Annotated in this window: 52 protein-coding genes and 1 pseudogene (1 of these 53 only partly in view); 15 read left to right on the forward strand and 38 right to left on the reverse strand. The window is 69.5% G+C overall.

The window, feature by feature from the left end:
- Positions 1-389: 389 nt before the first annotated feature.
- Together ACFXI3_RS09605 and ACFXI3_RS09610 are read left to right on the forward strand one after the other, a co-directional pair.
- The gene (locus ACFXI3_RS09605; protein ID WP_378399202.1) at positions 390-1415 is read left to right on the forward strand and encodes a tyrosine-type recombinase/integrase; all 1026 of its coding nucleotides are present in this window, start codon (positions 390-392) and stop codon (positions 1413-1415) included.
- A 4-nt stretch (positions 1416-1419) separates the two neighbouring features.
- A complete protein-coding gene (locus tag ACFXI3_RS09610; protein ID WP_378399203.1) occupies positions 1420-1884 on the forward strand; it encodes an SRPBCC family protein in 465 nt (154 codons plus the stop codon).
- A gap of 274 nt (positions 1885-2158) precedes the next feature.
- On the opposite strand, the gene ACFXI3_RS09615 is transcribed toward ACFXI3_RS09610, so the two are convergent.
- Together ACFXI3_RS09615 and ACFXI3_RS09620 are read right to left on the reverse strand one after the other, a co-directional pair.
- The gene (locus ACFXI3_RS09615; protein ID WP_378399297.1) at positions 2159-3076 is read right to left on the reverse strand and encodes a MerR family transcriptional regulator; all 918 of its coding nucleotides are present in this window, start codon (positions 3074-3076) and stop codon (positions 2159-2161) included.
- 160 nt (positions 3077-3236) lie between these two features.
- Positions 3237-3617, reverse strand: a complete 381-nt coding sequence (locus tag ACFXI3_RS09620; protein WP_378399204.1) for a hypothetical protein — start codon at positions 3615-3617, stop codon at positions 3237-3239.
- 66 nt (positions 3618-3683) lie between these two features.
- Between ACFXI3_RS09620 and ACFXI3_RS09625 the strand changes: the two genes are divergently transcribed.
- Positions 3684-4460, forward strand: a complete 777-nt coding sequence (locus tag ACFXI3_RS09625) for a glycerophosphodiester phosphodiesterase (RefSeq protein ID WP_378399205.1) — start codon at positions 3684-3686, stop codon at positions 4458-4460.
- Positions 4461-4500: 40 nt separating this feature from the next.
- A complete protein-coding gene (locus ACFXI3_RS09630) occupies positions 4501-5499 on the forward strand; it encodes a helix-turn-helix transcriptional regulator (RefSeq protein ID WP_378399206.1) in 999 nt (332 codons plus the stop codon).
- On the opposite strand, the gene ACFXI3_RS09635 is transcribed toward ACFXI3_RS09630, so the two are convergent.
- Entirely contained in the window at positions 5432-6136 is a 705-nt protein-coding gene (locus ACFXI3_RS09635; protein ID WP_378399207.1) for a transglycosylase family protein, read from the reverse strand. The two genes, ACFXI3_RS09630 and ACFXI3_RS09635, sit on opposite strands and share 68 nt — an antisense overlap.
- A 250-nt stretch (positions 6137-6386) precedes the next feature.
- On the opposite strand from ACFXI3_RS09635, the gene ACFXI3_RS09640 reads away from it, so the two are divergent.
- From ACFXI3_RS09640 to ACFXI3_RS09650, 3 genes are all read left to right on the forward strand, one after another.
- Entirely contained in the window at positions 6387-7787 is a 1401-nt protein-coding gene (locus tag ACFXI3_RS09640; RefSeq protein WP_378399208.1) for an MFS transporter, read from the forward strand.
- Between the two features lie 22 nt (positions 7788-7809).
- Positions 7810-8571 (forward strand): thymidine kinase, encoded by a 762-nt coding sequence (locus tag ACFXI3_RS09645; RefSeq protein ID WP_378399209.1) that lies wholly within the window; start codon positions 7810-7812, stop codon positions 8569-8571.
- Between the two features lie 226 nt (positions 8572-8797).
- Positions 8798-9145, forward strand: coding sequence for an RNA polymerase-binding protein RbpA (locus ACFXI3_RS09650; RefSeq protein ID WP_009078445.1), 348 nt, complete (start codon positions 8798-8800; stop codon positions 9143-9145).
- Between the two features lie 252 nt (positions 9146-9397).
- On the opposite strand, the gene ACFXI3_RS09655 is transcribed toward ACFXI3_RS09650, so the two are convergent.
- The 3 genes and pseudogenes from ACFXI3_RS09655 to ACFXI3_RS09665 all read right to left on the reverse strand — a co-directional run bounded on the left by ACFXI3_RS09655 (position 9398) and on the right by ACFXI3_RS09665 (position 10970).
- A complete protein-coding gene (locus ACFXI3_RS09655) occupies positions 9398-9949 on the reverse strand; it encodes an NAD-binding protein (RefSeq protein WP_378399298.1) in 552 nt (183 codons plus the stop codon).
- Positions 9932-10396, reverse strand: a pseudogene (locus tag ACFXI3_RS09660) (NAD(P)-dependent oxidoreductase); the annotation flags it as partial. The pseudogene ACFXI3_RS09660 and the gene ACFXI3_RS09655, both read right to left, overlap by 18 nt.
- 13 nt (positions 10397-10409) lie before the next feature.
- On the reverse strand, positions 10410-10970 hold the full coding sequence (locus ACFXI3_RS09665; RefSeq protein WP_378399210.1) for an NADPH-dependent FMN reductase: 561 nt from the start codon (positions 10968-10970) through the stop codon (positions 10410-10412).
- Positions 10971-11058: 88 nt separating this feature from the next.
- Between ACFXI3_RS09665 and ACFXI3_RS09670 the strand changes: the two genes are divergently transcribed.
- Positions 11059-11517, forward strand: a complete 459-nt coding sequence (locus ACFXI3_RS09670) for a MarR family winged helix-turn-helix transcriptional regulator (RefSeq protein WP_378399211.1) — start codon at positions 11059-11061, stop codon at positions 11515-11517.
- Here the strand turns inward: ACFXI3_RS09670 and ACFXI3_RS09675 are convergent.
- Positions 11432-12643: an MFS transporter gene (locus ACFXI3_RS09675; RefSeq protein ID WP_378399212.1), complete on the reverse strand. Its 1212-nt coding sequence runs from the start codon at positions 12641-12643 to the stop codon at positions 11432-11434. The genes ACFXI3_RS09670 and ACFXI3_RS09675 overlap by 86 nt on opposite strands.
- Before the next feature lie 86 nt (positions 12644-12729).
- Between ACFXI3_RS09675 and ACFXI3_RS09680 the strand changes: the two genes are divergently transcribed.
- The 3 genes from ACFXI3_RS09680 (at position 12730) to ACFXI3_RS09690 (ending at position 14706) form a co-directional block, all read left to right on the forward strand.
- The gene (locus ACFXI3_RS09680) at positions 12730-13167 is read left to right on the forward strand and encodes a winged helix-turn-helix transcriptional regulator (RefSeq protein WP_378399213.1); all 438 of its coding nucleotides are present in this window, start codon (positions 12730-12732) and stop codon (positions 13165-13167) included.
- 79 nt (positions 13168-13246) lie between these two features.
- Positions 13247-13627 (forward strand): ArsR/SmtB family transcription factor, encoded by a 381-nt coding sequence (locus tag ACFXI3_RS09685; protein WP_378399214.1) that lies wholly within the window; start codon positions 13247-13249, stop codon positions 13625-13627.
- A complete protein-coding gene (locus ACFXI3_RS09690; RefSeq protein WP_378399215.1) occupies positions 13624-14706 on the forward strand; it encodes an SRPBCC domain-containing protein in 1083 nt (360 codons plus the stop codon). The genes ACFXI3_RS09685 and ACFXI3_RS09690 overlap by 4 nt, the downstream gene beginning before the upstream one ends.
- Positions 14707-14713: 7 nt before the next feature.
- Here ACFXI3_RS09690 and ACFXI3_RS09695 read toward each other — a convergent pair whose 3' ends face one another.
- Genes ACFXI3_RS09695 through ACFXI3_RS09705 form a run of 3 tightly spaced genes read right to left on the reverse strand, consistent with a single transcriptional unit; the run spans position 14714 to position 18742 of the window.
- Positions 14714-15481 carry a polyprenol monophosphomannose synthase gene (locus ACFXI3_RS09695; RefSeq protein WP_378399216.1) on the reverse strand — a complete coding sequence of 256 codons (768 nt, stop codon included), beginning with the start codon at positions 15479-15481 and terminating at the stop codon, positions 14714-14716.
- 23 nt (positions 15482-15504) lie between these two features.
- A complete protein-coding gene (lnt, locus tag ACFXI3_RS09700; RefSeq protein ID WP_378399217.1) occupies positions 15505-17130 on the reverse strand; it encodes an apolipoprotein N-acyltransferase in 1626 nt (541 codons plus the stop codon).
- Between the two features lie 10 nt (positions 17131-17140).
- Positions 17141-18742: an amidohydrolase gene (locus ACFXI3_RS09705; protein ID WP_378399218.1), complete on the reverse strand. Its 1602-nt coding sequence runs from the start codon at positions 18740-18742 to the stop codon at positions 17141-17143.
- 121 nt (positions 18743-18863) lie between these two features.
- Between ACFXI3_RS09705 and ACFXI3_RS09710 the strand changes: the two genes are divergently transcribed.
- Together ACFXI3_RS09710 and ACFXI3_RS09715 are read left to right on the forward strand one after the other, a co-directional pair.
- Positions 18864-20255 (forward strand): KamA family radical SAM protein, encoded by a 1392-nt coding sequence (locus tag ACFXI3_RS09710; RefSeq protein WP_378399219.1) that lies wholly within the window; start codon positions 18864-18866, stop codon positions 20253-20255.
- A gap of 1306 nt (positions 20256-21561) precedes the next feature.
- Positions 21562-21915 carry a hypothetical protein gene (locus tag ACFXI3_RS09715; protein WP_378399220.1) on the forward strand — a complete coding sequence of 118 codons (354 nt, stop codon included), beginning with the start codon at positions 21562-21564 and terminating at the stop codon, positions 21913-21915.
- Positions 21916-22015: 100 nt separating this feature from the next.
- On the opposite strand, the gene ACFXI3_RS09720 is transcribed toward ACFXI3_RS09715, so the two are convergent.
- Entirely contained in the window at positions 22016-22948 is a 933-nt protein-coding gene (locus ACFXI3_RS09720; RefSeq protein ID WP_378399221.1) for an alpha/beta hydrolase, read from the reverse strand.
- 156 nt (positions 22949-23104) lie between these two features.
- Here ACFXI3_RS09720 and ACFXI3_RS09725 point away from each other — a divergent pair, with 156 nt between their 5' ends.
- Positions 23105-24010, forward strand: coding sequence for a helix-turn-helix domain-containing protein (locus tag ACFXI3_RS09725; RefSeq protein ID WP_378399222.1), 906 nt, complete (start codon positions 23105-23107; stop codon positions 24008-24010).
- Between the two features lie 143 nt (positions 24011-24153).
- Here ACFXI3_RS09725 and ACFXI3_RS09730 read toward each other — a convergent pair whose 3' ends face one another.
- The 6 genes from ACFXI3_RS09730 to ACFXI3_RS09755 are packed head-to-tail and all read right to left on the reverse strand — an operon-like array spanning position 24154 to position 32025.
- Positions 24154-25203: a zinc-binding dehydrogenase gene (locus ACFXI3_RS09730; protein ID WP_378399223.1), complete on the reverse strand. Its 1050-nt coding sequence runs from the start codon at positions 25201-25203 to the stop codon at positions 24154-24156.
- A gap of 16 nt (positions 25204-25219) precedes the next feature.
- Positions 25220-26707 carry a sugar ABC transporter ATP-binding protein gene (locus tag ACFXI3_RS09735; RefSeq protein ID WP_378399224.1) on the reverse strand — a complete coding sequence of 496 codons (1488 nt, stop codon included), beginning with the start codon at positions 26705-26707 and terminating at the stop codon, positions 25220-25222.
- The gene (locus tag ACFXI3_RS09740) at positions 26704-27762 is read right to left on the reverse strand and encodes a hypothetical protein (protein WP_378399225.1); all 1059 of its coding nucleotides are present in this window, start codon (positions 27760-27762) and stop codon (positions 26704-26706) included. Before ACFXI3_RS09740 ends, ACFXI3_RS09735 begins: the two co-directional genes overlap by 4 nt.
- Positions 27759-29924 (reverse strand): ABC transporter permease, encoded by a 2166-nt coding sequence (locus tag ACFXI3_RS09745; RefSeq protein WP_378399226.1) that lies wholly within the window; start codon positions 29922-29924, stop codon positions 27759-27761. The genes ACFXI3_RS09740 and ACFXI3_RS09745 overlap by 4 nt, the downstream gene beginning before the upstream one ends.
- Positions 29925-29934: 10 nt before the next feature.
- On the reverse strand, positions 29935-31011 hold the full coding sequence (locus tag ACFXI3_RS09750; protein WP_378399227.1) for a sugar ABC transporter substrate-binding protein: 1077 nt from the start codon (positions 31009-31011) through the stop codon (positions 29935-29937).
- A 30-nt stretch (positions 31012-31041) separates the two neighbouring features.
- Positions 31042-32025 (reverse strand): ABC transporter permease, encoded by a 984-nt coding sequence (locus ACFXI3_RS09755; protein ID WP_378399228.1) that lies wholly within the window; start codon positions 32023-32025, stop codon positions 31042-31044.
- 201 nt (positions 32026-32226) lie between these two features.
- On the opposite strand from ACFXI3_RS09755, the gene ACFXI3_RS09760 reads away from it, so the two are divergent.
- On the forward strand, positions 32227-33294 hold the full coding sequence (locus ACFXI3_RS09760; RefSeq protein WP_378399229.1) for a LuxR C-terminal-related transcriptional regulator: 1068 nt from the start codon (positions 32227-32229) through the stop codon (positions 33292-33294).
- 13 nt (positions 33295-33307) lie between these two features.
- On the opposite strand, the gene ACFXI3_RS09765 is transcribed toward ACFXI3_RS09760, so the two are convergent.
- From ACFXI3_RS09765 to ACFXI3_RS09865, 21 genes are all read right to left on the reverse strand, one after another.
- Positions 33308-33685, reverse strand: a complete 378-nt coding sequence (locus tag ACFXI3_RS09765; RefSeq protein WP_378399230.1) for a DUF2255 family protein — start codon at positions 33683-33685, stop codon at positions 33308-33310.
- 106 nt (positions 33686-33791) lie between these two features.
- Entirely contained in the window at positions 33792-34598 is an 807-nt protein-coding gene (locus tag ACFXI3_RS09770) for an SDR family NAD(P)-dependent oxidoreductase (RefSeq protein ID WP_378399231.1), read from the reverse strand.
- Positions 34595-36202 carry a class I adenylate-forming enzyme family protein gene (locus tag ACFXI3_RS09775; RefSeq protein ID WP_378399232.1) on the reverse strand — a complete coding sequence of 536 codons (1608 nt, stop codon included), beginning with the start codon at positions 36200-36202 and terminating at the stop codon, positions 34595-34597. The genes ACFXI3_RS09770 and ACFXI3_RS09775 overlap by 4 nt, the downstream gene beginning before the upstream one ends.
- Before the next feature lie 16 nt (positions 36203-36218).
- On the reverse strand, positions 36219-37673 hold the full coding sequence (locus tag ACFXI3_RS09780) for an aldehyde dehydrogenase family protein (RefSeq protein WP_378399233.1): 1455 nt from the start codon (positions 37671-37673) through the stop codon (positions 36219-36221).
- Positions 37670-38404: a hypothetical protein gene (locus ACFXI3_RS09785; RefSeq protein WP_344273710.1), complete on the reverse strand. Its 735-nt coding sequence runs from the start codon at positions 38402-38404 to the stop codon at positions 37670-37672. The genes ACFXI3_RS09780 and ACFXI3_RS09785 overlap by 4 nt, the downstream gene beginning before the upstream one ends.
- The gene (locus tag ACFXI3_RS09790) at positions 38404-40365 is read right to left on the reverse strand and encodes a hydantoinase B/oxoprolinase family protein (protein WP_378399234.1); all 1962 of its coding nucleotides are present in this window, start codon (positions 40363-40365) and stop codon (positions 38404-38406) included. Before ACFXI3_RS09790 ends, ACFXI3_RS09785 begins: the two co-directional genes overlap by 1 nt.
- A 5-nt stretch (positions 40366-40370) precedes the next feature.
- Positions 40371-42401: a hydantoinase/oxoprolinase family protein gene (locus ACFXI3_RS09795; RefSeq protein ID WP_378399235.1), complete on the reverse strand. Its 2031-nt coding sequence runs from the start codon at positions 42399-42401 to the stop codon at positions 40371-40373.
- Between the two features lie 14 nt (positions 42402-42415).
- On the reverse strand, positions 42416-42625 hold the full coding sequence (locus ACFXI3_RS09800; protein WP_370937481.1) for a hypothetical protein: 210 nt from the start codon (positions 42623-42625) through the stop codon (positions 42416-42418).
- Positions 42626-42869: 244 nt separating this feature from the next.
- Positions 42870-43136, reverse strand: coding sequence for a hypothetical protein (locus ACFXI3_RS09805; RefSeq protein ID WP_378399236.1), 267 nt, complete (start codon positions 43134-43136; stop codon positions 42870-42872).
- 35 nt (positions 43137-43171) lie between these two features.
- On the reverse strand, positions 43172-44488 hold the full coding sequence (locus ACFXI3_RS09810) for an MFS transporter (protein ID WP_378399237.1): 1317 nt from the start codon (positions 44486-44488) through the stop codon (positions 43172-43174).
- A 391-nt stretch (positions 44489-44879) separates the two neighbouring features.
- Complete coding sequence (locus tag ACFXI3_RS09815) at positions 44880-46238, reverse strand: aldehyde dehydrogenase (RefSeq protein ID WP_378399238.1); 1359 nt, start codon at positions 46236-46238, stop codon at positions 44880-44882.
- On the reverse strand, positions 46235-47650 hold the full coding sequence (locus ACFXI3_RS09820; RefSeq protein WP_378399239.1) for an MmgE/PrpD family protein: 1416 nt from the start codon (positions 47648-47650) through the stop codon (positions 46235-46237). Before ACFXI3_RS09820 ends, ACFXI3_RS09815 begins: the two co-directional genes overlap by 4 nt.
- 77 nt (positions 47651-47727) lie before the next feature.
- Complete coding sequence (locus tag ACFXI3_RS09825; RefSeq protein ID WP_378399240.1) at positions 47728-49164, reverse strand: helix-turn-helix domain-containing protein; 1437 nt, start codon at positions 49162-49164, stop codon at positions 47728-47730.
- Positions 49165-49214: 50 nt separating this feature from the next.
- The gene (locus tag ACFXI3_RS09830; RefSeq protein WP_378399241.1) at positions 49215-49973 is read right to left on the reverse strand and encodes an SDR family NAD(P)-dependent oxidoreductase; all 759 of its coding nucleotides are present in this window, start codon (positions 49971-49973) and stop codon (positions 49215-49217) included.
- Positions 49974-49991: 18 nt separating this feature from the next.
- Positions 49992-50333 (reverse strand): hypothetical protein, encoded by a 342-nt coding sequence (locus ACFXI3_RS09835; protein WP_370937487.1) that lies wholly within the window; start codon positions 50331-50333, stop codon positions 49992-49994.
- A gap of 54 nt (positions 50334-50387) precedes the next feature.
- A complete protein-coding gene (locus ACFXI3_RS09840; protein ID WP_378399242.1) occupies positions 50388-51191 on the reverse strand; it encodes an SDR family NAD(P)-dependent oxidoreductase in 804 nt (267 codons plus the stop codon).
- A 13-nt stretch (positions 51192-51204) separates the two neighbouring features.
- Positions 51205-51924 carry a hypothetical protein gene (locus tag ACFXI3_RS09845; RefSeq protein ID WP_378399243.1) on the reverse strand — a complete coding sequence of 240 codons (720 nt, stop codon included), beginning with the start codon at positions 51922-51924 and terminating at the stop codon, positions 51205-51207.
- A 30-nt stretch (positions 51925-51954) separates the two neighbouring features.
- Positions 51955-53517, reverse strand: coding sequence for a class I adenylate-forming enzyme family protein (locus ACFXI3_RS09850; protein WP_378399244.1), 1563 nt, complete (start codon positions 53515-53517; stop codon positions 51955-51957).
- Between the two features lie 5 nt (positions 53518-53522).
- Positions 53523-53783, reverse strand: coding sequence for a hypothetical protein (locus ACFXI3_RS09855; protein WP_237599758.1), 261 nt, complete (start codon positions 53781-53783; stop codon positions 53523-53525).
- Between the two features lie 8 nt (positions 53784-53791).
- A complete protein-coding gene (locus tag ACFXI3_RS09860; RefSeq protein WP_378399245.1) occupies positions 53792-55717 on the reverse strand; it encodes a hydantoinase B/oxoprolinase family protein in 1926 nt (641 codons plus the stop codon).
- Between the two features lie 10 nt (positions 55718-55727).
- Positions 55728-56489, reverse strand: partial view of a hydantoinase/oxoprolinase family protein gene (locus ACFXI3_RS09865; RefSeq protein WP_378399246.1) — the final stretch only. The gene runs 1305 nt beyond the window's last position; only the last 762 of its 2067 coding nucleotides appear in the window; the start codon falls outside the window, past its right edge; the stop codon is at positions 55728-55730.

Raw genomic sequence — 56489 nt, forward strand, 5'->3', positions numbered from 1 at the left:
TTCTTGTTTTTTTCATACCGCACCTCGCACCTAAAAAACCCACGACTGGCTGGACGTTGAGGTTGGAGCACAACAACTTTCTCCAACGCGCTGAGGCTGACTCGGCGGCTTGAAGATCCACTCGACCAGATGAACGCGTCGCGGATCCAGTCCGTCGTCAGGCCGATTCACAGTGCTGACGCGCGCGCGAACAGCGACTTTTCACGTCACACAGGGAGCATTCAGGCGCGAGAGGGTTGCTCGAAAGGTGCTGTCCCCCAAGGGGATTCGACCCCTTCTCAAGCCTCGCCGAAGCCCTTCCCCGGCCATGTTTCATGCATAATCGCTATTATGCATCATATATCAGACAGTGGCTAGCAACGAGCGGCGTCGAAGAAATTGTCGGTGCTGTGCGGTACAAGATCACTATGCTCGTTTCCGAGGCACAGCAAGCGTTCTTCGCGGCACGGCGGCCGCGCAAAGACTCGCCGCACACCACTGCCGCCTATCGGCGCGACCTCGCCGGGATCACCGCTCTCCTGCTGGCGGAGCTGGGTCGTGACGAGGCGGAGGTCGAAGAGCTGACAGCACCGGTGCTGCGGGCCGCCTTCGGCACGTTTGCCGACACCCACGCGAAAAGTTCGGTGCTGCGCGCGTGGTCGACGTGGAACCAGTTCCTTACCTTCTGCGTGTCCGACGGACTGCTCCCGGGCAATCCGATGGGAGCCGTCGCGCGGCCCAAGACTCCCCCGCTCACGCCGAAACCTTTGCGGGGCGAGGAAACTCCCGAGCAGCTGCTGACCGCCGCGGCCGACGGCGCCCGGCGCGCGCGGGATCCTTGGCCGGAGCGGGATGTGCTGGTGCTGGCGCTCGGGCTGGTCGCAGGCCTGCGGGCAGCGGAAATGCGCGCGCTGACGCCACGGTCGGTGGTCGGGCGAGACGGCGAACTGCGGCTGCACGTCCACGGCAAGGGCAGCCGGGACCGGTCGATCCCGGTGCAGCCGGCGATGGCGAAACTGATCGAGGACTACCAGGCTTCGTGCCGTCGGCGCTTTCCCCGGCAGCGTTTCCCGGCAAGCGAGCCGCTGCTGCGGGACCGGGCGGGCAATCCGATCGGCCGGGGCGCGCTGGAGTATCTGGTGAAGTCGTGTTACCGGTGGGCGGGCCTGCACGACCGCGTGCCGACGGGCGCGAATCTCCATGCCCTGCGGCACACTTTCGCCACGCGCTTGGCCGAGGACGGTGCGACCGCGTCGGAGATCATGTCCTTGCTGGGCCACGCGAGCCTCGCGACGAGTCAGAACTACATCGAGGCGACCGGCCGGGAACAGCGAGCCGCCGCGGCGAGCAACCGCACTTATCGGGCGCTCAACGGGTTGGCCCGGGAGGACTCTTCCGAAGAGGGCGCTGCGCGGGAGGCCGATGTGATTGCATGAGCGGGTGACTGACGAACCTTCGCGCGTCGTGCGCGCGAGCCGTGAGATCGAGGCCCCGGCGGAGCGGATTTTCGAGCTGATCGCCGACCCGTCGCGGCAGCCCAGCTGGGACGGCAACGACAACCTGTCCGAGGCGAAGCCGGGCCAGCGCGTCCACGCGGTCGGCGACGTGTTCACGACGACCCTCACGAACGGCTGGCTCCGGGAGAACCGCATCGTGGAATTCGAGGAGGCGCGCCGGGTGGCGTGGCGTCCGTCGGAACCGGGCAAGCAGCCGCCGGGCCATTTGTGGCGCTGGGAGCTGAACCCGCTCGGCGCGACGCGCACGGAGGTGACGCACACCTACGACTGGACCGAGCTGGATCCCAACGACACGATGCGCAACACCCGCGCCCGCTCGATGACGGCGGGCAACTTGGCGGCGTCGCTGGAGAATCTGGCGAGGGCGGCGGAACTTCCGCAGTCGTGAGCAGCGCGCGGCGAGTGCGCACTCTGTGCCACAACGCGATCCGGACCTGGAGGCGGGGACCCGTTGGCAGTGGGTCGCGCGGATGCTGGCGCGTCGAGCAACCGCCGCACGGGCGGAGACTGACGTCAGCCTCTCCCCTGTGCCGGGCGTAGCAGTTCGCCGATACGAAAACCGCCGCGCAGCAGCCACAACCCGCTGCCGAACCAGGTAGCGGCGATCGTCGTGGGCAGGAGTTTCGGCCGAGGTTCTCTTCAGCCGCGGGCGCTGTCCCGTGTCATCGGTGTGCCCGCAGGGCGGCAGCGAGCCACGTGAAAGCAGGCACGCTGCGCGGACCCGGCGGGCGATTGTCGATCAAGCCCAGCAGCTCCCAGTAGCGTTCGACCCGGGGTTCGGCGACCAGATCAAGCCATTCGAGCAGTGCCCGCGACTCGCTGTCGCCGAGATCGGCGGGCACGATCCGGTCGAGGATCGTGTGTCCGGCGTCCGAGTCCGGTGCGATCCCCTTCGCCGCGGCGGGGCCGGCGTGTTCGAGGACCAGCGGCCGGATGTTGAGGCCGAAATCGATGCGGTGGTCGGAGTCGCCGTGGAGCACCATCTGCCGCATGGTGTGCTGGAAGTCGTCGTCGGAGACGAGTTCGGCCAGCTCTATCCAGGCGTCCACCTGGGCGGACGTCGGGTCGTCGGGCAACCGCGGCGGCATCTCTCGCATGAACTCGGCGATGACCAGAGCGTCCGGGTCGTCGACGCCGGCGAAGATCTTGTCGACGAAGCCGTCGATGAGCTGTTGCCGTTCGCGGGCCGGCAATCGGGCGAGTTCGTGCATCACGGCCAGTCCTTCGGTCTTGTCGTCTCGGCTGAGGGCGTTGAGCAGGACCGCGCGGTTCAGCCGCAAGAGCTGGATCTGAGCTTCGAGGGCCTCGACGTGGCTCGCGGCGACTTCGGCCAGCGTGGACTGGCTGTCGAGCACCTCTCGTACCTTGTCCAGGCCGAAGCCAAGCTCGCGCAGTGTCCTGACCAGGTGCAGACGGCCGACCGCGTCGGCACTGTAGAGCCGGTAGCCGCCGGCGGACCGTTCCGCGGGCGGTATTACTCCGCTGTCGGACCAGAACCGGATCGTCCGCGCGGACAGCCCGGTGCGGCGAGCAAGTTCCCCGATCGGGTAGCGGCCGGTTGCCTCGTCGATGCCCTCAATCTGGACCTTCCACCCACTGGAAGGTCAACTCGAATTCAGGCAGCCGTCGTGCTCCGGGGAGATCCAGGCGACCAGCCTTCCAGGGGCGTCCAGCGCGCCGGGGCCGCGGGGGCTGGCCTCGCCCTCGTCAGACGGAGATTTTCAAGGCAAGAAAGTATCCTCAGCGAAGCTGTTCGAGATCCTTCGCCGCAGCCGCGATCTCCTCGGCCAACTGCCGCAACTCCCCCGAGGAAGCACCATCCTGGGCGGCGGTCACGATGTCCTCCGCGGCGCAGCGCAGCTGGAAGAGCCGGTCCTGCAACGCCGCGATCTCGGTGTCCGACAGCACGACCGCGTCTTCGGGCAGGCCGCTGCGTTGCAGGGCGGTCCGGCGTTCGTACGCGCGTTGGCGGCAGGATTGCCCGCAGTAGCGCCGGCGGCGTCCGACGTTGCCCGCTTCGGGCAGGCGGCGTCCGCACCAGCCGCAGTGTTTCGGGGCGTTCGTGCGGCGCGGCACGACGCGTTCGTCGCCGGTCAGAGCGTGTTCGGCCAGTTCCCTCACCCGCCGGACTCTAGCTGTCCATCACGTTCTCACGACGGGGCCACACCGATGGCGCAGACTGGAACCATGCGTCCACCGTTTCCGTACCTCGCCGACTCGCTCCCCCGCGCCTTCGCCCACCGCGGCTGGCATCTCGGCGATCTGGAGGGGCTGGAGAACTCGCTGCCGGCGTTCCAGCGCGCGGTCGCCGAGGGGTACCGCTACCTCGAGACCGACGTGCACGCCACGTCGGACGGGGTGGTCGTCGTCCATCACGACTCGACGCTCGATCGGACGACCGACGGGCGCGGGGCGATCGCGACGCAGACCTGGGCGCAGCTCAAGGACGTCAAGATCGACGGCCGGGCGCCGTTGTCGCGGCTGGAGGATCTGCTCGAGGAGCTGCCGGACGCGTTTTTCAACATCGATGTGAAGGCCGACAGCGCGGTGGTCCCGTTCGTGCGGGCGTTGCAGCGGACCGGGGCGGTGGACCGGGTCGCGGCGGCGTCCTTTTCGGACTCCCGGCTCGCTCGGCTGCGGCGGCTGGCGGGGCCGAAGCTGCTGACCGCGATGGGGCCGCGGTCGGCGTTCCTGTTGTGGGCGAACGGCTGGGCTCCGCTGCTGCCGATCAGCCGGTTCTCGGCGGGCTGGCTGGCGCAGGTTCCGGTGCGGCAGGGGCCGTTGACGGTGGTCGACCGTTCGTTCGTGAAGTCGGCGGTGCGGCGCGGGTTCGAGGTGCACACGTGGACGATCGACGACGCGGACCAGATGCGGAGCCTGCTGGACCTCGGCGTGCACGGGATCGTGACGGACCGGCCCGATCTGCTGCGCGAGGTGCTGCGGGAGCGGGGTGCGTGGAAGTAGCGGACACAACCTGACCGCTACTCAAGGCAGGATCGAGGGCGTGCCGAAGACCTCCGCGCGGCTGTTGTCGCTGCTTTCGTTGCTTCAGGCTCGGCGGGATTGGCCGGGTGCGCTGCTGGCCGAGCGGCTGGAGGTCAGTCCGCGCACAGTGCGCCGCGACGTCGACCGGTTGCGGGAGCTGGGCTATCCGATCGTCACGACGAAGGGTCCGGACGGCGGTTATCGGCTGGACGCCGGGGCGCAGCTTCCGCCGTTGTTGTTCGACGACGACCAGGCTGTCGCGCTGGCGATCGCATTGCAGGCCGCGACCGGGGCTGGGATCGAGGAGGCGGCAAGGCGGGCGTTGCAGACCGTGCGGCAGGTGATGCCCGCGCGGTTGCGGCATCGGGTGGACGCCTTGAGCTTCACCGCCGTCGAGCGTCCGGCGCCGAGCGCGAATCCGCAGACTCTCGTGGCGTTGAGCGCCGCGGTGCGTGCCCGGGAGGTGCTGCGGTTCGATTACGCCCCAACGGATACGCCGCCTCGGCGCGTGGAGCCGCATCATCTCGTCACGTGGGGCCAGCGGTGGTATCTGGTCGCGTGGGATCTCGATCGCGAGGACTGGCGAATCTTCCGCGCGGACCGGATCACGCCGCGTACGCCCACCGGGCCGCGGTTCGCGGAGCGCGGGCTGGCCGATGTCGCGGCGTTCGTGGCCGCGAAGTTCCGCGGGACGGATCTGTCCGGCGAATGGCCATGCCGCGGCGAGGTGATTCTGCATCTTCCGGCGACCGAGGCGGCGAGTTACCTGGCCGACGGCGTGATCGAGGCGCTCGGGCCGGACCGGTGCCGGGTGAGTCTCGGGGCTTGGTCGTGGCGCGGGCTGGCCGCTTCGTTCGGCCGGGTCGACGCTGATCTCGAAGTCGTCGGCCCGGCCGAACTCGCCGAAGCTTTCCGGCAGCTCTCCGCGCGCTACGCCGATGCGGCGCGGGTCAGCGCGGAGCCTTGCCTTCCCACGCGGCCTTCCACGTCTTCGGACCCAGCCGGCCCGAGTCGTTGATGCCGTTGGCGCGCTGCAGGTCCAGGACCGCGGTGCGGGTCTTGTCGTAGTAGCAGCCGGTGCCGCTGAAGCCGTAGCCGAAGGCGTTCATCCGCAGCTGGAACGTGCGCAGCGCGGGCGCGCAGTCTCCGTAGGCGTAGACGAGGCCGGGCCACGCGGGCGTCGCGCCGGGCGGTCCCGGCGGCGGGGTGGGCTGCGGCTTGGGCGCGGGCGGCGTGGGCAGTCCGCCGCCGCCGATGTAGGCGGCCTCTTCCCATGCGGGGACGCGCTTGCTGCGGGCGTCGCCGTCGTTGGAGAGGCCGAGCATGCCGCCGCATTCCCAGGGCTGCCAGCCGCGCATCCGGTAGAGGTACAGCGCGCGGTAGTCCTGCTCGCGCGGGCTGGCCTGGTCGGGGCGGCCCTGGCCGCCGACGCTGCGCCAGGTGGAGAGGTCGAACTGGTAGGCGCCGTAGTAGCCGTTGCCGGTGTTGATCGTGTAGCGGCCGCTCGACTCGCACATGCGGAGCTTGGCCCAGGTGTCCGAGTGGGGGTCCGCGGAGGCGGCGCCGGTGACGACGAGTTCCATGCCGAGGACGGCGACCACGAGCAGCAAGGCTCGAGCGGCGGCCCGTCTGGCAGTGCGAACGCGGTTGGTCATGCCACGCACACTAAGCACGTGACTCATGGACCACAAGAGTCACACCACGCACAGCAGTCTCACATGACACGCCCGGATCTTCCGGCAGCGACACGCCCGGCCCGGCGTGTCGGATGTTCCTGCGCGCGGCGTGGCGGAAACCGGAAGCGACGAACCGGACACGGTTTGCCCCCTTCGGCGGTACCGGTTGCCCTCGCGGCAGTAATGTCCGGCGCGACCTGGAGATTCATGACCGAACGAGGAGCCGTGGATGACGCTGGCCGAGACCCGGGACAGCAAGCGGGAGCGGTGGGGCTGGTACTTCTACGACTGGGCCAACTCGCCGTTCTATTCGTCGGTCACGACGGTGTTCGGCGCGCTGTACATGAGCACTGTGGCGGCCGCGGACGCGAAGCAGAACATCACCCTTAACGGGGACAGGGCTTGCCTCAACGCGGCGGGAGCGGACGACAAGCTCAACCACTGCGACGTGTCGCTGTTCGGCCTCCACTTCCCCGCCGGTTCGCTCTGGGGCTATCTGCTGTCGGTGGCGACAGTGGTGCAGGTTCTGGTGCTGCCGATCGCGGGCGCGGTGGCCGACCGCAGCCGCAACAAGCGCAAGATCCTCGGCGGGTTCGCGGTGCTGGGCGCGGTGGCGTCGGCGCTGATGTTCTTCATGGCCGGTTCGGACTGGCAGCTGGGCGCGGCGCTGTTCATCGTCGCGAACATCGGCTACGGCGGTTCGCTGGTCGTCTACTACTCGTTCCTGGTGGACATCGCGACGCCGGACGAGCGCGACGACGTTTCGGCCAAGGGCTGGGCGTTCGGCTACCTCGGCGGCGGGCTCGCTCTCGCGCTGCAGCTCGCCTTCTACCTCAGTCGCGAGTCCCTCGGCATCGACACCGGCCTCGCGGTGCGGATCTGCTTCCTGACCTCGGGCATCTGGTGGGCCGTCTTCACCATCCCGACGCTGCGGAGGCTCCCCCGCGTCCACGTGCCGACCGCGACCGAACGCGGCGTCTCGGTGCTGCGATCGGGTTTCCGAGAGCTGCGCCAGACGCTCGGCGAGGCGAAGGCGTATCCGCTCACGCTCGCCTTCCTCGGCAGCTACCTGCTCTTCGCGGACGGGATCAACACCGTCGTCACGGTCTCGGCGCAGTACGGGAAGGACGAGCTTCGGTTCTCCGACGAAGTGTTGATCATCACTGTGCTGGTGATCCAGTTCCTCGCTTACGCCGGCGGCGTCCTGCACGGACTGCTCGCGCGACGCCTCGGCGCGAAGCGGACGATCCTGGTCAGTCTCGTGCTCTGGGTCGTGGTGCTCGGCGGCGCGTACTTCGTGCAGCCGAAGCAGCCGCTGCAGTTCTTCGCCGTGGCGATCGGCATCGGGCTCGTGCTGGGCGGGACGAACGCGCTGGCCAGGTCGCTGTTCAGCCAGATGATCCCGGCTGGGAAGGACGCGCAGTACTACTCGCTCTACGTCGTGGGCGAGAAGGGCACGTCGTGGCTGGGGCCGCTGGTGTTCGCCGGCGTCGGGCAGGCGACCGGGTCGTTCCGGCTGGCGATCGTCGCGCTCGTGGTGTTCTTCGTGCTCGGGTTCGTGTTCGTCGCGCTGGTCCCGGTGCGGCGCGCGATCGCGGCCGCCGGCAACCGTCCGCCGGAGGTGCTGTGAGGCCCAGATAGGGTCGGGCGTCGTGACCGCTGCAGACGACGTTGTGCTCGAGGACCCCACCGACGCGCTTTCCGCGGCCCCGCCGGCCGGGGCCCGGCGCAACGGTCCCGCGCGGGGACGGCTGAAGTTCTGCTACGGCCCGATGGACTGCGGGAAGTCGACGCTCGCGCTGCAGATCGACCACAACCACGCGCGCCAGGGCCGCCGCGGGCTCGTGCTGGTCCGCCACGACCGGTCCGGCGCGCCGCAGATCACCAGCCGGATCGGCCTCGCGCGGCGCGCGACCGAGGTCGCGACCGGCACCGACATCCGGGACCTGGTGCGCGAGCAGTGGGCGCGCGGGCAGCACGTGGACTACGTGATCGTGGACGAGGCGCAGTTCCTCTCCCCCGGCCAGGTCGACCAGCTGGCCGAACTCGCCGACGAGGCGGGCATCGACGTGTACTGCTTCGGCATCGCGACCGACTTCCGCAGCAGGCTGTTCCCCGGTGCCGCCCGGCTGTTCGAACTCGCCGACGAACTGCAGCCGGTCCAGGTCGAGGTGCTCTGCTGGTGCGGGCTGCCCGGCCGGTTCAACGCGCGGGTCCGCGAGGACGTGATTCTCCGTGACGGAGACACCGTTGTGGTAGCAGATACCGAACACTCCGTAGTTGAACCTTCAGCTTCAGCACGGTCTGATGCCGAAATGGTCACGGTCCGTTATCAGGTACTGTGCCGTCGCCACTTCCGCTCGGGGGATCTGGGACCCGCTGCCGCCCAGCACGGTCAGTTACGGTTGTCCTAGAGCTAACCTAACTAGCCCGACTGGGGGATATCCGCACTAAGAAGGCGGTATCCGCGTCACGTCAGAGGGCGAAAGGACTCCCTCTGGAGGAAGCTGAAGACCACGGGTGACGCAGCTCATCGTGAGCAGCGACATGGGGCGCCGGGAATCTCTCGGATGCCTCGTTCGTTGCATAGGGTGAGCATCACCCTGGCTCCACCCGGAGCTGACTGAAAGGAATCCCACTATGGCCGACCGTGTTCTCCGTGGAAGCCGGCTGGGAGCGGTCAGCTACGAGACCGACCGCAATCACGACCTCGCTCCGCGCCGTACCGTGCGCTACTCCTGCCCCAAGAACCACGAGTTCGAGGTGCCGTTCTCCGACGACGCCGAGATCCCGACGGTGTGGGAGTGCCGCCTGCACGGCAGCGAATCCGAGATCGTCGACGGCGGGCAGCCCGAGCAAAAAAAGGTCAAGCCCCCCAGGACCCACTGGGACATGCTGCTGGAGCGCCGCTCCATCCCCGAGCTCGAGGACCTGCTGAACGAACGTCTCGCCGAGCTCAAGGGACGCCGGACCAGCCGGTCCGCTTGAGCCTCGGCCAGTAGCTGGCTCCCACCACCGAACAGGAACGGCCCCCGCGACCTCCCCCCGCGGGGGCCGTTTCGCGTCCGCGGCACGTCTCCCCCGCGGCACAGCGCGGCTCGCAGCGGGCGCGGGCAGCTTGACCGGCGGCGCGAGGAAGTCCGGGGTCCGCGACACATGAAGTACACGTCGCCGTCGCACGGTCCGCGGCGGCTCTTCCCAGGCGCGCACCGGGTCGTCGCCGTCGCAGCGGTCGCCGACCTAGGCGAGCGGCGCGCCGCTGAGCACAGGTCCGGACTGTCCGCTCGGGGTCGTCCCGCTGTTCCGGGCAGGCTCGCGGGTTCGATCCTGCCACGAACAGCGGGACCCGCAGGCGGTCGTTCCTTCGGACCGCCTGCGGGTGACTTCGGCGATGCTGGCCCAGTCGAGGTCCGCGCCGATCTGCTCGACCGCGGTGGCGAACACGTCGTGCAGGACCGGCCCGGTGGGCAGGTCGACGCCGAGATCGCCCGCTGTGCGCAGCGCGAGGTCCAGGTCCTTCAATCCGAGCGTCGTGGTGAATCCCGGCGGGGTGTAGGAGCCCGCGGCGATGGAGTCGCCGTAGCCGCGGTACACCGGGCCGGGGAACACCGAATCGGTGATCGTCTCGACGAACCGCCCGGCGTCCAGGCCGGCGTGCTGCAGCAGAGTGATCGACTCGGACAGTGCCTGCAGCGCGTGGATGATCAGGTAGTTGACCGAGATTTTCGCCGTCGGGGCGGCGTCCGCGGCGTCGCCGAAGTCCCAGACCCGCCGGCCGATCGCGGCGAGCATCGGCTCCGCCTCGGCGCGGACGGCGGCGTCGCCGGAGACCAGCACGGCGAGGTTCCCGGCCGTCACGGCTTCCGGGCGGCCGATCACCGGGGCGCTGAGGTAGCGCCCGCCGAGCGCGGCGAATTCGCGGGCGGCGTCCGGGCTGATGGTCGCGTGGTTGACGTGGAGGAAGCCTTCCGGCGCGGAGCGGATCCGCTCGGCGGTGAACACCTGGCGCACCGCGTCTTCGTTGCTGAGCATGGAAAAGACGGTTCCGGTGGCGATCGCGGCCTCGGGGGCGCCGACCACGGTCGCGCCGCGTGCGGCCAGGTCGTCCGCCTTGCCCGCGCTGCGGCTCCACACCGTGACGTCGTAGCCCGCGTCGAGCAGGCGGCCGGCCATGGCGGCGCCCATCCTCCCGAGCCCGATGAAGCCGATCCGGCGTGCGGTTGCTGGCATGTCTGGTTCTCCGTTTCTTCGGTCAGCCGAGTGCTTCGGCCATCTCTCGGTCGATCCTGCGCAGCAGTGCGCGGTTCGGGTGCAACGTGCGGTCGAGGTCGCGCAGCTGCCAGTTTTCGTCCACGTCCTGGTCGGTGATGACGGCTTCGACGTGCGTGTCGAGCACGCGCATGTGCAGCCCGTGCAGGACGCCGATGAACTGTTCGGCGGCCTTGTCGCCCCCGCGGGTGCCATAGGTGAGCAGGCTTGCCGGGCGGTCGCGCCATTCCCGGTACAGGTAGTCCAGCGCGTTCTTGAGCACCCCCGGGTAGCCCCAGTTGTACTGCGGGAACACGAAGACGAAGCCGTCGTAGCCCTGCACGAGCCCGCTCCACGCCCGGGTGTGTTCGTGTTTGTACTGCTGCAGCGCGGCTTTGACGGGTTCGTCGAGGAACGGCAGCGCGAGGTCGGCGAGATCGACCAGGTCGTAGGCGAGGTCGCTGCCTTCTCCCAGCGCGTCGCGCGCCCAGGCGGCGATCCCGCCGCAGATGCGGGCGGGGCGGGTGCTGCCGACGACGACGGCGACGCGTTTCCGGTCCGCCATGCACCTCTCCAGGTTTGCCTCAAGTACTGTTCGTGTCACGAACTAAAATAGTTGGTGCCACGAACTCGGTCAAGCTAACCTGGCCGCTGTGACCGATTCCTCCCCTGAAAACGCCCCGGCCCCGGACCTGGTCGACGGGCTCATGCAGCTGTCGTTCGTCGTGCAGGCGATCCTGGGCCGTCTCGCCGGAGAGCACGGCCTGTCGGTCACCCAGCTGCGGATGCTCGCCGTGCTCGACGACCGCGAGATCGGCATGCGGCAGCTGGCCGGGATCCTGGAACTGGAGAAGTCCAGCGTCACCGGGCTCGTCGACCGCGCCGAGCGGCGCGGGCTGGTGCGGCGGAACGCGGTGCCCGGCAACCGGCGCGCCGTGCACGTCACCGACACCGAGGACGGCCGGGCGGTCGTGCGGCTGGTGCGCGAGGCGATCCGGACCGAGATCGGCCAGCTGGCCGGCACCCTCAGCGACAGCAGGCAGGATTCCTTTCGCCGCTCGATGGCAGCACTGATCCGGCACTACGTCGCCGAGCACGACATTCCGCTGTGAACCACACCGCGAACGCACATCCGGCGAACGCCGCGCCCAGGATGCTGGAGCCGGTCCAGCCGGCCGCCGCGAACGCCGTGGTCGTCGCGGCCGCGCCCAAGGCGGAGCCGAGCGAGTAGAAGATCATGTAGCCGCCGATGACGCTGCTCGTGCGGTCCGGATGCGCCGCGGTGAGCAGGTGCTGATTGCTGACATGCACCGCCTGCACGGCGAAATCAAGCACCAGCACGCCCACGCCCAGCAGCCACAACGACGGCTGCCCGACGGCCAGCCACGACACCGCCAGCAGGACCAGAGCTCCGCCGGTAACGAGGCTCGCGCGTCCCCTGTCCGCCCAGCGTCCCGCTCGGGCGGCGCCCAGCGCGCCTGCCAGGCCCACCAGTCCGAACAGGCCGATCTGCGCGGTGCTCAGGTTCCACGGATCCGCGGCGAGCGGCAGCGACAGGCCGCTCCACAGCGAGCCGAACGAGGCGAACAGGAAGAACGCGATCAGGCCCCTCGAGAGGAACAGCGGCTCGCGGAACTGGCCGCCGAGCGACGTCAACACCTGCCGGTACGTCGTGCCGTCACGACGCGGGTCTGGCGGCATCGTCTTCAGCACCAGACCGGCGAGCACCACCAGCAGCACCGCGAGCGCACCGTAGACGCTGCGCCAACCCCATAGCTCAGCCAAGGCACCGGCGGCGACGCGGGCGCCGAGGATTCCGATGACGACACCGGACGTCACGACGCCGAGCGTGCGGCCGCGTTCGTCCGAAGTGGACAATGCGGCGGCGTAGGCGACTGTCGTCTGCACGACCACCGCGAACAGGCCCGCGAGCACTAATCCGGTCAGCAGCAACCAGGTTTGGGTGGCGGCTGCGGCCAATGCCGTGCCGACTGCGGTCAGCAGCAGGTGTCCGGCGATGAGCTTGCGGCGGTCGACGAGATCGCCCAGCGGGACCAGCACGGCGAGCCCGGCCAGGTAGCCGAGCTGTCCGGCGGCGACGATCCAGCCCACTCCCGCGTCCGGCACGCCCAGATCCCTGCCGATCTCCGCCAGAACCGGCTGAGCGGCGTAAATGCTCGCGACGGCGACCGCGCACACCGCGGCGAACACCGTCCGGCGGCCCGTGGTGAGGCCCATGACTCCCCCAATCAGTAGCAAATTGCAACTGATCGCACCGTACGGCAGAATGGTTTCAAAGAGCAACTCATCAAGGAGGCGCGCTCGTGGGCGAGAACCCGGCCTGGACCGACCCGTCGTGTCCGGTGGCCCGCACCCTGGACCTCGTCGGCGACCGGTGGAGCCTGCTGATCGTCCGCGACGCGATGGACGGCGCGCGGGCGTTCACCGACTTCCAGCAGCGCACCGGCATCGCCCGCAACATCCTCACCGACCGCCTGCGCCGCCTGGTCGAGCGCGGCGTCCTCGACCGGCAGGCCGCGGAGTCCGGCAAGCGGCAGGTCTACTCGCTCACGCCGGCCGGACGCGATCTGTTCACGGTCGTCGTCGCGCTCCGGCAGTGGGGCGAGCGGCACGCCTTCTCCCCCGGCGAAGACCACTCCGTACTCGTCGACGAGGCCGGACAGCCGGTTCCGCGGCTCAAGCCGGTCGCGGCGAGCGGCGCGGCGGTCGATGTCGAGACGACCTCAGTGCGCAAGAGCTGAATCCCGCTGACCCCTTGCCCTCCGGACGCGACGAGCTTATTGTCAACGTACTGCTTGATAAAGAGATCGGTTGATAAAGATGTCCGTTGACAATGTCGAGGACCGGCTGGACCGGGCGTTCACCGCGCTCGGCGACCCGATCCGGCGCGCGCTGATCGCCCGGCTCTCGCGCGGCGAAGCGACCGTGAACGAGCTGGCCGAGCCGTTCCCGGTGACGAAGCAAGCCGTGTCGCGGCACGTCCAGGTGCTGGAGGCGGCCGGGCTCATCACGCGCAGCCGCGACGGCCAGCGCCGCCCGTGCCACCTCAACGCCGCCGCTCTCGAAGAACTGACCAGCTGGATCGACGCCTACCGGCTCACCCGCGAACGCGAGTTCCGCCGCCTCGACAGCCTCCTCGAAGAGACCAGCGCCCTCGAAAAGACCAGTGCCCTCGAGAAGACCAAGGAGCAAGACAAATGACCGCGACCACCATCACCGCCCAGCCCGGCAGCCCGTTCATCGAGGTCGTCCGCGATTTCGACGCGACCCCCGCGCAGCTGTTCCGCGCCTACACCGACCCTGACCTGATCACGCGCTGGCTCGGTCCGCGCGACATCGAGATGCGCATCCTGGAGTTCGACGCGCACGCCGGCGGGGCGTACCGCTACGTGCATCGCGACACCGACGGCAGCGAGTACTTCTTCCACGGCGTCTTCCACGCGGTGGAGAACGCCGAGCGGATCGTGCAGACCTTCGAGTACGAGGGCGCGCCGGGCAACGTCAGCCTGGAGAGCATGACCTTCGAAGACCTCGACGGCCGGACGCGGTTGCGGACCCGGTCGGTCTTCCCGAGCGTCGAGGCGCGCGACGCCATGGTCGCGAGCGGGATGGAGCGCGGGATCCTCGATTCGATGGACCGGCTCGACGAACTCGCGCGCGACGCGGACCGGCCGGAGGCGAGCCGGGTGGTCGTGGACATCTCGATGTCGCTGGACGGCTACGTCACCGCCCCGGGCGCCGGCCCCGACCACGGGCTCGGCATCGGCGGAGAACCGCTGCACGCCTGGGTGTCCGACCCGACGCCGCGCGATGCGGAGATCCTGCACCGGTCGTTCACCGACACCGGAGCGGTGGTCATGGGCCGCGCCATGTTCGACGTCGTGGACGGCCCCAACGGCTGGGCCGACGAGGACGGCTACGGCGAGGGAGAGGACCGGATCCCCGCGCCGCCGGTGTTCGTCGTCACCCACGCCCGGCCCGAAAAAGTGCGGCTGGGCGCGCGGTTCCGGTTCGTCACCGACGGCCTCGAAAGCGCGATCGAACAGGCGCGCGCGGCCGCGGGCGGGAAGAACGTCACCGTGGGCGGCGGCGGGTCGATCGCGTCGCAGGTCCTCTACGCCGGCTTGGCGGACGTGCTGCGGATCCACCTCGCGCCGATCGTCCTCGGTGACGGAACCCCGTTGTTCCCCAAGGGAAATCCCGCGCCGGTGCGCCTGGAGCCGCTCGGTACGGTGTCGACGCCGGGCGCCGAACACCTCACCTACCGCGTCCTGAACTAGAGAACCGTCAGCCTCGGCCCAGCAGCTTCTTCAGCTGGGCCAGGCGGCGCTGCACGCCCCACTCCGCGACCCGGAAGAACGCCTCGGACATGATGCCGCCGCTCATCTTCGACACGCCGATCTCCCGGTCGGTGAAGGTGATCGGCACCTCGACGATGTCGAACCCGGCGTCCGCGGTGCGGCGCGTGAGGTCGATCTGGAAGCAGTAGCCGTGCGAGGCGACCTCGTTCAGCGCCAGCTTCTCCAGCACCGGGCGGCGGTACACGCGGAACCCCGCGGTCATGTCCGCCACCTTGATCCCGAGCGCGATCCGCGAGTACAGGTTCGCCCCGCGCGAGAGCAGCGTCCGGCGCAGCGGCCAGTTCACCGTGCTGCCGCCGGGCACGTACCGCGACCCGATCGAGAGGTCGGCGTCGCCGACCGCGTCCAGCAGGCGCGGCAGGTCCTCCGGCGCGTGCGAACCGTCGGCGTCCATCTCCACGAACGTCGCGTAGCCGTGCTCCATCCCCCAATGGAACCCGGCGATGTAGGCCTTGCCGAGGCCTTCCTTCGCGGTGCGGTGCAGCACGTGCACCCGCTTGTCCGCGGCCGCGCGCTCGTCGGCCAGCTCGCCGGTGCCGTCCGGGCTGCCGTCGTCGACGACGAGCACGTCGACGTCCGGAAGTGCCTTGTGGAGCCGGTCCAGCACCGGGCCGAGGTTCTCCCGCTCGTTGTAGGTCGGGATCACCACCAGCACCGGTTCGATCGTTTCGGCCCCCCGAGGCGCCTGCGCCATCCGTCTCCTCCGCATCCGGCGAGTCAGCCCGCCGCTTCCCCTGCTGTGGTCCCCGTTGTCACTGTCTTGCCGGTACCGCGCCGGGTGCGAAAACGGAGCACGAACCCGCCGGCGACACCCGCGATCGCCAACGCCAGCAGTCCGTACTCCGTCCACGCACCGATTCGATCCGACAGCGTAGTCTGCGTGCGCAGCGGCACGCGCCCGACCAGGGCATCCGCCGTGAAAAGCCCGGTGGAGCTGGTGATCGTCCCGTCCGGGGCGACCAGCGCGCTCACCCCGGACACCGCCGACACCACCACCGCGCGCCCGTGCTCGACCGCGCGCAGCCGCGCCATCGCCAGCTGCTGGTAGCTCATCTCCCCCGGCCCGTACCACGCGTTGTTGGTCGGTACGACGAGCAGTTCGCCGCCCGCGTTCGTCGCGTCGCGCGCCGGGCCGTCGAACGCCGACTCGTAGCAGATGAACACGCCGATCTTGGCTCCCGCGACCGACAGCGCGGCGTTGGAGCCGTCGCCGGGACGCATGTCGCGGGTGTCGTCGATGAACGGCGTCACCAGCCGTGCGATCGCGCGGGCGGGCACGTATTCGCCGAAGGGCACCAGATCCTGCTTGACGTAACGCTGTCCCGGGCCGGTCTTCGGATCCCAGACGACAGCGGAGTTTTCCGCGGCCCCGTCCGGCGTGCGCACGAGCGCGCCGATGATCCCGGGCGTCCCGAAGGCCGACAGCATCTGGTCGACGCCCGGGTCGTCGCCGTCGAGCGGCGTCGAGGTTTCCGGCCACAGCACCAGATCCGGCTTCGGCGCCTGTCCTGATTGGACCTTCTGCAGCAGACGGGAGCTTTCGGCGAGGGCGTTCGCGCGCAGCACCCCGCGCTGTCCCTGCAAAGCCAGGCCGATGTCCGGCGCGTTGCCCTGGACGGACGCGACGGTGAGCGAACCGTTCTGCGCCTCGGTGCCGATCGCCGGCCACACCGCGAGCCCCGCGGCGGCGGGAAGGACGGTGAACACGGCAGGCCACACCAGCGCGCGATCCCAGGCCTTGCGAGTGCGCCACAGCGCGCTTATCGCGGCTGCGAGGCCGAAACCGGTGAGCACGACGGCGAACCCGACCAGCGGCGCACCGCCGACCGACGCCAGCGACAGGAACGCGCCCTCGGGCTGGCTGAACGCGACCCGGCCCCACGGGAACCCGCCGAACGGGAACCAGGTGCGCGGCGTCTCGAGCGCGATGAACACCAGAGCGCCCCAGAGCGGCGCCAGCGGCAGCCGCGCCACGACCCGGATCAGCCACCCGGCGAGTCCGAAGTAGAGCGACAGCGCGAACGACAACGCCAGCCACGGCAGCGGCCCGAAGTCGCGGCCGAGGAAGTCCTGCAGCCACACCAGCAGCGGCACGAAGAACGCCATGCCGAACACGAAGCCGTACCCGAACGCGCCGCGGAACGACCGTCCACGAAGGACCAGCGCGAACGCGGCGAACGCGATCGGGGCCAGCCACCACAGCGGGCGCGGGGCGAAGCTGAGGTAGTAGCCGTAGCCCGTCGCCGCCGTCGCCAGGACGCGCGCGAGCCAGGGCTTCCACGCCCGCTTTCGCTTGGTCTTGTGCGGAACGCCCGAATCGGCGTCCGCCACACTCACTGCCACACCCGGAACTCTAAGCGGCCGGTGTGAACTCGTCGTAGATGACCGTCCCGCCGCGGACGGTGCGCAGGCAGCGCGGCAGCGGCGCGCCCGGCTCCAGCCTCGGCAGCGGCGGAACGCCCGAACGCGGGTCGGTGGACCAGCGCTGCACGCGGCTGTCGGCCGTGGCGACGACGAGGTCGGCCGCGTCCCAGATCGCGTAGTGCGCGGGCGCGCCGGGGACAAGGCTGCCGGTGACGCCGTCGTTGACGCCCGCCGCGCGGTGTCCGGCGCGCGTGTGCGCGGTGAACGCGGCGCGCGCGGAGAGACGCGCTTCGGGAGTGTGGTGGTGCACGGCCGCGCGTACGGCGGCCCACGGGTCGACAGCGGTCACCGGCGCGTCGCTGCCGAAGGCAAGCACAACGCCTTCAACGGCGAGCTGCGCGAAGGGGTTCAGCGCCGCCGCGCGGGCGCCGAGACGTTCGGAGTACATGCCGGAGTCGCCGCCCCAGGCTTCGTCGAACAGCGGCTGCACGGACGCGACGACGCCCCATCCGGCGAGTGCGCGCGCCTGGTCCTGAGTGACCATCTCCAGGTGCTCCAGCCGGTGGTGCCGCGCGGCGAGGGGACGCTGGCCGACCTGCTTCTCGGCGAGCCGGAACCCCTCGATCACCTCGCCGACCGCGGCGTCGCCGATGACGTGGAAGCCCGCCTGCAGCCCGGCTTCGGTGCAGGCGACGAGGTGATCGGCGATCACTGCGGCGTCGGCGTAGAGGGAGCCGGAGGTGCCGGGCTCGTCGGAGTACGGAGAGGTGAGGGCTGCGGTGCGGGAGCCGAGCGCTCCGTCCACGAAAAGGTCTCCGGCGACGCCGTGCGCGCCGAGGCGGCGGGCGGTGTCGAAGGCGTTCAGCTCGCCCCAGTAGCCGACGATCTCCGGCAGGGCCGGGTCGGCCAGCGCGAGGAGGTCGGCGAAGTCTTCCTCGCCGGAGATGTCCGGGCCCGCGCATTCGTGCACCGACACGATCCCGCGCGCGGCGGCCGTCGAGAGGAACGCGCGCTGGGCTTCTTGACGCTGCGCTCGGGTGATCGCGTCTCGGGCCGCCCCGCGGACGAGGTGGTGGGCCGCGCGGGTGAGCGGGCCGTCTGCGGACCATCCCGCCGCGGACTCGACGCCCGGCGCGAGTTTCGTGAGCGCGGTGGACACCAGCGCGGAGTGGACGTCGACCCGGCTCAGGTAGACGGGCGTGTCCCCGGCGGCGGCGTCGAGTTCGGCGCGGCTCGGCAGCCGCTGCTCGGTCCAGGACGACTCGTCCCAGCCGTGCGCGAGCAGGACCTGTCCCGGGACGACGGCCCCGCGAACCGCGGCGAGCAGGTCGGCTGAGCTGCGGATCGCGGTCAGGTCGAGACCGGTCAGGTGCAGGCCGGTGGAGGTGGCGTGGACGTGCGCGTCCACGAACGCCGGCGCGACGAACGCTCCGCCCAGGTCGACGACCTCGGCGTCCGGGTGCAGCGCGCGGGCCGGAGCGTCCTGGCCGACCCACACCACGGTGCCGCCCGAGACCGCCATCGCGGTGGCGTCCGGGGAGGACGGGGTGTAGACGCGGCCGCCGAGCAGGAGCGTGGTGCTGTCGTTCACTCCCCGAGTCTCCCGCCTGGTCCCCCGAGCAGGGCAGACCGGGTCATCGTGCAGAAAGATTTACGGTCGACTAACGTTATGGCAGGATATTTTCACGCGTTCCCGACGACTAGGAGTACAGATGACTGCGATCCAGGAACCTGTGCCGACTGCCGCCGCCTTCGACCAGCCGTACGAGTACGTCCGCGCAGAGTTGGCAGAACCCGACTGGCGCCGCTTCCCCGGCTGGCACGACGTCACCGAAGCAGAGTGGCGGGACGCCCAGTGGCAGCGCGTGCACTGCGTGCGCAACGCCAAGCAGCTGCGGGCGCTGATGGGCGATCTGCTGGAGGAGCGGTTCTACGAGGACCTGCTCGCCGACCAGCGCGAGATGGCCACGATGTCGATGCTGCTGCCGCCGCAGATGATCAACACGATGGCCCCGCACGCGGGCACCGACCCGGCGAAGGTGACCGAGGCGTTCTACGCCGACCCGATCCGCCGCTACATGCTTCCCGTGCGCAGCGACCGGCATCCCGTGTGGCCGAGTCACCCGCACGCCGAACGCGACTCGCTGCACGAGGCCGAGATGTGGGTGGTCGAGGGGCTCACCCACCGCTATCCGACGAAGGTGCTGGCCGAGATGATCTCGACCTGCCCCCAGTACTGCGGGCACTGCACCCGGATGGACCTCGTCGGCAACTCGACCGAACAGGTCGAGAAGCACAAACTCGCGCTCAAGCCGGTCGACCGGCAGGACGCGATGATCGACTATCTGAAGCGCACCCCCGGCGTCCGCGACGTGGTCGTCTCCGGCGGCGACGTGGCGAACGTGCCGTGGCCGCAACTGGAGTCGTTCCTGATGCGACTGATGGACATCGAGACGGTCCGCGACATCCGCCTGGCCACGAAGGCGCTCGCGGCGCTGCCGCAGCACTGGCTGCAGCCGAAGGTGACCGAGGGGCTGCAGCGGGTCGCCCTTACGGCGCAGGCCCGCGGGGTGAACCTGGCTATTCACACGCATGTGAACCACGCGCAGTCGGTGACGCCGCTGGTGGCGGAGGCTGCGCGGACGGCGTTGCAGGTCGGGGTGCGGGATGTGCGGAATCAGGGCGTGTTGATGCGCGGGGTCAATGCCACTCCGGCTGCGCTTTTGGATCTTTGCTTCGCTTTGCAGGGCGAGGCTAACATTTTGCCGTATTACTTTTATATGTGCGACATGATTCCTAATGCGGAGCACTGGCGGGTTTCCGTGCATGAAGCGCAGGAATTGCAGCATTCTATTATGGGGTATTTGCCGGGGTATGCTACGCCGCGGATTGTGTGCGATGTGCCGTATGTCGGGAAGCGGTGGGTGCACCAGTTGGCGGAGTACGACCGGGAGCTGGGGATTTCGTACTGGACCAAGAACTACCGGACCGGGATCGAGCATGAGGACCCGGAGGCGTTGCAGCGGAAGTACCCGTATTACGACCCGATTCAGACGCTGCCCGAGGCCGGGCAGAAGTGGTGGGTCGACCAGAAGGGTCGCTGATCCCGAGCACATAATCCCGATCGCTTGCCGACGCTTGGGCGACAGACCTGCAAGCCACGGCTGACCGCCACGGGATCCGCGCCTTGCCGTAGGCGAACCGCGCAGGGGAAGAAGGTTTCAAAGTGGTGCCTGGCCAGCGGATATACCGTCGGCCAGGCACCAGCCAACGTGCCGCGACGTGGCCGTCGGCGCGGTGAAACACTTCGACCTGCCTGACCGTGCGAGCCCGGACTCGGCTGCGAGAACACACCCAGGACGTCCGCGATTCTGATCGCCGAATGGCCCAGAAACGGCCCAGATGATCCACAGTGGACACTCGCGCAATACTTCCGGACGACCGGCACGAGTGCCTATATTCTGCCGTCCAGAAAGCAAAGGTCCGACTATTTCGAGCCCGCCCGATCGCGATAGTTTCCGGAATCCTTGCATGGATGACACTAGGTGAATTCACCCCGACTATTCGCTCCACTGCATCGACCATTTCCGAGGCGCCTGCAATAGCGTTCGCCTCGCGAAGCGGTGCGAAGTTTGCCGGGGCTGAACAATTCTGACTCCCGGTCCGGCCGAACCGCGGGCGTTTGGCGTGCGCAGGGGCCAACTGTCCGAGGCCTGGCGTTCGCTGACTCCCGGGACCGGCTGGCCGACCGGTGCCGCGGCCTAGCCTCGTTGCTGCCCGCGCGCTGCCTGACCGCCACCAGGATACGGTCGCCGCGGCCTGGTCCCGTTCAGTCGATCACTCCGACCAGTCGCACCCCGCAGCCGCGGCCAGCGCCCTCCTCGACCTGGCTAGCTGTCTCGACTCGGTGGCATCCCGTCCGCGGTGTTCGCCACCGAAGCTGCCACCGAACTGCCGCTGAACAGCGTGGGACGCAGGATCGACACGGAACAGGTCGGCGAACCGGTGGGCAACACGGCAGTTCGGCTTCCGTCGCCGGTCGCAGCGGCAACGCTCCGCCAAATTCCTGTCCCGCGACTCGGGCCCGTTCCTTGGCCTGCATTACGGCTGCGGTTGTCGCCGGTCTCGCGGGGAGACCGAGACCAGCCGCCAGCGCGGCACCGGTCGCGCGCAGCAGGCCGCCGGCGGTTTCGCGCCAGCCGTGGCCGGTCTGAGGGAGCGCGATCCAATCACCTCGCCTGCGGGTTCAAGCTGGCCGGGCCGGTATCAACGTGCACCGCGCGGGCGTGGTGCGGATGCCGGTCGGCGGGGTGCACACATCGGGTTCCCGCAACAGACCCCGTACGTCCGGGCGAAGGGCGCGATCTTCGGATTCACCCGGACGCTGGCCTTCGAGGCCCAGGAAGTGAAGTGGGGGTCAAGATGAACGCCATCGCGCCGACCGCCGCGACCCGCATGTCTGACGAGGCGGACCTGCCCGACGACTTCAAGCAGTTCATGCGCGACAACCTGCCCACCTCGCTGGTGAGCCCGGTCGTCGCCTACCTCGCCCACGAGGACTGCGCGATCAACGGCGAAGTGCTGCAGGCGCGGGGCGGCGAGGTACAACGCCTCGTGCTCGGCTTCAACTTCAATCAGGGGTTCGCGAGCAAGGACCTCACGCCGGAGCTGGTGCAGGAGCACATCGACGAGATCCTCGACCCCGCCACCCACACCCCGTTCGCCACGATCGACCAGCAGGACCTTTCCGCCGGGGGAAAGTGATTCTCCTGCAGAGAAACCGAAGTACCAGCGGAGCTCGGATTGCCGGAACGCGGCGGACGGCGGTCCCGCCGGTGTGTCCGGCAGGACCGCCTCTACCGGTTTACTCGCCGCGGGTGGCGGCGAGGTTTTCCCGGAAGAACGGGACCGCTTCGGTGACCGCGCGGTCGACGTACTTCGGCACGTCGTAGAAGTCCATGTGCGCGCCGCCCTCGACGACGACGAGCTTTTTCGGGCTGCGGGCGCGGCCGTACAGTTCGGCGGACATCCACAGCGAACCGGCGTCGCTGCCCGCGACCACCAGGAGCGGCTGCTGCAGCAGGTCCTCGACCATGTGGAACGCGTCGAAGGTGAAGATCCTTGACACGCTCTTGGTGAACAGGAACTTGTTCTTCGCGTTCGGGTGCTGAGCGCGCGGGGTCAGGTAGTACTCGCTCGCCTCGACCATGTCGCGCGGGGTGTTCTCGTCCGGCTCGGCCGGCACGTAAGGCAAGTAAGCCGCCTCGGCGCCCTTAGCCTCGGCCGTGCGCTGCTGCGCCACGGCCTGCAGCGTGGGGACAGCGGCCGCGTCGGAGTCGGTGCCGTACCAGTTGCGGCGGAACGACGTGCCGATGTTCACCGCGCTGACCGTGGTGAGGGCCTTGATCCGGTAGTCCGTCAACGCGGCGTTGACCAGGTAGCCGCCGCCGGCGCAGACGCCGAGGCCGCCGATCTGCTTGGCGTCGACGTAGCCGAGGGTCTGCAGGTAGTCCACCGCCGCCCGGACGTCGTCCACGCGCGCGGCTGGGTCCTCCAGGTGGTGCGGCTCGCCGCCGCTGTCGCCCTGGAACGAGGCGTCGAACGCGAGCGTGACGAAGCCCTGCTCGGCCAGTTTCTCCGCGTACAGGCCCGCGGTCTGCTCCTTCACGCCGCCGCCCGGGTGCACGGTCACGACCGCCGGGTAGCTGCCCTTGGGGTCGAAACCGTCCGGCAGGTACAGGTTTCCCGCCATGGTGATCGAGTCGTTCGGGAAGGTAACTGCCTCCACAGACGTCACTGCACTCACTCCTTGCACGTCTTCGGTGTCCCGAACCAGGCGGCCCGGGCTGCTGATACCCACTCTGCGGCGGTTCGCGCGGGCGTGGCAGATGCCGCTTGTCGGGGGTACCGGCAGCCCCTCCTTCCGCCGGCGTTCCGCGTTTACCCTCGAGGCATGGAGATCGCCAACGACCTCAGGGAATTCCTGATGACCCGCCGCGCGAAAATCACGCCTGAGCAGGCCGGAATCATCGCGGGCGGGCGGCGGCGGGTCAGCGGGTTGCGCCGCGAGGAAGTCGCCCGGCTCGCCGGAGTCAGCACTGAGTACTACGTGCAGATCGAACGCGGCCGCGTGTCCGGCGTTTCCGACGAGGTGCTGCACGCGATCGCCACGGCGCTGCAGTTGGACGACACCGAAACCACGCACCTGTTCGACCTCGCGCGCGCCGCCGGGAAACGGGCCGGCTCCGGCCGCACCGTCCGGCAGCCGGTGCCGGAGGGGGTGCAAGCGCTGATCGACACGATGGTCAACGCCCCCGCGATCGTCCAGAACGGACACCTCGACGTGGTCGCGGCCAACGCGCTCGGCCGCGCCCTCTATGGCGTCGTCTACGAGCGCGCCCCGCACCCGCCGAACCTCGCCCGGTTCATCTTCCTCGACGACCGCGCCGAAGAAGTCTTCCCGGACTGGAAGAAGGCCGCCGACGACGCGGTAGCCCTGCTGCACGTCGAAGCGGCCCGCGCACCGTATTCGAAAGCGGTCACGGGGCTCATCGGGGATCTCGCGACCCGCAGCGAAGCGTTCCGCACCCGGTGGGCAGCGCACGACGTGAAGGCGCACCGGCGGGGGACGAAACTGTTCCGCCACCCGGTCGTCGGCGAGCTGACGCTGCGGTTCGAAGGCCTGCAGGTCGCCTCCGCGCCCGGTCTCACCCTGATCGGCTACACCGCCGAACCCGGCTCCCCTTCAGCCGAGGCGCTGCAGTTGCTGTCCAGTTGGACGGCGAGCGAGGCAGCCGGACCGGAGGTGCGCTCCGGGGGGCACGAGACAGCGGACGACGACCGCCGGGCTCAAGCCTAGCGAACTGGTCGTCCCGTTCCGCGGCCCAGCTCGCGCACCGCCTGCTGGCGGACCGGCATCGCCGAGACGCTCATCGGGCCGGGTGCGGCCCACGGCGCCGGAAAAGCGTCGGCGGGTCTGGGACGCACCGACGCTTTTCCGCTTCAGAACTCGATGACCGCCTTGCCGCCGGTCTGCTTGTCGAAGGCGGAATAGGCCTCCACCGCGTCGTCCAGCCGCCAGCGGTCGGTGAAGACCAGGTCCGCCTGAACCCCGTGCCGGGCGATGAACCGGGCGCAGTCCGCCTGGCCCACCGGGGAGAAGGTGTACGAGCCGACCACTGTCAGCTGTTTGCGGATCAGGTCCGGGCTGACGTCGAGCGTCACCGTCGAGCCTTCGCCGACAAACGCGACAGTGCCCCATTTCGCGGCGGACTTCACCGCCGCGGCCCGCGCCGGTGGTGCGCCGGAGCAGTCGAGCGCCTTGGTCACGCCTTTGCCACCGGTCAGTTCCCGGATGGCTTCGACCGGATCGACCGACGTCGAGTCGATCGCGTGCGCCGCGCCGAAGTCCTTCGCCCGCGCCACGCGTTCCGCCGCGATGTCGACCGCGACGACCTCCGCGCCCATTGCCGCGGCGAGCTGTACCGCGGCCTGACCGACCGGGCCTTGGCCGAAGACCGCCAGCGTGTCGCGCGCGTTGACGTCGAGCCGGGTCAGCGCTCCGTAGGCAGTGCCGGTGCCGCACGAAATCGCGGCGCCGGCAGCGAAACTCAGCTCGTCGGGCAGCGGAACGAGCGTCCGCGCGGGCACCTTGAGGTAGTCGGCGTGCCCGCCGTGCGCGGTCGCGCCGTAGATGACGTTGCCGCGTTCGCACATCTGCGGCCAGCCGGTCCGGCACAGGTCGCAGAATCCGCAGCCGTCGTAGTGGTGGACCATCATCCGGTCCCCCACCGTCACGGCGCGCGGGTCGACCGCCGAGCCGATCGCGGCTACGACGCCGCACGGCTCGTGCCCGCCGATGAATCCGGCGTCGTCGCCGGTCATCCCGAACGCGGCCAGCGCCTGCCCGGCCGGCGCCCGGTAGAAGTGCAGATCGCTGCCGCACATGCCAGACGCTTTCATCTCCAGCACTACTTCGTCCGGACCCGGTTCGGGATCGGCGAAGGTCTGGATTTCGAGCACCCGGTCGCCCTGGAAAATGACTCCGCGCATGAGATTTCCGTCCTTGTCAGTGCACTGCGGCGAACATGAGGCTTTCCTCGTCGGCTTCCTCCGGGGAGAACTCCGCGGCAATGCTGCCCGCGCGCGCCACGAGCACGCGGTCGGACAGCGCCTGGATCTCCGGCAGGTACGAGGAGATGACCACGACCGCGACCCCGTCGTCGGCCAGCGCCCGGATCATCGCGTGGATTTCCGGGATCGTGCCGAGGTCCACGCCGCGGGTCGGCTCGTCGATGATCGCGACGAGCGGTTTCCGGGTCAGGCCCTTGGCCAGCACGATCTTCTGCTGGTTCCCGCCGCTCAGCTCCTCGACGGTCGCCTTCGTCGGCCGCAGCGTGCGGACCTGGAACTGTTCGACGAACCGTTTCGCGACCGAAGTGCGCGCACCGGGCCGGAAGAGGAACGGCAGGCGCCGCGCACTGCAGAGATGCCCGAGGTAGATGTTGTCGGCGATCGTCAGGTGGCTGAAGAAGCCGGAGGCTTTCCGGTCCTCGGTGACGTAGACGATCCCGGCTTTGCGCGCTTGTCGCGGCGTGCGGAACCGCACCGGCTCGCCGTTGAGCCGCACTCGGCCGCCGCGCAGCCGCCGCCGTTTCAGGATCCCGCTGACGATCATCGCGGTCTCGCTGCGCCCCGCGCCGACCAGACCGTAGATGCCGACGATTTCCCCGGCGTAGGCGGAAAATGCCATGTTCCGGACCACCGGCAGCAGCGTCACGTCCTCGACCTGCAGTGTCGGTGTCGGCTCGGGTGTCCGGTTCGGCTCCACCCGCCCCATCTCGACGGTGCGGCCGACCATCATCTTCACCACGCGATCGCGGCTGAACTCCGGCCGCTCCAGCGTCCCCTGGACGACGCCGTCGCGCAGCACGGTGATCCGGTCCGCCTGTTCGAACGCTTCGTCGAGCATGTGCGTGATGAAGATGACGCCGATCCCGCGCTTCTTGAGCTGTTGCATGGACAGGAACAGCTGGAGCCGTTCCTCCGGGGTCACCGACGACGTCGGCTCGTCGAGGATCACCAGTTTCGCGTTGCGGTGCACCGCGCGGGCGATCTCCACCATCTGCTTCTGCCCGACGCCGAGTGCGCCGGCCGGGACGTCCGGGCGGATGTGGAAGTTGTGCGACTCCAGCAGCTCGCGTGCCACGACGTTCAGGTGGCCGAGGTTGTTGAACACCTTCTCGTCGCCCATGAACAGGTTCTGGGCGACAGTCATCGACTCGACCAGCGAGCCTTCCTGGTAGACCATCGCCACCCCGGCCTCGACCGATTCGCGCGGAGTCGTGAACGCCCGAGCGACGCCGTCGACCTCCAGCGTGCCCGAATCGTGCGCGACCGCGCCGGAGACGATCTTGACCATCGTGGACTTCCCGGCGCCGTTTTCGCCGAGCAGGGCGTGGATTTCGCCCGGCCGCACGTCGAAGTCGACTCCGTCCAACGCGTACGTTCCGCTGTAGCGCTTGCTGATGTTCGTCAGCCGCAGCACCGTGCTCATGCGTCCTCCAGCCGCAGCAGGTTCCGGCCGCCGCGCACCGCCGCGACCACGTGTCCGTTGTGGACGGTCAGCCCGGTTACCCCGTGCCGCGGGCTGTCGACCCGGGCATGCGCGCTCTCCGCGACGCGGCCGGTGTGGTCCATCCGGAACACCAGGCCGCACGACCGGGCCGGGGCCCAGCTCTTGACCACGCCGAGCACGCGCAGCTGCCCCATTTGCATCGTGTCGGTGAAGGGGTCGCCCGCGCGCAGGCGCGGGACGAACCATTCGTCCGGGCTGATCGTCTCCGTCATCTCCGCCAGCAGCGCGGGCTCGTCCAGCAGCAGTTCGGTGACCCGGTTGCGGATGTAGGGCGCGGCGAACCACCAGCCGTCCCCGCCGACGTGCACCCGCCCCGGATAGACGGGCAGGTTCGCGCTCAGCGCCCGGCCTCGCTTGCCCGGCGCGGATCGGGCTTCAACCCGATGGTCCAGGCTCAGCGACAGGAGCACTTCGTCCCCGGCGATGCCGACGCCCGACGGCCACGCGAGGCGCTCCGCGACCACTTCGGCCTGCGCGCCGTCGACCCGTACGAGCAGCCCGGACCGGTCGCCGGTGACCAGCGCTCGCGGCCACTCCGCGGCCTTCGTCGAGCCGACAGTCGCCAGCAACGCAGACCCGTCCGTCGCGAGCGCAGTCACGCACCTGGTGACCGGCGCGTCGGTGCACAAGTCCTCGGTTTCGCCGGACTGCGACACCGAGACCAGGCCACGCCCTTCGACCGCCGCGACGACCTGGCCGTCCCGCGCGGTCAGCGCCGTCACCGGGCTGCCGAACGAAGCCAGCCGCGTCACCTCGTCCTCGCGCACCGAGAAGACCTGATTGCCGCTGCTGAACACCAACCCCGTGGCGGTCACCACCACGTCGTCCGGCTCGTACTCGCCCGCGGGCAGCAGCTCCGCCGCTGCGTCGAGGCGGAGGTTCGGCCGCAGTCCGGTGTCCATCGGGGGCACCGTCCGGGCGCGGCCCCAGTTCGGGTTGATCCATTCCTTCACGGTGTCCAGTACCGGGCTCATCGCACCGCCTCCGCCGACCGGCGAGCACTGGCCGTCCCCGGAACGGCGGCCGGGTCGATGTCGCCGATCTCGCTCGGGTCCAGTTCGAGCCTGCCGATCCGGTTGTTGCTGACGCCGCACAGGTACAGGTGCCCGTCGCGTTCCTTCGCCGCGGTCACCATCGGGTAGTTCTCCATCGTCTCGTCCCACAGCACGGCGAGGATCTCGCCGCGGTCGCTGAACTTGATCGCGCACGACGTGTTCAGCTGCGGCACCACCCAGTTGTCCACCGCCGCCTCGCGGGTCATCCGCCGCCGGACCGCCGGGTAGCGGCCGAGCAGGTCGGACATCTGGGTCCGCATGGCGCACAACGGCATCCAGTAGTTGCCGTCGGAGGACCGGTTGATGTTGTCCGGATAGCCGGGCAGGTTCTCCAGCACCGGTTCGAGCTGTCCCTTCTTCGGCCCGGCGATCCAGAGCCGGTCGACGCGGCACAGCCCGGTGCTGGAGATCAGGATCGACTCGCCGTCGTGCGCGGTGCAGATGCCGTTGGGGAACACGTAGTTCGACACCACGACCTCGGTCTTGCCGTCCGGCGTCACCCGGATCACCCGGCCGTTCGGGCGGAATTCCACCAGTTCCAGCAGGAAGTCCGCGGTGTTCGTGCGGGTGGAGAAGTCCGAGGCGTAGATCGAGCCGTCCGGGGCGATGTCCAGGTCGTCGACCGCGCGCAGCCCCGAATCGTCGATCAGCGACAGCGGACTGCGCTTGACCTTGTTCGCGACCAGTTCGGGTTCGCCGTCGGTGCCGATGCGGTAGATGCCCATGCCGCCGACTGCGACGACCAGCCGTCCGTCGGGATCCCACGCGTGTCCGCACGGGAATCCGCCGGTGCGCGAGAAGATCTCGCCCTCGGTGTCCTCCAGGCCGCGGAACCGCCACACCCAGCCGCGCTGGTCGCCGCAGTACACGTTGCCCTCGGCGTCCACCGCGCAGTCCTCCGCGCCGCGGATCTTGCCGAGTCCGACCGGAGGCGCGTCGGTGAGCCGGCGATTGAGCGACCAGACCGTGCCCGGCTTCGTGACGTCCACCAGCGGGCCGAGCCGCAGCCGCGCCGGGTCGATCTTCAGCTTCTCCACCGCACGCTGCCGGTACTTGCCCCATTTGAGGTCCAGCACGGTGAACACGAGCAGCACCGCAGCGAGGATGACGGTGTAGTACGAGCCCTGCGCGCCGTCCGAGACGGTCGCCTGCTCGATGATCGTCACCACCGCCACGCCGACTGCCGCACGGAGCACGGAACCGCGGCCGCCCTTGATGCTGACGCCGCCGAGGACCACCGCGGTCAGCGCGATGATCTCCCAGCTGTTGCCGACGTTCGGGTCAGTCCGGGCCAATCGCGCCGACGTGAGGATCGCGGCCGTTCCGGCGAGCGCGCCGGACAGCACGTAGGTCCAGAACGTCACGGCGGTAACGGGAATCCCGTTGCGCCGCGCGGACCTCCGGTCCGAGCCGGTCGCGGTGACCCACCAGCCCCAGCGGGACCGGGTGAGCGCCAGATGCACCACGATCAGCACCACCGCGAAGAGGAACCACGCGGTCGGGATGCCCAGAATCCGGCCGTCGTTAAAGAAGTCCCAGACGAGCGACGGCTTCGTGACGCCGATCTGCGTGCTGTTCGCGTTCTGCAGCACCGAAGCCGCGCCGCCGAAGGCGATCAGCGTGACCAGGGTGGTGATGAACGGGCGCATCCGCAGGATCGCGATGAGGTACCCGTTCACCGCCCCGAGCACCGCACCCGAGACGATCGCGGCGGGCACGACCACCGCGGTCGGCCACAGCCACACCCGGTCGGCGACCATCGCACCCAGCCCGCAGAACCCGACGATCGACCCCACTGACAGGTCGATGCCGCCGCCGACCAGCACGACGGTCAGCCCGATCGCGAGCAGGCCGTACTCGGACACCTCGTCCAGCACGAGCGGTGCGTTGGCCGCCCCGACGTTGGTCGTGGCAAGCACGTACACGCACAGCGCGAGCGCCAGCACGAGCGGCACCGCGCCTTCCATCCACCGTTTCTCGAACAGATCCGAGACGGTGCGGTAGCGGGCGATTCTTTCCGTGCGCCGGCTGCCGGTCATGCCGAACGCGTCCAGCCCGCGCCGCAGCGGAGACGTAGTCATCGGGCCCCGCTCACTTGCTCTGGTAGCACGCGATGGTGGTCTGGTCGATGTTCGACTTGTCCACCACCGTGCTCGACACGTACCCGACCGAATGCGCGCTGCCCGGCTTCGCCCCGTTGGTGAGCAGGTTCTGCACCGCCACCGCACCGGCGGCGCCGATGCCCTGGACGTCGTAGGCGGCCGACGCGGTCACCGTGCCTTGCTTGAGCGCGCTGCACCAGTCCTTGTCCGCGTCGAGCGTGTAGACGCCCACCGAACCCGGAGCCACCTGGCCGCGGCCTTCCGCCGCCTTGACGGTCTGCCCGACGGTGATCGAGTTCAGGTCGAAGGTCACCATGAAGCCGCACACCTTGCCCTGCCGCTGCTGCAGCACGGATTCCGCGGCGGCCTGCGCCTGGGCGTTCTGGAACTGCGAGTGCGCGACGAGCGTCTGGTAGCCCTCCTTCTCCACCACGTCCTTGATGCCCTGGTCCCACAGGATCGACGCCGGGTCGTTGCCGGGGCCGTCGATGATGGAGATCGTCTTGGGAGCGTTGCGGGAGTTGCAGTCCGAGACCGCGCGCTTGGCGATCGACTGCGCCGCGCCGTAGACGTCGACGCCGACGAACGCGTCGCCGAGCTTGGTGGAGGGCATGTTGAGCACCACGGTGTAGATGCCCGCCTTCTGCGCCCGGTCGATCGCGTTGTCGAGCAGGCCCAGGTCCTGGTTCTGCAGCACGAGCACGTCGGCGGCCTTGCGCGCGATGAGGTCGTTGATCGTGCTGATCATCCGGTCGCTGCTGAAGTTCGAGTCGTAGACCTTGAACTCGGCCCTGGCGCTGTCGAACGTGCGCTGCATGGTGGTGCCCCAGTTCTCGGTGAGCTTGTAGCCCTTGTAGAGAATCGGGACGAAGGCGATCCGCTTGCCCTTCATCGCGTCGTGCGCCTTCTGCCGCATCGGCATCAGCTGCTCGTTCGCGCCGAACACCGCGTTCGTGGCGGCGGCCGCCGAGTCCGACGACCCGCCTCCGACCGAACAGCCGGACAGCCCCGCCGCGCCCAGCGCCGCCGACGCGGCGAGCACGAACAGCTTCCTGGTGATCTTCATGTCACTTCCGTTCCCCGGCGTCGTTGCCGGTCACAGTTCGCCGGATTTCTCGGTTTCTTCGTTGCGAGGGCGCAGCCACGCGTCGAACGCGATCGCGGCGGCCAGCACCCCGCCGCGGATCAGGTCCTGCACGGCCGTGCTCAGTCCGTGCAGCACCAGCAAGTTGTTGAGCACGCCCACGAACAGCGCGCCGACGAGGACGCCCAGGATCGTGCCGCGCCCGCCGGACAGCGAGACGCCGCCGATCACCACCACGGTCAGCGCGGTGAACAGGAGCGGATCGAAGGACGTCACGGTCGTCTGCACGCTGCCCTGGATCGACACCGTCACGAACCCGGCGACCGCGGCGAGCAGTGCGGACAGCACGTAGGTGAGGATCTGCAGCGGCCGCACCGGCGCGCCGGTCGAGCGGGCGGTCTCGAAGTTGTCGCCCATCGCCCGGATCAGCCGCCCGGGCGAGGTGTAGGCGACGAACAGCCAGGCGAGCAGGAACGCTCCGCCGGCGATGAGCACCGGCCTCGGCACGCCGAGCACCCCGCCGCCGCTCAGGTGCGACAGGAACGACCCGGCGGGCACCCCGTAGACGTTCTGGCTGAGGAACAGGATGTCGATCCCGCCGATCGCGAGCATGCCGGTCGCGAGCGTCACGAACAGCGCGGGCACTTCGAAAACGGCGACGAGGACGCCGTTGACGAGTCCGATCGCCAGCGCGAGACCGGCCATCAGCGCGATCGCCTGCCATTCCGGCATGCCCTCGCTGATGAACGCGAGCGTCGCCTGTGCGCAGCCGAGTCCGATCCCGGCCACCGAAAGGTCCAGCCCCTTGCCGAGGACGACGATCGCCTCGCCGATCGCGAGGATGCCGAACGCGGCGGACAGGTTCAGGATGCTGCCGAAATTGCCCGCGGTGAGGAAATTCGTCGTGGTCGCTCCCGCCGCGAGGGCGAGCAGCACGGTGATGCCGAGTACCAGATAGGTCTGGTCGAAGCCGCCGAGGCGTGCCCGCAGGGACACGCGTGGCTTCGTTGCCACTGATGCGGTAGTCATGGGATTCCCGGTTCGATGGGTGGGACAGCGCGGCCAGTGTGTCGGCCGTCACCGGGTCGCCGCATCAGCCGCCGGTCGTATTCCGTTACCCCGTACGGCCGATGCGGCGACTGGCCCCATCCTCGTCGCGGATATATAATGTTCGGAATTTCCGCAAGGGAGCTGCCCATGAACGCGACCGGCTTTCCGCGGCTCGACAGCGTCCGGCTGAGCGCCGATCTGGCCGATCAGGTCCGGGAACTGGGCCTGGACGCGTGCACCGCGCTGGACCGGCTGCTGCCGGTCGGCCGCTGCGCCGAGGTGCTGCCCGCCAAACGGCTGCTCGGCCGGGTCTGGGACGCCGCGATGGCCGAACTGGGCTCAGCTCCCGCGCCGGACCGGCTGCCCGGCCTGACCGCGCTGCTGAGCCGGGTCCGCGAGCTGGAGTCCCGAGTGGACGATGCCAGGGTCGCCGACGGCGTCGCGACCATGCGCCGGGTCCGCCGCGCGCTGACCCGGTTGCACGCCTCGTCGACCGCCGAAGAACTCCTCTCCCGCGCCGCCGAGGAGGCTTGCACGATCGGGTTCGACCGCGTGCTCGTCTCCACTGTGGACGATGCGACCTGGGTGCTGCGGCGCATGGTGATCGAACAGGATCCCCGGCTGGCCGCGGAAATGCTCGCCGCCGGCCGCGAGGCTCCCCCGCGCTTGGACGGCTCGCTGGTCGAGTCCGATGTCGTGCGGGAGGCCCGCGCGGGCTTGGTCTACGACGTGCAGGAGAACCCGCGGGTGAACCGGCAGCTCGTCTCGATGTCCGGCTGCACCTCGTACGCCATCGCGCCGCTGCGGGCATACGGAAAAGTCGTCGGGCTGCTGCACGCGGACAGCTACTACTCGCCTCGCCGGGAGGTCGACGCCACCGACCGCGCCGTGCTGAACCTTTACGCGGACGGAGTGAGCGAGACGCTGGCGCGGGTGTCCGTCCTCGAAGGACTCGCCTCGCTGCAGGCGGGAATGACCCGGCTGGCCGCGGACGTGCGCATCGCTCCCCCGCCGCCGGACCCGCCGCGGCATCCGCTGCTGTCGGCCCGCGAGGCGGAGGTGATCGACCTGATGGCGCGCGGCGACGCGAACCGGGCGATCGCGCGGAAGCTGTCGATCTCGGAGGGGACCGTGAAGACGCACATCACGCACATCCTGCGCAAGCTCGACGCGGCGAACCGGGCGGAGGCGGTCGCGTACTGGCTGCGGAACTGAGCCGGCCCGCGGCTCAGGCGGGCACCGGCTCCAGCCGGGTCGTGGTGGCGGCGGCGGTCTCGGCGACCATCGGCGCCAGCGCGCTCGGCATGCTGCGGTACTTCTCCGTGTACGCGGCATCGACAGCGGCGTTCGTGTCGGCGTCCGCCTCGAGGTGCAAAGACACGTCCGTCTCCAGTCCGTCCACTCGCACCCGGGCGAGCTGCTTGGCCGCGGCCCAGCGGTACCAGCCGCCCTCCGTGCCGAACGCCGACCGGATGTACAGCTCGTCGCCGGAGCGGACCACCCAGATCGGGGTCCACCGGCGGAGTGAGCCGTCGCGACGGTAGCTGCTGATCTGGATCTCCGACGCGGCGCCGATCCGGTCGCGGATCTCGGGGTCGAACGACATAGCGGGCTCCTTCGAGACGAAAACGAAACGGTTCGCTTCGCACGCTAGGCGCTCGCGGACGGGCGTGGGAGGTGCTGTCAGCCCCCTCCCACGCCCGCGTCGCCGGTCACGGCGAGTCGAACTCCAAGGTGGACGAATCGACCGCCGCGCCGCCGCCGTCCGCGACCAGGACGTGGCCGGTCACCATCGACGCGTCGCCCGAGGCGAGGAACGCGCACACCGACGCGATCTCCTCCGGTTCCGCGGCGCGGCGCAGCGGCACGTGTTTCGTCGTCAGCGCATACGCCTCGTCGAGCGTGATGCCCTCGCGCTTCGCCAGGTAAGCCATCGCGCCCTCGCCCAGCGGAGTCCGGATCCAGCCCGGGCAGACAGCGTTCACCCGGACCCCCTTCGGTCCGTAGTCCCGCGCGAGCCAGCGGGTGATGCCGATGATCCCCGCCTTGGCCGCGGTGTAGCCGACAGTCCCGGGCGGACCGGCGATCAGCCCGGCTGTCGACGCGAACAGCACCAGCGAGCCCTGCCGCTGCACCAGATGCGGCAGCACTTCCCCGGCCAGGTAGAACGAACCGTGCAGGTTCACGTCCAACGCCCGCTGATACGCCTCCACGTGCTCGGGCCGCGCGGTGCCCGACACCGCAGCGCCCTGCGTCGCGATCACCGTGTCCAGGCCGCCCAGACTCGCGACAGCCTGCTCGACCACGTCGTGGATCGCGGCGCGGTCGGTGCCGTCGGCGGGCAGCGCGACCGCGCCGAGTTCGTCCGCCAGTTCCTTGAGCCGTTCGGCGTTCAGGTCCGTGACCGCGACCTTCGCGCCGTCCTCGGCCAGCCTTCGCGCGGTGGCCGAACCGACTCCGCCCGCCGCGCCCGTCACCAGTGCCAATTCGGGCTTGCGCCGCCGGACCGGGTCGTTCATCGTGCGCCTTCCTCTCCCGGTCGCGTCACCTCGGACGCGTCGGAATTCGTTGCGGTACCGAGCTTTCCGTATTTCTCGCGCAGGGTGAACTTGAGGATCTTCCCCGACGCGTTGCGCGGCAGTTCCGGCTGCGCGACGAAATACCGGGGCACCTTGTACGTGGCCAGGTTCTCGCGGCAGTAGGCCCGCAGTTCCGCTTCGTCGAGCGCGATGCCGTCCGCCGGCACCACGACCGCGCAGCCGACTTCGAGGTACTTCGGGTCCGGCACCGCGACGACGGCCGCGTCCAGCACCGCCGGATGCTGCGTCAGCACCCGCTCGATCTCGGCCGGGTACACGTTCTCCCCGCCGCTGCGGATCATGTCCTTCGCCCGGCCGGCGAGCACGAGGAAACCGTCGGCGTTGACGAAGCCGAGGTCCCCGGTGCGGCACCAGCCGTCCACGAAGGTGTCCCGGTTCGCCTCCGGCCGCTGCCAGTACCCGGCGCAGACCGCAGGGCCGCGGACGAGGATCTCGCCCACCTCGCCGGGCGCGGCCGGTTCGAGCCCGTCCCCGGCGACCCGGACCTCGGTGAGCGGCACCGGGCGGCCCACGCTTTTCGGCTGGGCGTCGAAGTCCCCGTCGTCCAGCGTCGTCGCGATCGCGCCGCCCTCGGTCAGCCCGTAGACCTGGGTCAGCCGCACCCACGGCAGTTTCCGCCGCACCTGGTCGACGACCCACGGCATCATCGTGTCCCCGCCGATGACGAAGTGCGTGACCGATTTCGGCAGCCGGTCCTCGATCCCGTCCACGCGCAGCAGGTCGTGCAGCATGAACGAGAACAGCAGGCAGTCCGTCACCTGCTCGGCTTCGAGCACCTCCAGCAGCCGCTCGACGGTGAAGTTCCCCGACCGCAGGCACACCACGGTGCCGTGCATCAGGAACGTCGGCGCGGTCACCGCCTCGAACGCCCCTGCGTGGTAGAGCGGGCCCGGCACCAGCGCGACGGTTTCCGGCGAGAACCGCCAGCGCAGCGCCTGCGTGGTCGCCGTGCTCACGGTGTTGGCGTGCGTCCACACCGCGCCTTTGGGCAGGCCGGTCGTGCCCGAGGTGTACAGCAGCGACATCGGGTCCGCGTCGCTCACTTCCGGCACGTCGGCCAGCGGTTCGCGGCCGAGCAGGACGTCGAACGGAAGCGCCCAGTCCGGCGCCGGATCAGCGGTGTCCGGCCGGACCACGAACGTTTCGACGCCGGTTTCCGCGCGCACCGGCTCGACCCGGTCCAGCAGGCTGTTGTGCACGATCACCGCCTTGCAACCGGAGTCGGCGAGGATGAACTTCAGCTCGGCCGGCGCGAGCCGGAAGTTGAGCCGGACCGCGACCACGCCGAGGTGCATCGCGGCGAAGCACAGCGGCAGGTACTCGGCGTCGTTGAAGAGCATGAGGCCGAGCCGGTCGCCCTTGTTCAGGCCGAGTTCCCGCAACGCCGTCGCGTACCGCAGCGATTTGTCCCGCAGCTGCGCGTAGGTGAGCCGCTCGCGACCGTCGAAGCTGACCGCGATGCCGTCGCGGCCGGGCGGCGGGAGCTGGTCGGCCACCGCGTCGAGCAGCCTGGTGAACGTCATGACCTGCCCTCCTGTCTCACACGCCCGGTCCGAAGACGATTTGCTTCAGTTCGGTGAACTCCTGGATGCCCTCGGGCCCGGACTCGCGGCCCCAGCCCGAGCCCTTCACCCCGCCGAACGGAGCGCTCACGGCGGGCCCGAACGTGTTGATCGCGACCGAGCCCGCGGCGATGGCGGAAGCGGCTTCCTCGGCGAGAGCGCGGTCAGCGGTGTAGACGCTCGCGGCGAGGCCGAAGCTCGTGTCGTTGGCCAGCCGCAGCCCGTCGGCCAGGTCGTCGTAGGTCTGCACGACGGTGACCGGCCCGAACACCTCATTCTGCGCCAGATCGGCGTCCCGGGCGACGCCGGTGATCAGGGTCGGCTCGTAGTAGTACCCGGCGGGGAACCCTTCCGGCCGCCGTCCTCCCGCGACGACTTCGCCTCCGGCAGCGCGCGCACGGTCCACAAAGCCCTCGGTCCGCCGCAGCGCCGCCTGATTGACCACCGGTCCGATCTGCGTCCCGCGGTCGAACGGGTCGCCGATCCGCAGTCCTTGCCAGGCAGTGCGGAGCCGGTCGACGAGTTCGTCGTGGCGCCGCCGCGAGATCAGCACCCGGGACAACGCGGCGCACACCTGCCCGGCACCGCCCGTCGCCCCGGGCACCAACGACTTCAGCACCCGGTCGAGCGGCGCGTCGTCGAGGATCAGCGCCGGGGACTTTCCGCCGAGTTCGAGGTGCGTGCGGGCGAACCGTCCCCGCGTCGCCTCGATGATCTCCTGCGCGGCGACCCGGCCTCCGGTCAGCGAGACCAGGTCGGCCCGCGGGTCCGCGGTCAGTTGGCGGGCCACCTCGACGTCGCTGCACAGGATGCTCAGCGCACCGGCCGGGAAACCCGCTGCCGCGGCGGATTCGGCCACCAACCGCATGATCAGCTGCGATTCGGGAGCCGCCTTCACCACCACCGGGCAGCCCGCGAGCAAGGCGGGCACGACCTTCGTGGCCATCGTGACCACCGGTCCGTTGTAGGCCAGGATCGCGACGACGACCCCTGCCGGTTCGCGGCGCACCACGACGTCGCCGAGCAAGGAGCTGCGGTGGTCGTCGCGCAGGGCGTCCGCCGCACTCGCCAGCGCGGAGTTCCACGCCCCCGCCGCGCCGTATTTGTGCAGCGTCGCGCTGTAGCGCACCGGCATGCCCGCTTCCGCGGCCCAGACCGTGCCCAGGTCCGGGAACCGGGCCTCCAGCGACGCGCAGAACCTCGCACAGATCTCGACTCGCTGCTCGACCGGCAGCCGACCCCACTTGGAGTCCGTCGCCGCCGTGAGGGCCGCGTCCGCTTCCGTTACGGACGGCAGCACGACTTCGGCGACGGTTTCCTCGGTCGACGGCGAAACGATCTCGTACGCCGGTCCGGTAGCAGGCACCCACTCCCCGGCCACGTAGACCGAGTCGAGGCGAGGCACCGGGACACCGGCGATCTCGCGCGTCATGCCCCGCGATCCGACCGGAAGAACGGGCTGGCGGGCTTGAGGAACATGGTCGCGAACGGCGGGATCATGAAGTCCGGCAACACCATCTCCCCGGACATCAGCTGCCGCTTGACTTCCGCGCGGAAGCCTTCGAGGTCGCCGGCGGTTTCGTAGATCGCCAGGTGCCCCTCGTCGACCGGGCTGACGCCGGGCAGCGGCTTGACGTCCGACACCTCGAACCGTTGCGCCCGAAGCATTCCCGGCGCGGACATGATCTGCGGGATGTGCTCCTCGTCGTACCACTTCCCGAACGTCGCGTCGTCGCCGGTGTGGCGGCTCCACGCGAAGAACAGATGCCGGTCGTCCAGGTTCTCCGCCTCGGCGAACCGCTCGGTGTGGAAGGGTTCGCTGACCGGCTTGGCGAACAGCGCCTGGAACGGCTGCACCATGTAGTCCGGCAGCACCATGTCCCCGGAGATCAGCTTCCGCTTGACCTCGTCCCGGAACCCCTGCGGGCTTCCGTCCATTTCGTACAGTGCGAGGTGGCCGAAGTCCAGCGAGCGCACGCCCGGCAGCGGTTTGGTGTCCGCGATGAGGAACCGCTGCGCCCCGGCCATCCCGGGCGCGTCCATCACCTGCGGGATGTGCTCGTCGTCGTACCACTTCGCGTAGGTGCCGTAGTCCGTGGTGTAGGTGCTCCAGGCGAAAAACAGGTTCCGATCCCCGAAAACCGGGACCTTGGCGGAAACCATCAGCTCACTCCTCGTTCGTCCGACCGGCCGGAACGCAGCCGGGTTGTTGCTTTTTCGTCGACCCGCAGGCCTTCGGGGTCGAAGTGCGGGTCGCCGACGACGACCACCCCGTAGTCCCGCGCCGCCCCTTCGACGCTCACGTACTCGTCGCGCACATCGGCGAGCACCTTGGCCGGTTCGCGCTCGAACGGCGAGCCCCATCCCCCGCCGCCGTTCGTCAGGCAGCGCAGGACCGAACCGGCCTCGGTCAGCCATGCCTTCTGGCTCGCGAAGTAGTGGTAGACGCCCTTTTCCGGGTCCAGCGCCTTGGTCTCCGGGTCCAAGACACCGGCGACGGGCGTGCTCCGCGCGTAGACGTCGCTCGAGACGCCCAGCAGTCCGTCCGGTCCGGAAGTCCCTTCTCCCGGCGGGAAAATCCACATCGCCCCGGTCGGGCCGGGCTTCCCGCCGTCGGCGCCGACGCCGCTGGGCTCTTTGGTCCGGAACGGCGACAGATGCTGGGCGGCGGCAGTCAGCCAGAGCGTGTCCTTGAGGTTCGCCGCGCCGCCGCGGTGCTTGCCCGGCCCGCCGGTGTCGATCGCGTGCTCCTTGCGCAACATCACCACCGGCGAATCGTGCTCGATGGTCTCCGTCGCCGGATCGAGGTTGTTGAGGTTGTACAGCACGGTGTAGCTGTCGCCGTCGCCCTCTTTGGTGGCACCCCACGGGCCGTGCTCGCCGCCGCATTGCGTCGCGCTCGTCCAGGGCGTGCCGTCGTCCCGCACTCCGCTCGCGTTGTGCGTGTTGGTGGAGCCGTAGTCCCCGCCGACCGCGCGTTCGCCCAGCACCGGGTTCAGCGCTTCAAAGATCGCGGAGATCAGCGCGCCGGACGGCTCCCAGAACATCATCGGTGCGCCTTCCGGCGGCAGCGCGCTCAGCAGCGTTCCCGGCGGAGCGACGAGGTCGACGTTGCGCCAAGTCCCGGAGGTGAACGGGATCGCCGGGTCGAGCAGCATCGTCAACGCCACGCCCAGCGCGGTTTTCGCGTCGAGGACGCCGCAGTTGATGCAGGTCCGGGCTTGCGCCGAGGTGCCGGAGAGGTCGGCCTCGATGTCGTGCCCGCGTTTGCGCAGCGTCACGCGCACCCGGTAATCGACAGTGTCGTCGAGTCCGTCGGCATCGATCAGCGCGCTCCCGGAGTAATCCCCGTCCGGGATCCGGGCGATCGCTTCGCGCATCTGCTCGGCGGACGTGTCGCAGGCGTAGGCGAGGGAGCCGAGGAACGCGTCGAGGCCGTAGCGTTCGATGTTCTCCCGCACCAGCCGCTCGCCGAGCTGCAGCTGCTGGTGCATGCTCTGGAAGTCCGGCAGCAGCAGACCGCCCCAGCGGGTGTTGTCGAAGATCAGGCTGAACGTGGACCGCACCGGCTGGTCCTTCGCCCACAGCAGCATCGGCGGCAGCACGAGGCCGTTCTCGTAGACGTTCGTCTTGGTCGCGGAGAACCCGCCGGGCACCGTGCCGCCCATGTCCAACTGGTGCGCGCACATCGTCACGAACGAGACGATCTCGCCGTCCACGAACACCGGCCGGGTGAACAGGACGTCGTTCACGTGGCGGCCGCCGCGGTACGGGTCGTTGCAGATCAGCACGTCGCCCGGGGACAGGTTCTCCGGACCGAACTCCTCGACCGCGTTGCGGGTGGCGTCGGGCATCGTGCCGAGGAACGGGGTCAGGCTGTTGCTGACGACGGCCATCCGATAGTCCTGCGCGGGCGGGCCGCTGATCGTGCACGCGAAGTCGTACCAGTCGCGGATGATCGGCGAGAACGCTTCCCGCAGGAACGCGGTGCTCATGTGCCCCACCGCGTACTTCAGCCGGTTCACGATCACCGACCCGGTGAACCGGTCGGCGTGATAGGCCGTCCGGAACTGCTCGTCGGTGAGATCGCGGATGCGTCCGGCGGACTCCTCGATGGTGGTCATGGCGCTCACTTCTTCCGGATGACGAGTTCGCCGTAGCGGCCGACGACCAGATGCTGGCCCGCCCCGACGTGAGTGGTGGACAGTCCTTCGTGGACGATCGCCGGGCCGTCGAACTCGTCGCCCGCCCGGAGCGCGATGCGTTCGTACACCGGCGCTTCCTGGCCTTCGGCGTCTTCGCCCAGGTACCGCAGAGCCGTCGTCCGTACCGGGGCGAGCGGCTCGTCCGCGGCGCGCGCGGGCAGCTCGGGGTACTCGACCTTCGGCGTGTCCAGCACCGCGCGGACCCGGAACGTGACGCCCTCGACCGGGACCATCTCGAAGCGGTTGCCCGAACGTTCCTGGTAGGTGTCGTGGAACGACGCGATCATCGCCGCGACGGCCGGCTCGTCGATCGTTCCGTCCGGGACGGGCACGAACGGCGTGTCCCAGCTCTGCCCGACCAGATGCCCGTCGTAGCTGCGCTCGAAAGTCACTGCGGCGTCGGCGCTCAGCCGCTCGCGCAACTGCGCCTCCATCTCGGCGAACAGCGTGTCGATCCGCTCCGCGACGTCCGGCGTGAGCACGGTGTAGGCGCTGCGGTTCACGGTGAACACCTGGTCGGCCGAGAGCAGGCCGAGCGCGGAGAACAAACCCGGGTTCGGCGGCACGACGACCTGCTTGCAGTGCACCGCGTCCATCGCCGCGGGCAGCAGCATCGGACCGGCCGCTCCGTATGCGATCAGACTGTAGTCGCGCGGGTCGACGCCGTTTTTGATCGCCACGTTGAACACGCCCTCGGCGATGTTGTGCACCGCCATCTCGTACGCATACCGGACGCGCTGGGCGAGCGTGAAGTCCGATTCGAGGTTCTCGAACACCTGGCGGGCGAGTTCCGGGTCCAGCGCCAGCTCGCCGCCGGCGAACGTGCCCGGGTCGATGATCCCGATCAGCAGGCAAGTGTCCGTTGTGGTCGGCTGCGTGCCGCCGCGGCCGTAGCAGGCCGGGCCGGGCGTCGAACCGGCGCTGCCGGGGCCGACCTGGATCTCGCCGGTGGCGCCGATCGTCACCAGGCTCCCGCCCCCGGCCCCGATCGCGCTGACGTCGTTCGCCAGTGCGTTCACGACGAGGTCGTGCTCCAGTTCGAAGGTCGTGTCGACGAACGGCTCGCCGCCGGTGACGACGCTGATGTCGCACGAAGTGCCGCCGACGTCCGCGCACAGCAGCTGCGACTCCCCGATCAGCGAACCGAAGTGGGCGCTGGCGACCGTGCCCGCGGCGGGGCCGGAGAACACGATGCGGAACGGCTGCTCCATCGCCCGATGCGACGGCACGAGCGTCGCGGCGCAGTCGGCGAAGTTCAGCTGCCCGGTGAAGCCGAGTTCGGCCAGGCCCTTCTCCAGCCGCGCGGTGTAGTCGGCGTAGATCAGTTTCATCAGCGCGTCGACCATCGTCGTCGAGGCCCGCGCGTATTCCTTGGCCAGCGGGGAGACCTCGCTGGACAGCGAGCACGGCACGTCGCCGAGGACCTCGCGGACCAACTCGCGCAGCCGGAGCTCGTGCGCCGGGTTCACGTAGGCGTTGATCAGGCAGATGGCCACTCCGGCCACGCCGCACTTGCGCAGCACTTCGAGTTCGGCCCGCGCCTGGGCTTCGTCCAATTCGAACAGGACATCGCCGGAAGCGGTGAGCCGTTCCCGGATTCCCCGGCGCAGATACCTCGGCACCAGCGGCCGCGCGGCGTCGCCGAAGCTGCGCCGCCAGCCCGGGTCCAAAATGGCCTCCGCGGGCCGCCAGACCCGGCCCATGTCGAGGATGTCGCGATGCCCCTCGGTGGCGAGAAACCCGATCTTCGGCACAGTGCGGGTGATCACCGCGTTCAGCCCGTGGGTGCTGGCGTGGTTGAACACCGGGGCGCCCGCTACGCCGAGCAGCGCGGCGCCCTCGAGCACCGGGCGGGTCACGTCGGTGTAGTCGGTGGAGACCTTGGCGGTGCGGATCTCCCCGTCCTGCAAGGCGACCACGTCGGTGAAGGTGCCGCCCACGTCGACTGCGATCATCATTGATCCTTTCGCTACAGGAGATCGGAGAGCAGCTGGACCGGTCCGAGCCGCGGACCGGGGTCCCGGCTGACCGAAAACAGGCACGACCGGCATTTCACGACGTCGAACCAGCCGCCCTCGGAATTCACCGGATAGCGGGACAGTTCGGCGGCGCCGCAGCGCGGGCAGGTTCCCTCGACTGGTTCCCGCTCGAGGGACGGCGGGTTCGGTTCCTGGCTCATTTCGGCGCAACTCCACTGTTGGCTCGATTCGGCCGGCGCTGGTTGCGCCACCGCACACCGAACGGTAGGCCGGAGGAGACCGGGGCAACAGCCGCTCACCGCACGGCCGAGTCCGCAAAACGAAGCACGCCTCGCCCGAAGGTCGATCCGTTGTGGACGGACTGGCCCGCGGATTCCCTGACGGGCACATGGTTACGGGCGGTGCGGCAGCCTCCTCGGCCGTCGCACCGCCCGTCGCTCTCGTTCAGGCCGCCTCGCCGAGACCGCCCAGGACTGCCGCGCCGGCCGGAGTGAGGCGTGCGCGAACGCGCTTCCCGAGCCCCGCCGGTCCGGTTTGGACGATCAAGCCCCGGTGGGCGAGCGCGTGCGCGGTGTACTGGTCGCAGCACGCCACGCCGTCGACGAACATGTCCGGCTCGCTGCTGCAGGTGATCTCGGCCCGTCCGGCCGCCACGACGCGGAGGAGTGCCCGTGCCCGGCAGCTCGGCTCGGAATCGGTTCGAGGCGCCATCGCGCACCTCCTCGTCGTCGAAATAATATTTTATATTATCCTTCGAGCGCGGTCGGCGTCAAGGCCCGGCGGCCCAGCAGCGCCAGCGGGACCAGGCTGATCAGGCAGGCCACGAGGATGTAGACCGACACGGACAGCGTCGTGTGCGTCGCGGCGATCAGCGCCGCCATCACGAACGGGGCCAGTCCCCCGCCGATGATGTTGGCCAGCTGGTACCCCATCGACGCGCCGGAGAACCGCACGGACGGCGGGAACATCTCGGCGAACATCGTGACGCCGGGGCCGAACATCGCGCCGACCGAGATCTGCCCGACCACGATCGCCAGCAGGATCGCCCAGAAGTTCCGGGTGTCGGCCAGCGGGAAGAGCGCGAAGCCCCAGATTCCCGCGAGCACCACGCCGCCGGCGTACACCGGACGCCTGCCGACGGTGTCCGACAGCCGCCCGCACAGCACCGTGCTCACCCCGGTCGCGATCATCGAGAACATCACCGCGGTGAGCATGGCGCCCTTGGCGATCTTCAGCTCCCGCACGCCGTAGTCCAGCAGGCCGGTCACGGTCGCGTAGAACATGATCGTCGCGGGCAGGAAGATGAACACGACCAGCAGCAGATTCTTCGGCCGGCGCAGCACCTGCACGACCGACGAGCGCTTCGGCGCCGCGGCGAGTTTCTCCTCCACCGCCCGGAAATCGGGAGAGTCTTCGAGGAAGCGGTGGATGTAGAACACGACCGGGATCATCACGATCCCGAGCAGGAACGGAATCCGCCAGCCCCACGCGGCGAACTGGTCCGCGGTGAGCGCACCGGACAGCACGACGAAGACCAGGGTGCCGAGCACCATCCCGGCGAAGATGCCCAGTTGCGGCAGCGAGCCGTGCAGCCCCCGGCGGTTCGGCGGAGCGTGCTCGACCGCGAGCAGGGTCGACCCGCCCCACACCCCGCCGACCGCGATCCCTTGCGCGACGCGCAGGATCACCAGCAGCACCGGAGCCAGCGCGCCGACCGAGGAGAACGTCGGCAGCAGCCCGACCAACGTGGTCGCCACCGCCATGGACAGCGTCGACGCCACGAGCGCGGGTTTGCGCCCGAACCGGTCGCCGATGTGCCCGAAGACAGCCGCGCCCACCGGGCGGCCCGCGAACCCGACCGCGAAGGTCGCGAACGCGGCGAGCACCCCGGCCGCCGCACTCGTCGACGGGAAGAACGCGTGGTTGAAGACCAGCGAGGCCGCGGTTCCGTAGATCAAGAAGTCGTAGTACTCCAGAGACTGCGCCGCGATGGCGGCCGCCAGCACTTTCCCGCGGCGTTTCGTCGCCGCCTCAGCCGGTGCGATACGTCCTTGTACGCTCATGTCGTCCTCATCCCGGAGCCGGTGTTCACCCGACAGTGTTCGGCGGGCAGTGAAATATAAAATATTCAATCCTTGATCACAAGGAACCGGATCCTGATTCGGCGGCGGGGTCAAGCGGTGCGCTGACGGGTGGGTCTCGGGCCCGGGCAGAGCGCACTGAAGAGTCCGGGCGTGCGGCCGCCTGGCCGGCGGGAGTCCCGAAACGACGCGGGAATCGCGACGACGACCGGGCCGACGATCTCCCTGCGGGCGATCCGCAGGGCGTCGGCGGCACCGCGGAAGATCGCCGGACTCGCTCAGTCGCCGATGGTGCGAGGACCCGGGCAAACACTGGGCAGCCCTGCTCGGTCGCGAGTACCGAGCAGGGCTGCCGTTGCCGTGCGCACTTGGGCTACGCCCGGAAAATCGTCTTGTACTCCAGGTACGCGTCCACGCTCTGCGGTCCGAGTTCCCGGCCGATCCCGCTGTTCTTCACCCCGCCGAACGGCGTCTCGATCGGCAGGGTCGAGGTGTTCACCCCGACGCTTCCGGTCACGATCCGGCGAGCCACCGCCGTCGCGCGCTCGCGATCCGGCGAGAACACTCCGCCGCCGAGGCCGTACTCCGAGTCGTTCGCGATGGCGACCGCTTCGTCCACCGTCTGGTACGGCATCACGGTGAGTACTGGACCGAAGATTTCCTCGCGGGCGATGCGCATGTCGTTGGTGACACCGCGGAAGATCGTCGGCGCGACGTAGTACCCGCGCCCGAACGGGCGGCCGCCGCCGATCACCATCTCGGCACCCTCCGCCTTGCCGAGTTCGATGTAGGACTCCACTCGCTCTCGCTGCGTCGCGTTCACGAGCGGACCGAAGAACACGGTCGGGTCGAGCGGATCCCCTTGCGGGATGCCGGTCATTGTGGCCGCGAGCAGGTCCACGACCTCGTCATAGCGCGATTCCGGAGCCAGTACCCGGGTCAGCGCCCGGCAGGTCTGCCCGGTGTTCGGCGAGCACGCGGAGAGCACCAGCGGCCGGAACGCGTCAAGATCGACGTCGTCGAGCAGGATGCCCGCCGATTTGCCGCCCAGCTCCAGCGTGACGTGCTTCAGCTGCTTCGCACACTCGGCGGCGATCGCTTTGCCCGCCACGGTCGAACCGGTGAAGGCCACCTTGTGCACGCCGGGATGCGCGACCAGCGCCGCGCCGGTCTCGCGGCCGCCAGTCACGATGTTCACCACGCCTTCGGGAATTCCCGCCGCGGCAACGATTTCCGCGAAAACGAACGCATCGAGCGACGTCTCTGGCGCCGGTTTGATCACTGCGGTGCAGCCGGCCGCCAGCGCGGGGCCGAGCTTCCACGCGATGAGCGGCTGCGGGCCGTTCCACGGGGTGATGGCCGCGACCACGCCGACCGGTTCGCGCAGCACGATCGCGTCGCCGCTCGCTGTCGTGACGTGTTCCTCGACCGAGAGTTTCTCCGCCAGCGAAGCGAAGTACCGGTAGCAGACCGGCACCTGGCTCTGCATAGCGCGGGTGATGCTGATCGGCGTGCCGTTCTGCCGCGTGACCAGCTCCGAGATCTCGTCGGACCGCTTCTCGAACTCGTCCGCCAACGCGCGCAAGTACCCGGCACGCGTGGCTGGCGACAGAGCCGACCAGGGGCCGAGGGCTGCGCGGGCGGCGGACACAGCGGCGTCGACGGTCGCCGCGCCGCTGTCCACAATGGACCCGATCACCTCTTCCGTTGCCGGGTTGACGACGTCGATCATGCCGCACCTCCGACCTGGTTCAGCAGCGCCGAAACGTCCTCGACGTGCTGCAGATCGAAAACCGCCTGGACGATCGCGTCCGGGTCCGCCACGACGCCCTCCACGTTGTGCCGGAACTTCGCGACGAGTTCGTCGTCAGTCAGATACGTGGCCGGGTCGGGCGACGGGCTGCCCTTCGGGTAAGCGCGCTCGCCGCGGTAGGTGGTGCCGCGCGCCTGGACCTCGACCAGCGACCGGCGAGCGGCCGGGTTGTTCTTGAGCGCTTCCGTGTAGTCCGGGTGCGCCTTGAACTCGGCCTTCTTCATCAGGTCGAGCACCGACGGGTCCAGCACCGCTTCCGGGGTCTGCCAGTCCTTGCCGGGCGGAATCCGGTGCGCGGCGAGGGCGAGGCCGTGCGTCATGCTGAACTGGGCGTCGCGCGGGTTGCGGATGGTTTCGTTCACCCACACCGGCTGCATGACGAAGCTCTCGCCATACGCGGTGATCGCGTCGATCTCGCCGGGCCGGATGTCGTGCGTTTCGAGGATTTCGGTCAGCGCGTCGAACAGTGCGTGCATGACCCGGCAGTGCGGATACGGCTTGAACGATTGGAACGGCGTGAACGTCCACTCCGCGCCGAGGTCCGCGGTGATCGGCGCGGGTTCCCAGCGGGAGGTGCCGATGAAGCGCGGGAAGCCGTACTCGCGGTCGTCGAGCATCTGCCGGTCGCCGGTGTGGCCGCGTTCGGCGAGGTTGGCGGCGGTGACTGCGGACAGCGCCATGCCTCCGGCGAGCTGGTACTTGATCGTTGTCGACGGGGCGTGCATCATCCACGCGCGCTGAGTGTTGGTCGGCGCGGTAGAGCCCATGATCCCGATCGCGTCGGCCAGAGTTTCTCCGTCGAGGCCCTTCACGACACCGACCGCGGCCGCGGCACCGAAAAGCGTGCTGCTGTAACCGATTACGTCGGGGATCGTGACGACGCCGTCCTTGATGTCGCGCAGGTAGTCGGTCGCCTTCCCGATCCGGTACGACATCTCGTGGGCCACCGCGATCGCTTCGAGCAGCTTCGTGCCGGACGTCCGCAACGACTCGGCGGTGGCCAGCGCGCCGGGCAGCACGTACGGCGTGACGTGCCCGGGCGGCAGGACCGCGTCCTGGTCGAGCGCGTTGATCAGTTCGGCGTTGGCGAACGCCGCGGCGGGGACCGAAGTCTTCGTGCCGGTGCCGAGGATCGACGCTGTCCCCTCGGTGCCACCGAGGTATCGCGCGTAGTCGACGCCCCGCTGCGCGCCTTCGTCGCCGAGGGACGCCACCGCGCAGCCCAGCGAGTCGAGCAGGATGCGCTGGGATTCGCGGATCACCTCGTCGGGGAATTCCCGGGCGTCCGCGCCCGCGGCGAATCCCGCGAGCTGCTCGATGATCGTCGCCATGCCTGCTCCTCGTTGATGCCAGATTGGCCGCATTAAATATATAATATCTCACTAGAAGACCCGTCAAGCCGCCGGAATCAGCGGATGCGCAAGGCTTTCAGCCGGTTGTACAGCGTCGACCGGCTTATTCCCAGCGCACGGGCCGCTTCGAGTTTGTTGCCGCCCGCGGCCGCGATCGCCGCGACGATCACTTCGCGCTCGGCCCGGTCGAACGGCGAAGCGAGCGCCGATCCGTCCCGGTGAGACGGCGGAAGGTCGGCCGGGACGACGTCACCCGCCGAACGCAGCTCCGCCACCGCGCGGACGACCCGGCGCAGTTCGGCCAGATTTCCCGGCCACGGCTGAGCCGCCAGCAACCGCAAGGACTCCGGCGTGAACCGGGCGGCGCACTCCTCGGCGAGCATGCGCTGCGCCAGCCGCGGGATCTCGTGGCGGCGAAGGCGCAGCGGGGCCAAGTCCCGACGCTCGCCGCACCGCGCCGCGATCGACGAATGGTGTTCCCCAGGGGTCGAGGTCAGCACCAGGTTCCGCCTCGAGGTCCGGATCCGCGCCGCGACCAACGCCGCCAGCGGCCCCGACAACAGTTGGACGTTTTCGACGATGGCAGCCGGTCCGGCACCGTCCAGCAGGCGGCTGGCCCGCTCGGCCCATTCCGCCTCGCCGATCCGAACCGCTTCGACCCCGTCCAGCACCGCCGCCTCGTCCCCGGCGGCCTCCCGCGAGACGGTCGTCTTGCCCGTGCCCGGCTCCCCCGCCACCAGCAACGGCCATCGCACTGGGACCGCGACGCGGGGACGCGGCTGCGTCTCGGTGACCAGGTCGACCATGGTCCCCTCGGTGCCGTCCACCGGCGCCCAGGACAGCCGCACTTCCTGGCCGGACGCCAACGCGATCAGAGCGTTCCCGTCGCCGGTCTCGACACAGGCTTGGACCGCGGCGTGGTCGGCCGGTGCCAAGAGGTCGAGCGCGGACTGCGTTGCCAGCACCAGGCCGTGCCCGACGACCAGCACCTGCCGATCGCGTCGCCGGGCAGCGGATTGGAACGCGGCGAGCAGCCGCTGCTGCGCCTCCGCCGTGTCCGTCCGCAGCCTGCTCTCGATCTCCGCCACCAGATGGCGCACCAACGCCGGAGCCAGCCGCTCGTCGTGGCTCGCCGGCACCGCGAAGTCGAGCACCCCGGCGATCCGCCGGGTTCCGGGGTGGACGATCGGGTGGCCGAAGCAGGTGAACCCGTGGAACGCGGGCAGCGCGTGCTCGGGACCGCGCAGCAGCAGGCTCCGGCGGGTTTCCAGCGGCGTGCCGATCGCGTTCACGCCGACGTCGTCCTCGCCCAGCCGCACGCCCGGCACGACGCCGAGGGAGCCGACTTCCCGGCCGAAAGCGCGCTCGCCGTAGCGGATGTCCACCACCCGGGCCCGTTGGTCGGCCAGCAGCACCGCGACCGAACTGCCCCGCAGCTCCGTCTGCACCCGGTCGAGCACCGGACCCGCGGCACGGGTCAGCAGCGCACTCATGGAACATAATATTTCATGTGGCCATCCGGTGGTCAATGAAGCGGCACCGCTCAGTACAAGGTGTAGCCGCCGTCGACTGGGACCGTCACGCCGGTGACGAACGACGCCGCGTCCGACAGCAGCCACATCGCCGCCTGGGCCTGTTCGACCGGCTCGCTGCCGCGCCGCAGCGCGTGCGTGGCAGCGACGGTCTTCTCGTACTCCGGATTGAGCTTCAGGTACTCCAGGTACATCGGCGTGCGCGCGGTGGACGGGCCGATGGCGTTGACGCGGATGCCGTGTTCGCCGTACTCGGCCGCCGCCGCTTTCGTCAGGCCCATCAGCGCGTGCTTGGACGCGGTGTACTCCGCCGCCAGCGGAATGTAGATGAACGACCCGACCGACGCGGTGTTGACGATCGACCCGCCGCCCGCGCGCAGCATCGCCGGCACCTCGTGCTTCATGCAGAGGAACGGCCCGGTCACATTGATCGCGAAGACCCGGTCGAACTCCTCGCGGGTGAGATCGGCCAGCTTCTTGCCGTTGTTCGGCACGCCCGCGTTGTTGAACGCGCCGTCCAACCTGCCGTACGCGGATTCCGCCGCTTCCACCATCGCCGCCACCTGCGCCTCGTCGGTGACATCGGTGGTGACGAACTGGACCTCGTAACCCTTGCCCGACAGTTCCTCCGCCAGCGCTTGGCCGGCTTCGGTGCTGATGTCCGCGATGGTCACCAGCGCGTCGTTCTCGGCGAACAGCCGCGCGGCCGTCTCGCCGATTCCGCTCGCACCGCCGGTGACGATGATGGAGCGTCCTGCGATTGCACTCATCGAAAGTCCGTTTCCCGCCTAGACGGCGATGTCCATCTCGGGGCCGATGTATTCCTCGGCCGAGACCGCCTTGCCGTCCTGCACCGTCACCACCTGGATCAGGTGCACCCGCGCGGCCGCCAGCGTGGCAGAGGTCTGCACGAAGAAACCCTTGTCGGTCAACGTGTAGCGGGAGTTTTCGAACGTCGGAAGGCCGCCGCGTTCGTGGACGGCGTCGACTGCTTCCTTGACGGTCATCCACTTGTCGTCGGCGCTGTGCCAGACCTTGCAGTCGTCCGCGCACAGCGAGTAGAACACTTCGACGTCCGAGAGCGCGCGGATCCAGCCCTTGGCCAGTTCTTCATGAGTCGTCGTTGACATGCGAAGAACGCTAAGCGCGCGCTGACCGCTCGACTGTCCGGATACTTGGACACTTCAGCCGTCAAAGGCCACTGTGGAGGCGTCCACCGCCGCGCCGCCGCCGTCGGCGACCAGCACGTGGCCGGTGACCATCGAGGCATCTCCCGAAGCCAGGAAAGCGCAGCAGGCCGCGATTTCCTCCGGCTCCGCGACCCGGCGCAGCGGAACGTGCGCTGCGCTCAGCGCGTAAGCCTCTTCCAGGCTGATGCCTTCGCGTTCGGCGAGGTGCGCCATGCTGCCCGCGGCGAGCGCGGTCCGGACGAAGCCCGGGCACACCGCGTTGACGCGCACTCCTTTCGGCCCGTAATCCCGAGCCAGCCAGCGGGTGAGGCCGATGATCGCCGCTTTCGCCGCGGTGTAGCCCGCAGCTCCGGGCGGACCGGCGATCAGCCCTGCCGTCGAGGCGAACAGCACCAGGGAGCCTTCGCTGGCCGCCAGGTGCGGGAGCACTTCCCCGGCCAGATAGAAGGATCCGTGCAGATTGACGTCGAGCGCGCGGTGGTACGAATCGACATGTTTGGGGTGCGCTCCCCCGCCGATCGCCGCGCCTTGGGTCGCGATCACCGTGTCCAGGCCGCCCAGTTCCTCGACCGCTCGCGCGACCAAGGCCCGGATGGCTTCGCGGTCGGTGCCGTCGGCGGGGACGGCGATTGCGCCGGTGTCGTTCGCGACCTTTGCCAGCCGTTCCTCGTCGATATCGGTGACGACCAGCTTGGCACCGCCTTCGGCGAGCCGTCGTGCGGTGGCGGAGCCGACGCCGCCTGCGGCTCCAGTGATCAGCGCGAGTTCCGGCTTGGCGCGCCGTGGTGGATAGCTCATGTGCGACTCCCGGTCAGTTCTCGGCGGGGAAGAACGGGCTGACTGGCTTCAGGAACATCGCCGCGAACGGCGGGATCATGAAGTCCGGGAGCACCATTTCCCCGGAGATCAGCTGTCGCTTCACCTCGGCACGGAAGCCTTCGAGGTCTCCGGCGATCTCGTAGATCGCGAGATGACCGAGATCCGGGGTTTCGACGCCGGGCAGCGGCTTCAGTCCCGACATCTCGAACCGCTGGGCGCGCAGCATTCCCGGCGCGGACATGATCTGCGGGATGTGCTCCTCGTCGTACCACTTCGCAAAAGTCGCGTCGTCCCCGGTGTGGCGGCTCCACGCGAAGAACAGATGCCGGTCGTCCAGGTTCTCCGCCGCCGCGAACCGTTCGGTGTGGAACGGTTCGCTCACCGCGTCGAGGAACAACGCCTGGAACGGCCGGTTCATGAAGTCCGGCAGCACCATTTCGCCCGAGATCAGCTTACGCTTGACCTCCTCGCGGAACGGCTGCGCCGAGCCCTCCATCTCGTAGATCGCGAGGTGCCCGAAATCGAGGGCGCGCACGCCCGGCAGCGGTTTGGTGTCCGCGAGCAGGAACCGTTGCGCGCCGACCATTCCCGGCACGTCCATCACCTGCGGGATGTGCTCGTCGTCGTACCACTTCGCGTAGGTGTCGTAGTCCGTACTGTACGTGCTCCACGCGAAGAACAGACTCCGGCTGTCGAAAGTGGGCGCCGCCATGTGTTTCACTCCTTCTGGTTCACGCGGAATTCAGACCCGGCGCTGCAGGCCGGTCCACAATTTCTCGCGCAGGATCTGCTTCTGGATCTTCCCGGTGCCGGTCTTCGGCAGCTCCTCGACGAAGACCACCTTCTTCGGCACCTTGTAGCCGCCGAGCCGGGCCCGGCAATGCGCGAGCACCCCGTCCGCGGACACGGCGTTCCCGGGTTCGGCCGAGACGAACGCGGTGATCGCCTCGCCCCACCGTTCGTCCGGCGCGCCGACGACGGCGACTTCCCGGATCCCGGGCAGTTCGGAGACGACGTTCTCGATCTCGCGCGGGTACACGTTGAACCCGCCGGTGATGATCATGTCCTTGCGCCGGTCGAGGATGAACAAATACCCGTGCTCGTCGAGGCAGCCGACGTCGCCGGTGTGCGCCCAGCCGTCCACAAAGGTCTCGGCTGTCGCTTCCGGCTTCCGCCAGTACCCGGCGCTCACGTGCGCGCCGCGGGTCCGGATCTCGCCGGTCGTCCCCGGCGGCACCGGGCGGCGGTCCGCGTCCACGATCTCGACCTCGACGTGCGCGGTCACCCGGCCCGCAGAGGCCAGCCGGGGCAAACCGCGCTCGTTCAGGGTTTCGACGTGGTCCTCCGGACGAAGCGTCGCGATCGGCAACTGCGCTTCGCTCGCGCCGTACAGCTGCTGCATCGCCTCGCCGAAGTACGCCCGCGCTTTGGCCGCCCGATCCGGCTGGATCGCCGAGCCCGCATACGGCAGGATCCGGACGTTGCCGACGCGACCGGCCGGAGCGCCGCGCCGGGCGAGTTCCTCCAGCAGCATGGTGATCATCGTCGGGACCAGCGGCAGCACAGTCACCTCTCCACCAGCCGCAAGGTCCGCGACCTGCGCCGCGTCGAACTTCGACGCGTAGACGTTCAGCCCGCCGCTGGCGGTGAGCACGTCCGCGATCCCGCCGCTGAAGTGGCTGATCGGCGCGGTGTGCAGGGCGGCGTCGCCCGGGCCGAGCGGAGGCAGCACCTCACGGGCGTTGCGCACGAGCGCGCCGACCGTCCGGTGCGGCACCCGCACGCCCTTGGGCTGCCCGGTCGAGCCGGACGTGTAGAGCAGCCAGGCATCGTCCTCGGCATCGGGCAGTGGCAACTCGTCGTCCGAGCCGGAGGCGACGAACTCCTCGAACGGGATGCCCTCGGCTCCTTCGCCGAGGACGATGATTTCCTTGACCTGCGGCGGAATCCACGCGGTGCCGTTCTCGGCGAGCCACTCGCCGTCGACGAGCACGAACGCCGGTTCCGCGTCCGCGGCGATCTGGGCCAGTTCGGCGGGGTGCAGCCGGGGCAGCAGCCCCACGCGGACTCCGCCGCCGAGCACGAGCCCGTGGTACGCCTCGGCCCATTCGCAGCTGTTCGGCCCGAGCAGCACCGCGCGGGTGCCGCGTTCCGCGCCGAGCGCCCGGAACGCCTGGGCGATCCGCCGGGCGCGGCTGCCGAGTTCGCCGTAGGTCAGCTCGCGCTGGGAGTCCCGGATCGCGGGCCGGTCGGCGAACTCGGCGTACGCCTGGGTGTACAGCCGGGCCAGTGGGGTCGGGGACATGCGCGTCACCCCAGCCGCGAGGGTGCCCAGTCGCGTGTCGGCGAGCGCCACGCGGGCCAGTGGTCCTCGGGCTCCGGCCGGGTCACCGACAGATGCGTGAAGCAATCCTGGCACTTCACGACCATGCGCGGGCCCAGGTAGTTGGCCACCGGGTACCGCTTGACGTCCGTGCTCCCGCACGACGGGCAGGTGGCGTCCACCGGCGTCCGCTCGACGGACACGCGCGGGGTTTCCGGACGGGGGAAGAGAAGTCGGTCGACAGACATGGGTGCTCCTATCCCAGGATCCAGTTGACGGGCGTGGCGACCGGCACCGACCAGGTGCCCGCGTCGCGCCGGGCGGCGAGTTCGGCGCGGCGCTCGGCGGTCGCGGTCTCGTCGATTCGGCCGTCGCGCAGCACGGCCCCGAACGCCTCTGCGGCGAATTCCTCGCTGTACAGCCCGTCGGCGAGGTCACGGCCGAGCCGGTCGAGGTCCCGGGCGAGCGGATCGCCCCAGCCGCCGCCTCCGCCGATCAGGAAGCGGATCGCGTCGCCCGCTTTTAGCACCAGCCCGGAGAACTTGCCGGTCTGGTACCGCGCGCCCCGGCAGAACCCGCCGTTGTTCGGGTCCGGGCGGCCGGCGTCGTCGAACATGCCGAACAGCGGTTCGGTGCCGCGAAGGTCGAGCGGATCCGCGTGCCGCGCCAGGTCGAAGTTCTCGATGTACCAGCCGAACGCGGGCGCGCCCGGACCGGCTCCGGCGGCGCCCGGCGCACCGACGCGCACCCGGTCGCAGGTGATCGTGACCATCGTGTCCGACTGCGCGGTGAGCGTGTACACCGAGCCGAGCCCGCCGCGGTACTCCCCCGCTCCCGCGGTGTCCAGCACCATCTCGTGCTGCGCCACGATCAACGGGCTTTCGATCTCGACGTGCTCCTGCACCGAGGTCCGGCAGTTGCCGATCGGCGTGACGCAGAAGGAAATCCCGTCTTCCTTCCACGTTCCGCCCCACCCGCCGCCGGCGAGGGCGAACGCGCCCCACGGCATGCCCTCGTGCCCGGCGCGAGTGTCGATCCCGCCCAGGCTGACCACCAGTGCGGTACCGGTGTCGCACGCGATCGCGCGGTCGCCGACGGCTTGGCTCAGCGCACTGGCGACGGCGTTGATGCCGCGGGCTCCGATGTCGGCGTGGTTCGAGCAGCTCGACGGCGGCAGCACGCACACCACGCTGCCCTGCGGCAGGAGCGCCTCAATAGGACGGAGGGTGCCGCTGTTGACTGGTGTGCTCGGGTCGACCATCAGCTTGACCGCTTCGATGCACCGCACCGCCTCGCACCACGCCGTGCCGCAGTTGCCGAGCGGCTGCCGGCCGGAGCCGGAGAAGTCGATCTCCATGCTGTCGCCGCGCACCTTGACCGTCACGCGCACCGGAATCGGTTCGTCGGTGACGCCGTCCTCGTCGAGGAAGTCCTCCACGGTGTAGTCGCCGTCCGGGATGCCCGCGATGCCGCGGCGCATGCTCGCTTCGGTGGCCTCGATCGCGTACCGCCCGGCTTCCTTCACCTTCTCCAGACCGCCGCGTGCGACGAGCGCCTGCAGCTGCCGCTCCCCCACGACCAGGCAGCCGTGCAGCGCGCGCAAGTCGCCGAGGACGAGGTGCGGCACCCGGTTGTTCTCCAGGATGAAGTTGAACAACGGCCGCACCGGCACATCGTTCGCGTACAGCAGCGACGGCGGCAGCTTGATCTGTTCCTCGAACGACGTCTGCGTGCCGTTGGAGAATCCGCCGGGGATCGGGCCGCCGAGGTCGACCAGGTGCGAGGTCGAATGCAGCATGAATTCGACCCGGCCGTCCACGAACACCGGCCGGAGCAGGTTGACGTCGGACTGGTGGATGGTGCCGCGCCACGGGTCGTTGACGAAGATGACGTCGCCGGGCTGCAGCGAGTCCAGGTCGAACTCGTCCATCACGAAGTTCACGATGTGCGGCGAGGTGAAGGCGTGCTGCATGCAGCCTTCCCACTGCGCCACGGTCTCCCAGCCGTCGCCGCTGCGGACGTGGATGGCGGTGGTGCAGTCGAGAATGTCGCGGCACACCGGGGAGAACGCGCTGCGCATCAGCGCCTCGTTCATCTCGCGGGCGACCTCGATCAGGCCGTAGCGCAGGATGTCGAGCTCGAACTCAGCGGTGCCGGTGGCGGGTTCTGCGGAAATCGTCATGGCGGCGCTCCTAGTCCTGGTTTTCGATGATCAGGAGACGGTCGGCGTCCACCCGGGCCTGGCGGCCAGGGAGCACGACCGTGGTGGCGAACTTCTCGGAGACGATCGCTGGCCCATCGATGACCGCGCCCGCGGCGAGCCGTTCGCGGACGTGCACCGGGACGCGCACGGTCTCTCCGGAACCGGGTACGCGCAAGTCGCGTTCGCCGAGCAGGGACTCGCCGGACTCCGCAGCGGTGGACGGCACCTTGTTCGGCCTCGGGATCACCGCGGTCACTTCGAGCGTCGAGACGACGACGGGGATTTCGGCGGCGGAGAATCCGTAGGAATCCTGGTAGAACGCGTGGAAGTCGGCGACCACGCCGGGCACGCGCTCCTCGGACATCGGGCCGGGCGCGAGCGGGAGCCGGTTGTCCCAGGTCTGCCCGCGATACATGGCGAAGACCGCGCGGTCGAACGCCAGCCCGTCCAGTTCCACGCCCTGTGCGGCCAGTTCCTCGGTGAGGCTCTGTTCCATCGCGGCGAATTCCGCTTCGACCGTCTCGGCGTTGCCGGCGGTGAGAGGGATCATCAGCGACTGCGCCCGCGTGGTCCGCAGGTCGCTCTGCAACAGCCCGAGCGCGGAGAACTGCCCCGGTGTCGACGGCACGACAACCGTGTCCAGCCCGAGAATTCGCGCGACCCGGTCGGCGAGCATCGGGCCAGCCGAACCGAACGGCAGCAACGCGAACTCGCGGACGTCCAGTCCCCGGTAGACCGAGATGGTGCGGAT

It is taken from the genome of Amycolatopsis sp. NPDC059235, from assembly GCF_042754125.1.
Classification (GTDB): domain Bacteria; phylum Actinomycetota; class Actinomycetes; order Mycobacteriales; family Pseudonocardiaceae; genus Amycolatopsis; species Amycolatopsis albidoflava.

What these genes read in the sequence shown, in the direction of transcription:
- ACFXI3_RS09625 (WP_378399205.1), top strand. Translation starts at nt 3,684, where the DNA reads ATGCGTCCACCGTTTCCGTACCTCGCCGACTCGCTCCCCCGCGCCTTC.
- ACFXI3_RS09635 (WP_378399207.1), bottom strand. Translation starts at nt 6,136, where the DNA reads ATGACCAACCGCGTTCGCACTGCCAGACGGGCCGCCGCTCGAGCCTTG.
- ACFXI3_RS09640 (WP_378399208.1), top strand. Translation starts at nt 6,387, where the DNA reads ATGACGCTGGCCGAGACCCGGGACAGCAAGCGGGAGCGGTGGGGCTGG.
- ACFXI3_RS09650 (WP_009078445.1), top strand. Translation starts at nt 8,798, where the DNA reads ATGGCCGACCGTGTTCTCCGTGGAAGCCGGCTGGGAGCGGTCAGCTAC.
- ACFXI3_RS09655 (WP_378399298.1), bottom strand. Translation starts at nt 9,949, where the DNA reads ATGCTCGCCGCGATCGGCCGGCGGGTCTGGGACTTCGGCGACGCCGCG.
- ACFXI3_RS09665 (WP_378399210.1), bottom strand. Translation starts at nt 10,970, where the DNA reads ATGGCGGACCGGAAACGCGTCGCCGTCGTCGTCGGCAGCACCCGCCCC.
- ACFXI3_RS09675 (WP_378399212.1), bottom strand. Translation starts at nt 12,643, where the DNA reads ATGGGCCTCACCACGGGCCGCCGGACGGTGTTCGCCGCGGTGTGCGCG.
- ACFXI3_RS09685 (WP_378399214.1), top strand. Translation starts at nt 13,247, where the DNA reads ATGTCCGTTGACAATGTCGAGGACCGGCTGGACCGGGCGTTCACCGCG.
- ACFXI3_RS09690 (WP_378399215.1), top strand. Translation starts at nt 13,624, where the DNA reads ATGACCGCGACCACCATCACCGCCCAGCCCGGCAGCCCGTTCATCGAG.
- ACFXI3_RS09695 (WP_378399216.1), bottom strand. Translation starts at nt 15,481, where the DNA reads ATGGCGCAGGCGCCTCGGGGGGCCGAAACGATCGAACCGGTGCTGGTG.
- ACFXI3_RS09710 (WP_378399219.1), top strand. Translation starts at nt 18,864, where the DNA reads ATGACTGCGATCCAGGAACCTGTGCCGACTGCCGCCGCCTTCGACCAG.
- ACFXI3_RS09725 (WP_378399222.1), top strand. Translation starts at nt 23,105, where the DNA reads ATGGAGATCGCCAACGACCTCAGGGAATTCCTGATGACCCGCCGCGCG.
- ACFXI3_RS09730 (WP_378399223.1), bottom strand. Translation starts at nt 25,203, where the DNA reads ATGCGCGGAGTCATTTTCCAGGGCGACCGGGTGCTCGAAATCCAGACC.
- ACFXI3_RS09735 (WP_378399224.1), bottom strand. Translation starts at nt 26,707, where the DNA reads ATGAGCACGGTGCTGCGGCTGACGAACATCAGCAAGCGCTACAGCGGA.
- ACFXI3_RS09740 (WP_378399225.1), bottom strand. Translation starts at nt 27,762, where the DNA reads ATGAGCCCGGTACTGGACACCGTGAAGGAATGGATCAACCCGAACTGG.
- ACFXI3_RS09745 (WP_378399226.1), bottom strand. Translation starts at nt 29,924, where the DNA reads ATGACTACGTCTCCGCTGCGGCGCGGGCTGGACGCGTTCGGCATGACC.
- ACFXI3_RS09750 (WP_378399227.1), bottom strand. Translation starts at nt 31,011, where the DNA reads ATGAAGATCACCAGGAAGCTGTTCGTGCTCGCCGCGTCGGCGGCGCTG.
- ACFXI3_RS09760 (WP_378399229.1), top strand. Translation starts at nt 32,227, where the DNA reads ATGAACGCGACCGGCTTTCCGCGGCTCGACAGCGTCCGGCTGAGCGCC.
- ACFXI3_RS09765 (WP_378399230.1), bottom strand. Translation starts at nt 33,685, where the DNA reads ATGTCGTTCGACCCCGAGATCCGCGACCGGATCGGCGCCGCGTCGGAG.
- ACFXI3_RS09770 (WP_378399231.1), bottom strand. Translation starts at nt 34,598, where the DNA reads ATGAACGACCCGGTCCGGCGGCGCAAGCCCGAATTGGCACTGGTGACG.
- ACFXI3_RS09775 (WP_378399232.1), bottom strand. Translation starts at nt 36,202, where the DNA reads ATGACGTTCACCAGGCTGCTCGACGCGGTGGCCGACCAGCTCCCGCCG.
- ACFXI3_RS09780 (WP_378399233.1), bottom strand. Translation starts at nt 37,673, where the DNA reads ATGACGCGCGAGATCGCCGGTGTCCCGGTGCCTCGCCTCGACTCGGTC.
- ACFXI3_RS09785 (WP_344273710.1), bottom strand. Translation starts at nt 38,404, where the DNA reads ATGGTTTCCGCCAAGGTCCCGGTTTTCGGGGATCGGAACCTGTTTTTC.
- ACFXI3_RS09790 (WP_378399234.1), bottom strand. Translation starts at nt 40,365, where the DNA reads ATGACCACCATCGAGGAGTCCGCCGGACGCATCCGCGATCTCACCGAC.
- ACFXI3_RS09795 (WP_378399235.1), bottom strand. Translation starts at nt 42,401, where the DNA reads ATGATCGCAGTCGACGTGGGCGGCACCTTCACCGACGTGGTCGCCTTG.
- ACFXI3_RS09800 (WP_370937481.1), bottom strand. Translation starts at nt 42,625, where the DNA reads ATGAGCCAGGAACCGAACCCGCCGTCCCTCGAGCGGGAACCAGTCGAG.
- ACFXI3_RS09805 (WP_378399236.1), bottom strand. Translation starts at nt 43,136, where the DNA reads ATGGCGCCTCGAACCGATTCCGAGCCGAGCTGCCGGGCACGGGCACTC.
- ACFXI3_RS09810 (WP_378399237.1), bottom strand. Translation starts at nt 44,488, where the DNA reads ATGAGCGTACAAGGACGTATCGCACCGGCTGAGGCGGCGACGAAACGC.
- ACFXI3_RS09815 (WP_378399238.1), bottom strand. Translation starts at nt 46,238, where the DNA reads ATGATCGACGTCGTCAACCCGGCAACGGAAGAGGTGATCGGGTCCATT.
- ACFXI3_RS09820 (WP_378399239.1), bottom strand. Translation starts at nt 47,650, where the DNA reads ATGGCGACGATCATCGAGCAGCTCGCGGGATTCGCCGCGGGCGCGGAC.
- ACFXI3_RS09825 (WP_378399240.1), bottom strand. Translation starts at nt 49,164, where the DNA reads ATGAGTGCGCTGCTGACCCGTGCCGCGGGTCCGGTGCTCGACCGGGTG.
- ACFXI3_RS09830 (WP_378399241.1), bottom strand. Translation starts at nt 49,973, where the DNA reads ATGAGTGCAATCGCAGGACGCTCCATCATCGTCACCGGCGGTGCGAGC.
- ACFXI3_RS09835 (WP_370937487.1), bottom strand. Translation starts at nt 50,333, where the DNA reads ATGTCAACGACGACTCATGAAGAACTGGCCAAGGGCTGGATCCGCGCG.
- ACFXI3_RS09840 (WP_378399242.1), bottom strand. Translation starts at nt 51,191, where the DNA reads ATGAGCTATCCACCACGGCGCGCCAAGCCGGAACTCGCGCTGATCACT.
- ACFXI3_RS09845 (WP_378399243.1), bottom strand. Translation starts at nt 51,924, where the DNA reads ATGGCGGCGCCCACTTTCGACAGCCGGAGTCTGTTCTTCGCGTGGAGC.
- ACFXI3_RS09850 (WP_378399244.1), bottom strand. Translation starts at nt 53,517, where the DNA reads ATGTCCCCGACCCCACTGGCCCGGCTGTACACCCAGGCGTACGCCGAG.
- ACFXI3_RS09855 (WP_237599758.1), bottom strand. Translation starts at nt 53,783, where the DNA reads ATGTCTGTCGACCGACTTCTCTTCCCCCGTCCGGAAACCCCGCGCGTG.
- ACFXI3_RS09860 (WP_378399245.1), bottom strand. Translation starts at nt 55,717, where the DNA reads ATGACGATTTCCGCAGAACCCGCCACCGGCACCGCTGAGTTCGAGCTC.